Source organism: Massilia sp. LXY-6 (genome assembly GCF_051233485.1).
In the GTDB taxonomy this organism is placed as follows: domain Bacteria; phylum Pseudomonadota; class Gammaproteobacteria; order Burkholderiales; family Burkholderiaceae_D; genus Telluria.
In genome coordinates this window covers 224,799-282,469 of the sequence record NZ_JBKFGF010000009.1, presented here as the reverse complement: position 1 = coordinate 282,469, position 57,671 = coordinate 224,799, and the positions used below count along the sequence as shown (strand labels likewise).

30 protein-coding genes (2 of these 30 cut by a window edge) are annotated in these 57,671 nt (G+C 65.4%); 19 read left to right on the top strand and 11 right to left on the bottom strand.

Features of this window, described 5'->3' with window-relative positions:
- Positions 1–2,555: the 3' portion of a transglycosylase domain-containing protein gene (locus ACI48D_RS05575; RefSeq protein WP_435570247.1), read on the top strand. It extends 949 nt beyond the left edge of the window; only the last 2,555 of its 3,504 coding nucleotides appear in the window; its start codon lies off the left edge, out of view; its stop codon occupies positions 2,553–2,555.
- A gap of 28 nt (positions 2,556–2,583) precedes the next feature.
- On the top strand, positions 2,584–3,945 hold the full coding sequence (locus ACI48D_RS05570) for a TAXI family TRAP transporter solute-binding subunit (RefSeq protein ID WP_435570216.1): 1,362 nt from the start codon (positions 2,584–2,586) through the stop codon (positions 3,943–3,945).
- A gap of 3 nt (positions 3,946–3,948) precedes the next feature.
- On the opposite strand, the gene ACI48D_RS05565 is transcribed toward ACI48D_RS05570, so the two are convergent.
- Positions 3,949–4,407, bottom strand: coding sequence for a rhodanese-like domain-containing protein (locus ACI48D_RS05565; protein ID WP_435570215.1), 459 nt, complete (start codon positions 4,405–4,407; stop codon positions 3,949–3,951).
- 297 nt (positions 4,408–4,704) lie between these two features.
- Between ACI48D_RS05565 and glnA the strand changes: the two genes are divergently transcribed.
- The 6 genes from glnA (at position 4,705) to ACI48D_RS05535 (ending at position 13,562) form a co-directional block, all read left to right on the top strand.
- On the top strand, positions 4,705–6,120 hold the full coding sequence (gene glnA / locus ACI48D_RS05560) for a type I glutamate--ammonia ligase (RefSeq protein ID WP_435570214.1): 1,416 nt from the start codon (positions 4,705–4,707) through the stop codon (positions 6,118–6,120).
- 130 nt (positions 6,121–6,250) lie between these two features.
- Positions 6,251–6,781, top strand: coding sequence for a DUF4124 domain-containing protein (locus tag ACI48D_RS05555; protein WP_435570213.1), 531 nt, complete (start codon positions 6,251–6,253; stop codon positions 6,779–6,781).
- Positions 6,782–6,792: 11 nt separating this feature from the next.
- Entirely contained in the window at positions 6,793–7,857 is a 1,065-nt protein-coding gene (gene glnL, locus ACI48D_RS05550; protein WP_435570212.1) for a nitrogen regulation protein NR(II), read from the top strand.
- A 62-nt stretch (positions 7,858–7,919) separates the two neighbouring features.
- Positions 7,920–9,434, top strand: coding sequence for a nitrogen regulation protein NR(I) (gene ntrC / locus ACI48D_RS05545; RefSeq protein WP_435570211.1), 1,515 nt, complete (start codon positions 7,920–7,922; stop codon positions 9,432–9,434).
- Positions 9,435–9,568: 134 nt separating this feature from the next.
- Positions 9,569–10,534, top strand: a complete 966-nt coding sequence (corA, locus tag ACI48D_RS05540; protein WP_435570210.1) for a magnesium/cobalt transporter CorA — start codon at positions 9,569–9,571, stop codon at positions 10,532–10,534.
- A 265-nt stretch (positions 10,535–10,799) separates the two neighbouring features.
- Entirely contained in the window at positions 10,800–13,562 is a 2,763-nt protein-coding gene (locus tag ACI48D_RS05535) for a TonB-dependent receptor (protein WP_435570209.1), read from the top strand.
- Positions 13,563–13,632: 70 nt separating this feature from the next.
- On the opposite strand, the gene ACI48D_RS05530 is transcribed toward ACI48D_RS05535, so the two are convergent.
- The 3 genes from ACI48D_RS05530 to ACI48D_RS05520 form a co-directional block, all read right to left on the bottom strand.
- Entirely contained in the window at positions 13,633–14,643 is a 1,011-nt protein-coding gene (locus ACI48D_RS05530) for an acetamidase/formamidase family protein (RefSeq protein ID WP_435570208.1), read from the bottom strand.
- Between the two features lie 74 nt (positions 14,644–14,717).
- Complete coding sequence (locus ACI48D_RS05525; RefSeq protein WP_435570207.1) at positions 14,718–15,593, bottom strand: EamA family transporter; 876 nt, start codon at positions 15,591–15,593, stop codon at positions 14,718–14,720.
- A 3-nt stretch (positions 15,594–15,596) separates the two neighbouring features.
- The gene (locus tag ACI48D_RS05520; RefSeq protein WP_435570206.1) at positions 15,597–17,213 is read right to left on the bottom strand and encodes an NAD(P)/FAD-dependent oxidoreductase; all 1,617 of its coding nucleotides are present in this window, start codon (positions 17,211–17,213) and stop codon (positions 15,597–15,599) included.
- Between the two features lie 652 nt (positions 17,214–17,865).
- Here ACI48D_RS05520 and ACI48D_RS05515 point away from each other — a divergent pair.
- Positions 17,866–20,922: a TonB-dependent receptor gene (locus tag ACI48D_RS05515; RefSeq protein ID WP_435570205.1), complete on the top strand. Its 3,057-nt coding sequence runs from the start codon at positions 17,866–17,868 to the stop codon at positions 20,920–20,922.
- 646 nt (positions 20,923–21,568) lie between these two features.
- Positions 21,569–24,532: a TonB-dependent receptor gene (locus ACI48D_RS05510; protein ID WP_435570204.1), complete on the top strand. Its 2,964-nt coding sequence runs from the start codon at positions 21,569–21,571 to the stop codon at positions 24,530–24,532.
- Positions 24,533–24,603: 71 nt separating this feature from the next.
- Here the strand turns inward: ACI48D_RS05510 and ACI48D_RS05505 are convergent, their stop codons facing one another.
- Positions 24,604–25,326, bottom strand: coding sequence for a 16S rRNA (uracil(1498)-N(3))-methyltransferase (locus ACI48D_RS05505; protein ID WP_435570203.1), 723 nt, complete (start codon positions 25,324–25,326; stop codon positions 24,604–24,606).
- A 122-nt stretch (positions 25,327–25,448) separates the two neighbouring features.
- On the opposite strand from ACI48D_RS05505, the gene tkt reads away from it, so the two are divergent.
- From tkt to ACI48D_RS05490, 3 genes are all read left to right on the top strand, one after another.
- Entirely contained in the window at positions 25,449–27,443 is a 1,995-nt protein-coding gene (tkt, locus tag ACI48D_RS05500) for a transketolase (RefSeq protein WP_435570202.1), read from the top strand.
- Positions 27,444–27,507: 64 nt separating this feature from the next.
- Positions 27,508–28,521, top strand: a complete 1,014-nt coding sequence (gene gap / locus ACI48D_RS05495) for a type I glyceraldehyde-3-phosphate dehydrogenase (protein WP_435570201.1) — start codon at positions 27,508–27,510, stop codon at positions 28,519–28,521.
- 357 nt (positions 28,522–28,878) lie between these two features.
- Positions 28,879–31,572: a TonB-dependent receptor plug domain-containing protein gene (locus ACI48D_RS05490; protein ID WP_435570200.1), complete on the top strand. Its 2,694-nt coding sequence runs from the start codon at positions 28,879–28,881 to the stop codon at positions 31,570–31,572.
- Positions 31,573–31,650: 78 nt separating this feature from the next.
- Here ACI48D_RS05490 and map read toward each other — a convergent pair whose 3' ends face one another.
- From map to glnE, 3 genes are all read right to left on the bottom strand, one after another.
- Positions 31,651–32,418 (bottom strand): type I methionyl aminopeptidase, encoded by a 768-nt coding sequence (gene map / locus ACI48D_RS05485; protein ID WP_435570199.1) that lies wholly within the window; start codon positions 32,416–32,418, stop codon positions 31,651–31,653.
- A 106-nt stretch (positions 32,419–32,524) separates the two neighbouring features.
- Entirely contained in the window at positions 32,525–35,527 is a 3,003-nt protein-coding gene (locus tag ACI48D_RS05480; RefSeq protein ID WP_435570198.1) for a TonB-dependent receptor plug domain-containing protein, read from the bottom strand.
- Positions 35,528–35,984: 457 nt separating this feature from the next.
- Positions 35,985–38,735, bottom strand: coding sequence for a bifunctional [glutamate--ammonia ligase]-adenylyl-L-tyrosine phosphorylase/[glutamate--ammonia-ligase] adenylyltransferase (gene glnE, locus ACI48D_RS05475; RefSeq protein WP_435570197.1), 2,751 nt, complete (start codon positions 38,733–38,735; stop codon positions 35,985–35,987).
- A gap of 168 nt (positions 38,736–38,903) precedes the next feature.
- Here glnE and ACI48D_RS05470 point away from each other — a divergent pair, with 168 nt between their 5' ends.
- From ACI48D_RS05470 to tldD, 3 genes are read left to right on the top strand one after another with little or no spacing between them, the layout of a single operon-like run.
- A complete protein-coding gene (locus ACI48D_RS05470; RefSeq protein WP_435570196.1) occupies positions 38,904–43,205 on the top strand; it encodes a YhdP family protein in 4,302 nt (1,433 codons plus the stop codon).
- Entirely contained in the window at positions 43,205–44,008 is an 804-nt protein-coding gene (locus tag ACI48D_RS05465; RefSeq protein ID WP_435570195.1) for a carbon-nitrogen hydrolase family protein, read from the top strand. The genes ACI48D_RS05470 and ACI48D_RS05465 overlap by 1 nt, the downstream gene beginning before the upstream one ends.
- A gap of 52 nt (positions 44,009–44,060) precedes the next feature.
- Positions 44,061–45,521: a metalloprotease TldD gene (tldD, locus tag ACI48D_RS05460; protein WP_435570194.1), complete on the top strand. Its 1,461-nt coding sequence runs from the start codon at positions 44,061–44,063 to the stop codon at positions 45,519–45,521.
- A 66-nt stretch (positions 45,522–45,587) separates the two neighbouring features.
- On the opposite strand, the gene ACI48D_RS05455 is transcribed toward tldD, so the two are convergent.
- The gene (locus ACI48D_RS05455) at positions 45,588–48,443 is read right to left on the bottom strand and encodes a TonB-dependent receptor (RefSeq protein WP_435570193.1); all 2,856 of its coding nucleotides are present in this window, start codon (positions 48,441–48,443) and stop codon (positions 45,588–45,590) included.
- Between the two features lie 424 nt (positions 48,444–48,867).
- Here ACI48D_RS05455 and aroG point away from each other — a divergent pair, with 424 nt between their 5' ends.
- Positions 48,868–49,926 carry a 3-deoxy-7-phosphoheptulonate synthase AroG gene (aroG, locus tag ACI48D_RS05450; RefSeq protein WP_435570192.1) on the top strand — a complete coding sequence of 353 codons (1,059 nt, stop codon included), beginning with the start codon at positions 48,868–48,870 and terminating at the stop codon, positions 49,924–49,926.
- A 73-nt stretch (positions 49,927–49,999) separates the two neighbouring features.
- Here aroG and ACI48D_RS05445 read toward each other — a convergent pair whose 3' ends face one another.
- Complete coding sequence (locus ACI48D_RS05445) at positions 50,000–52,774, bottom strand: TonB-dependent receptor (protein ID WP_435570191.1); 2,775 nt, start codon at positions 52,772–52,774, stop codon at positions 50,000–50,002.
- Positions 52,775–53,102: 328 nt separating this feature from the next.
- Here ACI48D_RS05445 and ACI48D_RS05440 point away from each other — a divergent pair, with 328 nt between their 5' ends.
- The gene (locus ACI48D_RS05440; protein ID WP_435570190.1) at positions 53,103–54,386 is read left to right on the top strand and encodes an aspartyl/asparaginyl beta-hydroxylase domain-containing protein; all 1,284 of its coding nucleotides are present in this window, start codon (positions 53,103–53,105) and stop codon (positions 54,384–54,386) included.
- Between the two features lie 60 nt (positions 54,387–54,446).
- Here the strand turns inward: ACI48D_RS05440 and ACI48D_RS05435 are convergent, their stop codons facing one another.
- Positions 54,447–57,362, bottom strand: coding sequence for a TonB-dependent receptor plug domain-containing protein (locus ACI48D_RS05435; RefSeq protein ID WP_435570189.1), 2,916 nt, complete (start codon positions 57,360–57,362; stop codon positions 54,447–54,449).
- A gap of 307 nt (positions 57,363–57,669) precedes the next feature.
- Here ACI48D_RS05435 and ACI48D_RS05430 point away from each other — a divergent pair, with 307 nt between their 5' ends.
- Positions 57,670–57,671 carry a 2-nt sliver of a hypothetical protein gene (locus tag ACI48D_RS05430; RefSeq protein WP_435570188.1) on the top strand. The gene runs 160 nt beyond the window's last position, so a 2-nt sliver of its 162-nt coding sequence is all that appears in the window; the start codon is cut by the window's right edge — 2 of its three bases fall inside, at positions 57,670–57,671; the stop codon falls past the right edge of the window.

The following is a 57,671-nucleotide window of genomic DNA, read 5'->3' as shown; positions in this document are numbered from 1 at the left end:
TGGGCGCCGGCGAGAAGGACCTCGAGCTGCTCACCAACAGCCACCTGCGGGTGCTGGCCCAGGCCGGCGTGATCCCGCCAAGCCTGCGCGACGCCGCGCTGGCCGTGCCGCTGCATCCGGCGCTCGGCTCCGGCGTGGCGCCGCCGCCGGCCAACACCTTCGTCACCCGCAAGGCCGCCAACGCGGTGCGCAACCACCTGGCCAATCTGCTGGGCGACGCGCGCCTGTACAACCTCGACCGCCTCGACCTGTCGGTGGTGACGACCCTGAATTCGGACGCCCAGAAGGCCGTCACCGCGGCCCTGCGCCGCCTGACCGACACCGAAGCCGCGGCGGCCGCAGGCCTGACCGGCAAGGGCATGCTCGGCAACGGCGACCCGTCCAAGGTCGTGTACAGCTTCACGCTGATGGAGCGCGGCGACAAGGTCAACTACCTGCGCGTCCAGACCGACAACTACGACCAGCCGCTCGACATCAACGAAGGCGCCAAGCTCGACCTGGGCTCGACCGCCAAGCTGCGCACCCTGACGACCTACCTCGACATCGTCGACCAGCTGCACCAGCGCTACGAGCCGATGTCGAAGGCCGAACTGGCCAAGGTGAAGATCGATCCGAAGGACCGGCTCAGCCAGTGGGCGGTCGAGTACTTCATGACGCTGCCGGAAGGTGCCGATCGCAGCCTGCCCCCGATGCTGCATGCGGCAATGGAGCGCAAGTACTCGGGCAACCCCGGCGAAGCGTTCTTTACCGGCGGCGGCGTGCACATCTTCGGCAACTTCAGCAAGCTGGACGACAGCCGCATCCTGACCGTGCAGCAGGCGCTGCAGAATTCGACCAACCTGGTGTTCGTGCGCCTGATGCGCGACGTGGTGCGCTACTACATGTTCCAGCTGCCGGGTTCCTCGGCCCAACTGCTGGCCGACGCCGACGACCCGCGCCGCGCCGAGTACCTGTCGCGCTTCGCCGACCGTGAAGGCCGCGACTTCCTGGCGCGCTTCTGGAACAAGTACCGCGGCATGGAGTGGCCGGAGATCGAGAGCGTGCTGATGCAGGGCGTGCGCCCGGCCGCGTCGAAGCTGGCGGCGGTCCACCGCACCATCCTGCCGGATGCTTCGCTGGCCGAGTTCAGCAAGTTCATCCACACCCGCCTGCCGGACGACAGGGAGGTCGACGAGGAACGCATCGTCAAGATGTACGACCAGTATTCGACCGCGAACATGTCGCTGGCCGACCGCGGCTACGTCGCCTCGGTCCACCCGCTCGAGCTGTGGCTGGCCGGCTACCTGCGCACCCATCCGAAGGCCGGCTGGGACGAGGTGACCAAGGCTTCCGTCAAGGAGCGCCAGGAAGTCTATTCCTGGCTGTTCAAGACCCACCGCAAGCATGCCCAGGACAAGCGCATCGCCGGCCTGATCGAGGTCGAGGCCTTCCTGAAGATCCACGCGCAGTGGAAGAAGATGGGTTATCCCTTCGATTCGCTGGTGCCGTCCTATGCGACCACGCTCGGCGCCTCGGCCGATCGTCCGATCGCGCTGGCCGAGCTGATGGGCATCATCGTCAACGGCGGCGTGCGCAAACCGACCCAGCGCATCGATTCGCTGCACTTTGCCAAGGACACGCCGTACGAGACCCTGGTCAAGCGCGGCCAGGCCGAGAAGGGCGAGCAGGTGCTGAACCCGCAGGTCGCCCGTGCGGTGGCCGACGCCATCCGCGGTGTGGCGCAGGAGGGGACGGCCAAGCGTGTCAAGCAGGCCTTCTACAAGCAGGACGGCAGCGTGATCGCGATGGGTGGCAAGACCGGCACCGGCGACCAGCGCTTCGACGTGTTCGGCGCCGGCCACCGCCTGATCGAGTCGCGCTACGTGAACCGTTCGGCGACGTTCGTGTTCAACATCGGCGAGCGCTTCTTCGGCAGCATGACGGCCTATGTGCACGGTCCGGAATCGGCCCACTACGACTTCACCAGCGCGCTGCCGGTGCAGCTGCTGGTGACGCTGGCGCCGAGCCTGATGCCGATGATCGAGAAGCAGGACGTGGTGACGGTGCCGGGCCTGCACGTGGCGACGGCGGCCGAGAAGGCGGCCGCGGCGAGCGCCGCGCCCGCGCCGCAGTTGAACGACGGCGTCGCCAGCGTCAAGCCGGCGCCCGAAGACGCCCAGGCGGAAGAGGTCGAGGCGCCTGCCAAGCCGGCAGCCGCCGCTCAGGCCAAGCCGGCGGTCCCGGTGGCGGCCGCAGCGGCCAAGCCTGCCGCCGAGCAGGCTGCCCACAAAGCGGCCAAGGAAGCGGCCAAGGAAGCGGCGCCGCACGCCAGGCCCGAGGCGGACGAGGCGCCGCACCACAAGCCGGCGGCCGAGCCAAGCCGCGCCAAGCCGGCAGGCGAGGGCAGCCATCCGAAAGCGGCCGACGCGGTCCGCGCCAAGGCCGCCGAGGGCGCCCATCCGAAGCCGGTCGCGCCGCTCAAGCCTGCCAAGCCGCGCAGCGAGGCCGCGGAAGCGCCGAAGCCCGAGCAGGCGCCGCGCCCGAAGCCGGCCGCGGTGGAAGAAGTGCTGAATTGAACGGCAGGCCTGAGCGCCCGGGGGCCGTGTGAAACGGCCCAAGCTCGGCAAGTTCAGCCTGGTGTCGCTGCGCGACCTGCTGGTCGCCTCCCTGCCCACCATCCTGCTGGTGCTGGCCGCCTGCGTGGTGGCCTATATCGTGGTCGATCCGGCGCCGCCGCGCCGCGTGGTGCTCGCCACCGGCCAGGAAAACAGCGCCTACGAAGAATTCGGCCGCAAGTACGCGGCGCTGCTCGCACGCGAGGGTATCAAGGTGGAGCTGCAGCGCTCGCTCGGCTCCGAGGACAACCTGCAGCGCCTCATCGACGGCCGCGCCGACATCGCCTTCGTGCAGAGCGGCTCGACCAGCGAAGCCCAGGCCGAGCGGCGCAACCTGATGTCGCTGGGCAGCCTGTTCACCGAGCCGGTATGGCTGTTCCTGCGCGAGCGCGGGAAGGGCCGCAAGTCCGACATCCACAGCCTGACCCAGCTGAAGGGCCTGCGCATCAACCTCGGCCCCGAGGGCACCGGCGTGCCCAGGCTGTTCCGCCAGGTGCTGGCGGTGAACGGCGTGGAGCCCGGCCAGCTGACCGTCTCCTCGCTGGAGAACACGCCGGCCACCGTCGAGCTGCTGGCAGGCCGCATCGACGGCGTCGTGTTCAGTTCCGCGCCCGAGGCCCCGCTGATCCAGATGCTGCTGCAGACCCCGGGCATCCGCCTGTTCGACTTCCGCCAGGCCGAAGCCTACACGCGGCGCCTGCCCTTCCTGACCCATGTGGTGCTGCCGAGGGGGATCGTGGACCTCGGCAGGGATATCCCGGCCCAGGACTTCCACCTGATCGCGCCGACCGCGACCCTGGTCGCGCGCGACGACCTGCACCCGGCCCTGGTCGACCTGTTCGTGAAGTCCGCCACCGAGATCCACGGCGGCGCCGGCTGGTTCCAGCAGCAGGGCCAGTTCCCGTCGCCGAAATATACCGAGATCCCGGTCTCGCGCGAGGCCGCCAAGTACTATCGCGACGGCCCGCCTTTCCTGCAGCGCTACCTGTCGTTCTGGCTGGCGAACCTGTTCGACCGCCTGTGGGTCGTGGTGGTGGCGCTGGCGGCACTGGTGATCCCGCTGTCGAAGATCGTGCCGCCGCTGTACGTGTGGCGCATCCGTTCGCGGGTGTACCGCTGGTACGGCCAGTTGCGCGCGGTCGAGCAGACCCTGGAGAAAGAGGTGGAAATGAGCGCCCCGCCCGAACGGCTCGACGAGGTCCGCACCGAGCTGCTGCGCCGCCTCGACGACATCGAGACGCGCGTGAACCACATCTCGATCCCGCTGTCCTATGCCGATGCGCTGTACGGCCTGCGCAGCCACATCAACTTCGTACGCCAGCGCGTGCGCGCCGGCATCAAGGCAGGCTGATCTTCAGGCCCCGACCCAGGGCAGGCCGGCCTTGCACCAGCCGCCCACGGTCTTGCGGTGGCCTTCGCCGTCGCGGTCGCCCTCGAAGCCTTCGAGGATGTCGAAGGCATTCTTGTAGCCGAGCTCGGTCGCGACGCGCGCCGCGTGGCGCGAGCGCACGCCGGAGCGGCACAGGAACAGCAGCACGTCGTCCTTGTCGGCGGCCCGCTGCAGCTGGGTTGCGAAGTCGGGGTTGGGAGCGCCGCCCGGGTACAGGGTCCACTGCACCGCGCCGTGCTGGGCTTCCGGAATGGCGGGGCGGCCGATCCAGTCGCGCTCCGCGTTCGTGCGGACGTCGACCAGCTTGACGTGGGCATCGCCCTGCAGCAGTGCGAACGCTTCCTGCGGCGTGACGGCGCCGGCATAGGGCTGGCCGGGGGCGCGCTCCCTGGCGGCGGCCAGGATCTCGTCGGTTGTGCTCATGGTCTTTTCCTCAGTGATGGTCGTGCTCGCACAAATGGTGCAACCTGCTTCAAGTTGGTGCATACTGCCGAACTTGCACCAATCTGGTGCGTATGGATGAGCTCGCACCAAGGCTGCATCACTTTTGTGCACCGCACCGGATCCTTGATTTTAAGGGGCAAAACGCAGGCGGTCCAAGGACAGATTGCTTATTTGCTCATGGTCAAGTGCTGGCACAATTTCTGCTTTAACTGAGATGCGCCTGTCGCACGCCCCGTTGGCGTCGCCGACACCCCTTTTTCAATCAGGAGAATACGAATGGCAAGGACCGCCGCAGATGTAATGCAGATGCTGAAGGAAAACGAAGTCAAGTTCGTCGATTTGCGTTTCGCCGATACCCGCGGCAAAGAGCATCACGTGACCGTTCCCATCTCGCATTTTGACGAAGACAAGTTCGAATCCGGCCACGCGTTCGACGGCTCGTCGATTGCCGGCTGGAAAGGCATCGAAGCATCGGACATGCTGCTGATCCCGGACCCGAGCAGCGCCAACATCGATCCGTTCATGGAAGAGACCACCGTCTTCATGCAGTGCGACGTGATCGAACCGTCGGACGGCAAGGGCTACGACCGTGACCCGCGCTCGATCGCCAAGCGCGCCGAAGCCTACCTGAAGTCCTCGGGCATCGGCGATACCGCCTTCTTCGGCCCGGAACCGGAATTCTTCATCTTCGACTCGATCAACTGGAAAGTCGACATGTCGGGCTCGATGGTCAAGATCAATTCGGAAGAAGCTTCCTGGTCGACCGACAAGGAATTCGAAGGCGGCAACAGCGGCCACCGTCCGACCGTCAAGGGCGGCTATTTCCCGGTCCCGCCGGTCGACAGCTTCCAGGACATGCGTTCGGAAATGTGCCTGATCCTCGAAGCCCTGGGCATCCCGGTCGAAGTGCACCACCATGAAGTGGCCGGCGCCGGCCAGAACGAAATCGGCACCAAGTTCTCGACCCTGGTCGAGCGCGCCGACTGGACCCAGAACATGAAGTACGTGATCTGGAACGTCGCCCACAGCTACGGCAAGACCGCCACCTTCATGCCGAAGCCGATGAACGGCGACAACGGCTCGGGCATGCACGTGCACCAGTCGATCTGGAAGGACGGCAAGAACCTGTTCGCGGGCGACGGCTATGCCGGCCTGTCGGAAACGGCGCTGTTCTACATCGGCGGCATCATCAAGCACGCGCGCGCCCTGAACGCGATCACCAACCCGGGCACCAACTCGTACAAGCGCCTGGTGCCGGGCTACGAAGCCCCGGTCAAGCTGGCCTACTCGGCCCGCAACCGTTCGGCCTCGATCCGCATCCCGCACGTGGCGAACCCGAAAGGCCGCCGCATCGAGACCCGCTTCCCGGACCCGCTGGCCAACGTCTACCTGTGCTTCGCTGCGCTGCTGATGGCCGGCCTGGACGGCATCCAGAACAAGATCCACCCGGGCGAAGCCGCGACCAAGGACCTGTACCACCTGCCGCCGGAAGAGGACAAGCTGATCCCGACCGTGTGCTCGTCGCTGGAAGAAGCCCTGGAAGCCCTCGACAAGGACCGCGAGTTCCTGACCCGCGGCGGCGTGTTCAGCGACAGCATGATCGACGCCTACCTCGAGCTGAAGATGCAGGAAGTGCAGCGTCTGCGCATGACCCCGCACCCGGCCGAATTCGACATGTACTACTCGTCGTAAGTGTATCCATGAAGTAACAAAAAACTCGGGGAGGCCGTCCGGCACCCCGAGTTTTTTTTCGTTTGGAGTCGGATGCGGTATATTCGATGGATTCCCACTCAGGCACCCCGTGCCGACTGACCTGATGCGAATGACAAGCTTTGTTATTCCGAACAAGGTCCCCCGGATCCTGTTCGTCGTGCCGGCGCTGCTGCTGGCGGGTGTCGCCCATGCCCAATCCATGGTTTACCGCTGCGTCGACAAGGAAGGCCACGTGTTGTACACCGATACCAATGCCGGCAACTGCAAGGTGGTCGACTCGATCGTCTCCGGCGCCATCTCGTCGCCGGCGCCCACTCGCTCGCCTGCTGTGACGATGCGCCAGGGCGCGAGCCGTCCCGCCGCGGCAGCAGCCAGCCCGGCCAACTTCCCGCGCGTGGACAACGCCACCCAGCGCGCCCGCGACGACGACCGCCGCGAGATCCTCAACGAGGAACTGCGCGCCGAAGAGAAGAAGCTGGCCGACCTGAAACGCGACTTCAACAACGGCGAGCCCGAACGCCAGGGCAACGAGCGCAACTACGCCAAGTACCAGGAACGCGTGGCCCAGATGCGCGACGACATCGGCCGCGCCGAGAAGAACATCGAAGCGATCAGGCGCGAGATCGCGAACATACGCTGACAAACGCCCCCATGAGCACCCCCGACCGCTTCACCGGCCTGGAGCTGCTGGCATCCGCCGTGCTGGTGGCCGATGCCGGCGGCCTGGTACGCTATGCGAACCCGGCCGCCGAACATCTGCTCGAGATCTCGGTGAAGTCGCTGTCGCGCCAGACGCTGGCGGGGCTGTTCATCAACGGCGACGAGCTCGATGCCCTGTGCCGGCAGGCGCGGGCGCACAAGTACGCCGACCTGCGCCAGGACCTGACCCTGCAGCGCGGCGGACGCGAGCCGCTGCACGTGCACAGCATCGTCAGCGCGGCAGGGGACGGCGAAGTGGTGGTCGAGCTGCGCGAGAACGTGCAGCAGCTCAAGCTCGACCGCGAGGAGCGCCTCCTCGACCAGAGCCAGGCCAACAAGGAACTGATCCGCAACCTGGCGCACGAGATCAAGAATCCGCTCGGCGGGATCCGCGGCGCGGCGCAACTGCTGGAGCTCGAGCTGCCGGACGCGCATTTGAATGCGCTGCGCGAGTACACCCAGGTCATCATCAAGGAAGCCGACCGGCTGCAGACCCTGGTCGACCGCCTGCTGGCCCCGCACCGCCGCCCGCACATCGTCGGCGACGTCAACATCCACGAAGTCTGCGAGCGCGTGCGCAGCCTGGTGCTGGCCGAATTCCCGTCCGGCCTGACGATCCGGCGCGACTACGACGCCTCGATTCCCGAATTCCGCGGCGACAAGGAACAGCTGATCCAGGCCGTGCTGAACATCGTCCACAACGCGGCCCAGGCCCTGCGCGAACGGATCGCCGCGGGCGACGCCGAGATCGTCCTGCGCACCCGGGTGGCGCGCCAGGTCACCTTGGCGAAGGTTCGTTACGGGCTGGCATTAGACTTGCATATCATCGACAATGGACCGGGCATCGCCCCCGATATCCGCGACCGCATCTTCTATCCGCTCGTCTCCGGGCGCGAAGGCGGCAGCGGCCTCGGGCTGACGCTGGCGCAGACCTTCGTGCAACAGCACCTGGGACTGATCGAGTGCGAAAGCCGGCCTGGACTGACGGATTTCCGCATCCTGATCCCGCTGCCATAAGCGGCGGGGCAGTGCGGCCGCGGTCCAACGATGGATGTACTTATGCGGGAAGCACTGAACCAATGAAACCAATCTGGATTGTCGACGACGATGCATCGATCCGCTGGGTGCTGGAAAAAGCCCTGGCGCGCGAGAACCTCGCAACCCGGAGTTTTGCCAGCGGACGCGAGGCGCTGGCCGCGTTCGAGGACGACACCCCGCAGGTGCTGGTCTCGGACATCCGCATGCCGGGCGAGTCGGGCCTGGACCTGCTGGCCGCGGTCAAGGAAAAGCATCCCGGCCTGCCGGTGATCGTCATCACCGCCTTCTCCGACCTCGATTCGGCGGTCGCCTCGTTCCAGGGCGGCGCCTTCGAATACCTGGCCAAGCCCTTCGACATCGACAAGGCGGTGGCGCTGATCCGGCGCGCCCTGGAAGAGAGCCTGCGCGAAGCCAGCGTCGAGATCGCGCCCACCGAGACGCCCGAGATCCTGGGCCAGGCGCCGGCGATGCAGGAAGTGTTCCGCGCCATCGGCCGCCTATCGCAGTCAAACGTAACGGTCCTGATCACGGGGGAGAGCGGCACCGGCAAGGAGCTGGTCGCGCGGGCGCTCCATAAACACAGCCCGCGCGCCCAGCAACCCTTCATCGCCCTGAACACGGCGGCGATCCCGAAGGACCTGCTGGAGTCCGAGCTGTTCGGCCACGAGCGCGGCGCCTTCACCGGCGCCCAGGCGATGCGGCGCGGCCGCTTCGAGCAGGCCGAGAACGGCACCCTGTTCCTGGACGAGATCGGGGACATGCCCTTCGATCTGCAGACAAGGCTGCTGCGCGTGCTCTCCGACGGCCACTTCTACCGCGTCGGCGGGCACCAGCCGGTCAAGGCCAACGTGCGCGTGATCGCCGCCACCCACCAGAACCTGGAACAGCGGGTGCGCGACGGCCTGTTCCGCGAAGACCTGTACCACCGTCTGAACGTGATCCGGCTGCGCCTGCCCAGCTTGCGCGAGCGGCGCGAGGACATCCCCATCCTGGTGCGCCACTTCCTGGTGCAGAGCGCACGCCAGCTGGGCGTCGAGGCCAAGCGCCTGAGCGAGGAAGCGGTGCGCTTCCTGTCCGGCCTGGAACTGCCGGGCAACGTGCGCCAGCTCGAAAACCTGTGCAACTGGATCACCGTGATGGCGCCCGGCCAGACCGTCGAGGTCAAGGACCTGCCGCGCGACCTGACCCAGGCCCAGCCGGTCGGCCTGGCGATCCCGGGCGCCGGCGCCACGGTGCCAATGCCGGCGCCGTCGGCCGGTCCGCTGCACGGCGGCATGGACGGCGCCGGCGCCCTGCCTGCGATGGCGGCACCGCTACCTTCCGGCACCGACGGCTGGATCGGCCTGCTCGAACTGCAGGCCGCGCGCATGCTGTCCGACGGCCAGGTCGAGGTGATGGACGTGCTGGGCAAGCAGTTCGAAACGGCCCTGATCCGCACGGCGCTCAAGCACACCCACGGGCGCAAGAACGATGCGGCGATCCGCCTGGGGATAGGGCGGAATACGATTACGCGCAAGATCGCCGAGCTAGGGATCGACGGGGCAAAGGACGAATAAGGTCCGGGGCACCTTATTCGAAAGGTCCGGCGGGCGTCCCCGCCTGCGCGGGCGACGAGGGTGGTGCGCGGGAACGACAGTTCATGGTGTAAGCTCTTGCATCCGCGCACCATGCGCTGCTCCATCGAACCACCATGCTGATCAACTGCGTCGCCTACCAAGAAGGTAAAAAACTCTCCGACATCCCCGTCGAGGACATCAGCGAGTATCTCGAACGCCCCGGCTGCTTCGTGTGGGTGGCGCTGCGCGACGCCACCGACGCCGAGATGCGCCAGATGCAGGAAGAGTTCAGCCTGCACGAACTGGCGGTCGAGGATGCCGCGCGCGGCCACCAGCGGCCCAAGATCGAGGAATACGGCGACTGCCTGTTCACGGTCGTGCACACGATCGACCTGGAGGACGACGCCCTGGCCACCGGCGAGCTGGCCATCTTCGCCGGCCCCAACTATGTGCTGTCGGTGCGGCGCGACGCCGCCAAGGGCTTCCTGGGCGTGCGCGCCCGCGCCGAGCGCGAGCCGCACCTGTTGAGCATGGGCTCGTCCTTCGTGATGTACGCGCTGATGGATGCCGTGGTCGACCGCTATTTCCCGATCGTCGACCTGCTCGAGTCCGAGCTCGAAACCATCGAAGACCGCATCTTCACCCACGGCGCCCAGCGCCAGAACGTCGAGCGCCTGTACCAGCTCAAGCGCAAGGGCTTGGAGCTGCGCCATGCCGTGATCCCGTTGATGGACGCCATCGGCCACCTGCTGGGCGGACGTGCGCCGGCCCTGGCGGCCGGGGTCCAGGATTACTTCCGCGACGTGCAAGACCACCTGATCCGCATCGCCGGCCGCCTCGACACCATCCGCGACACGATCGCCACCGCCATCCAGGTCAACCTGTCGATGGTCTCGATCGACGAGAGCGAAGTGAACAAGCGCCTGGCCGCCTGGGCTGCGATCTTCGCCGTGTTCACCGCTTTCGCCGGCGTATGGGGCATGAATTTCAAGGTCATGCCCGAGCTGGAATGGAAGTGGGGCTACCCGATGGCGCTCGGCGTCATGATTGGCGTATGTGTCTATTTGTATCGGCGCTTTCGCAAGGCCGGCTGGCTCTAGCGTGATGAAAGTGTGATGGTAGCGTGAAGAAAACCGAAAATAGGCGCCTGAGGGCGCCTATTTTGTTGCCATGCAACAAATTGATCGAACTGAACGTTGTTCAGCAACATTACATTTGTTACGAAATGTTATGTTGCACAAATGTAGTTTTCTCGTCGTACATATTGACCAAGGTGCAAGTTGGCGATCATTATTCCGTCCGCCGCCTTGGGCCGATGCTCGTCGTCCCAAGCCAGCGAATAATTAATTTTCGTTTGGGACAAGAATGTTTAAGGAAAAAACCCTGTCGCGCTCCGTGCGCGTCATGTTCGCCGGCGCCCTGGGCGTCGGCCTGTTGGGCCAGGCCCTGGCGCAGGAATCGGACAAACCGATCGCCCGCGTCGAAGTGACCGGTTCGTCGATCAAGCGCGCGGACGTCGAAGGTTCGCTGCCGGTGCAGATGGTCAGCGCCGCGGACATCAAGCGCAGCGGCGCCACCAACACCGCCGAATTGCTGACCACCCTCAGCTCGAACTCGATGGTCGGCGCGGTCAACGGTGCCGAAGGCGCCGGCCAGTCGACCTATGGCCTGTCCAGCGCCAGCCTGCGCGGCCTGGGCGCCAGCAAGACTCTGGTGCTGGTCAACGGCCGCCGTCTGGGCAACTACGCCACCGACGGCACCTCGGTCGACGTCAACTCGATCCCGCTGGCCTCGATCGACCACGTCGAAGTGCTGAAGGACGGCGCCTCGGGCGTCTACGGCTCCGACGCGATCGGCGGCGTCATCAACTTCATCACCCGCCAGAACTTCTCGGGCGTGGAACTGAACGGCTACACCAGCGCCAGCCGCTACGGCGGCGGCCAGACCCACAAGGCCAGCGTCCTGGCCGGCTTCGGCGATTTCGACGCCGACCGTTACAACTTCACCCTGTCGGCCGACGTCAGCAAGGAAGACGCGATCTTCGGCCGCCAGCGCGGCTACGCGAAGAACGGCTGGAACAACAACGGCTTCCGCGACGCCAGCGCCACCCCGAGCGGCAACTTCACGACCTTCGAGCCGACCACGACCCGGAACGCCATGGGCGTGGTGCCGAACAGCATGGATTCGGTCGGCTCGACCATCGGCCACCCGCAGGCGCCGAACGGCTGCGCCGCCAGCGGCAGCGCCTACGATGCCGTGTTCGGCACCTGCCGCTACGACAGCTCGCCGGCAGTGAACCTGGTCCCGGCCGCCAAGCGCGCCAACGTGGGCGGCAGCTTCCGCTTCAAGCTGAACGACAACGCCGAGTTCTTCACGGAAGGCTTCGTGTCGCGCCAGGAGACCACCCAGACTGCCCAGCCTTCGCCGTACAGCAACTACTTCCTGTCGACCGACCCGGCCTTCGTCTCGAAGAACATCTACCCGTCGATCATCGTCTCGCCGAGCAGCCCGTACTACCCGGCCGCCTTCATCGCCGCCAAGGCGCCTGACCAGGCCGGCAAACCGGTCAGCGTCAGCTACCGCGCCTTCGACGGCGGCAACCGCGAAGCCCGCGACACCGCGATCCAGTCGCACCTGGTGCTGGGCTTCCGCGGCACCGTGAAGGGCTACGACTACGACGTCGCCTACACCCACAACTCGAGCGACGTCACCGAGCGCGCCATCAGCGGTTACCAGAACCAGACCGCGCTGGTGAGCCTGCTGAGCAATAACAACGCCTTCAACCCGCTGGCCCAGTACCAGTCGCCGGCACTGGCTGCCCAGATCCGCGGCACCAACTACGTCGGTCCGGTGATGAACGCGGTGCTGCGCAACGACGCCCTGAACGCACGCATCTCGGGCGACCTGTTCCAGCTGCCGGCCGGCATGGTCAAGTTCGCCGTCGGCGCCGCGATGGTCGACGAGAACCTGTCGGTCAACCCGAGCGCCGCCTACCAGAGCGGCGACGTGTCCGGCTACGGCGGCGCCCAGCTGCCGCTGTCGGCCTCGCGCAATTCGTCGGCCGTGTTCGCCGAAACGATCGTCCCGATCGCCAAGCACCTGGAAGCCGACCTGGCCGTGCGCCACGACCGCTACCCGAACGCCTCCGCGACCAACCCGAAGATCAGCCTGCGCTACCAGCCGGTCCAGCAACTGCTGCTGCGCGGTTCCTACGGCAAGGGCTTCCGCGAGCCGTCGCTGCCGGAGCTGAACAACCAGCAGACCCTGGGCACCAGCGCGAACATCACCGACCCGGTGACCGGTCAGACCGGCCAGTTCAATATGCTCTACGGCGGTAATCAGAAGCTGCAGCCGGAGAAGTCGGAGCAGGCATCGCTGGGCTTCGTGGTCGATCCGGTCAAGGGCCTGTCGATCGCCGTGGACTGGTGGAAGATCAACGTCAACAACCTGGTGACCACCCTGTCGCCGACCTTCGTGCTGGGCCAGGCGAAAAGCGGCAACCCGGCCTACACCGGCCTGGTGACGCGCGATGCGCAGGGTAATATCACCTCGATCGTGGGCACCAACCTGAACGCCGGCGGCGTGAAGACCCAGGGCGTGGACGTCGACCTGCGCTGGGCCCTGCTGAAGAGCCCGACCTACGGCAACTTCAACCTGCGCATGAACGGCACCTACACCTCGAAGTACGATCTGACCCTGCCGGACGGCACGAGGCAGAAGAGCGTGGCCGCTACCATCGACCGCGATGGCAACGTGCTGAACGCGGTCAGCAATGGTGGCGTCATCCTGCGCTGGCGCGACCAGTTGACCCTGGACTGGAAGTACAAGAAGTTCGGCCTCGCGCTGACCAACAACTTCCAGTCGGGCTACTGGGACGCCTACCGCGCCGATACGCCGGACGAGGGTCCGTTCATCGCCCAGCACGTGGGCGCGCTCTCGACCTGGGACCTGCAGGGCACCTATGGCGGCATCAAGAACCTGACCCTGACCGCAGGCGTCAAGAACCTGTTCAACCGCAAACCGCCGGAAGTCATCACCGCCGGTACCTACTTCCAGACCGGCTACGATCCGTCGTACTTCGATCCGCACGGCCAGACGGCCTACGTGAGCGCGAGCTACCAGTTCTAAACCTGGTGTCCGTGTAAACGACAAAACCCGCCGCGTGCACATGCGGCGGGTTTTTTTATTCGCGCGGCGGTTATCGCTTGGCGGTAAACACCTTCTTCGGCAGCATCGCATGCACGCCGACATTCCCGTCGACCAGCTGGGTGATTTCCATGTCGACCGCCACGCTGGACAGCATATAGGCATCGTCGCGCGACAGTTTTTTCTCGTCCACGAGGAAGGCGATCATGTCGCGCAGCGCCAGTGTGGTGGCTTCCTTCAGGTCCTTCGAAAAGCCCATCGAGATGTAGTGGGTGGGCGTCTCCGCGCGCGGCCAGACCAGGTGGCGGTTCTTGTGCACCACGAAGCGGAAGGTGCCGGACAAATAGGTTTCCAGCGCCGTGATGTCGACCTCGCCGTTGCCCTGGGCCGCGTGGCCGTCGCCTGCCTGGAACAGGGCGCCCTTGGCGGCGACCGGGATGTACAGGGTGGTGCCGGCCACCAGCTCCTTGTTGTCCAGGTTGCCGGCGTGGACGAAGGGCGGCGCGGTATCGATCTTGCCGCCGCTCGGTGCCACGCCCATGCTGCCGAAGAAGGGGCGCAGCGGGATCTCGATGCCCGGGGCGAAATGGCCGATCATCTTGTTGCGGTCCAGCGGCACCACCTTGTAGCGGCCGTAGGGATACTCGGTCGGCAGGAAGCCCGAGCCGACGCCGAACACGTTGCAGGCGAAATCGGCATCCAGGTCGACCTTCAAAATCTGCACCTCGAGCACGTCGCCCGGCTCGGCCTCGGCGATCGCCACCGGGCCGGTCAGGATATGGCCGCCGGGACCCTTTTCCTGCACTTCCTTGTAGATCGGGGCGGTATAAGACGGGATCTGTTCCGGCTTGACGCCGTTTGCGATCATGCGCTCGGGCGAGCCGCAGGTCGACAGCGCCTGCATGCGCACCGTGTCGCCCGAGTGGACGGTCAGGGCCGGCTTGGACTGGCCCGAGTAGTAGCCCCAGGCGACGGTCTGCGGGGTGGCAAGCAGGGTGTGTTCGGCGGCGAAGAGAGGCGTGGCGGCGAGCGCCAGGCAGGAAGCGAGGATGGTTTTGCGCATGGAGACGGTGGTTGAAATGGCAACCAGCCTAGTCTACACGGATGTCAACGGGTTGCGAACGTCACGTGCCCACCCTACGATGCGCTGGCCGCGGTCGCGCCGCAGGCCAGCATGACCAGGCCGATCCCGAGCCACTGGGCGCCGGCGAGCCGCTCGCCCAGCACCGCGAAGCCGGCCAATGCCGCCACCGCCGGCGACGCGCTGACCAGGATGCCGAACACCCGCCGCGGCAGCCTGCGTAGCGCGATCATCTCCAGCGTGTACGGGGCCGCCGAGGACAGCACGGCGACCGCCAGGCCGGCCGCGAGCACGAAGGGCGAGAGCAGGGCACTGCCGGCATGGACAGCCCCGATCGGCACGATGAAGGCGCTGGCCGCCAGCATGCCCCAGGCGACCGTGCCCGAACCCTGCGATCGGGAGGCGCGCTTGCCGAATACGATGTACAGCGCCCAGCAGAACGCGGCGCCGGCCGCGTATGCGACGCCCGCCGGATCGAGCGCGGAGGTCGACCCGCGCAGCGGTAGCAGCAGCCACAGGCCGAATCCGGCACAGGCCATCCACACGAAGTCGCGCGCGCGGCGCGAGGACAGCAGCACCACGGCGAGCGGGCCCATGACCTCGATCGAGACCGCGATGCCGATCGGGATGCGCGAGAACGCGCGGTAGATCAGCAGGTTCATGCAGCCGAGCGTCAGGCCGTAGAGGAGCAGGTTGGGGATGTCCGCGCGCGAGGGCAGGGCGCGCCAGGGCCGGGCGAAGGCCGCCAGCAGCAGGGCCGACAGGCCCACGCGCAGCGCGACCACGCCTTCGGCCCCGACCAGCGGGAACAAATGCTTGGCGAACGCCGCGCCGGCGTACTGCGACACCATGGCCGCGGCAATCGCCAGCGCCGGGACCACGGCGCTATCCTTGGCCGGGACGACCGCGCTGCCGTCGGCGTGGGATGCCACGCGTCAGGCGACCATCGACAGCGCCACGGCCTCGGCGATCCTGATGCCGTCGATCGCCGCCGACATGATGCCGCCCGCGTAGCCGGCGCCTTCGCCGGCCGGATACAGGCCGCGCGTGTTCAGGCTTTGCAGGTTGTCGTCGTGGCGCTTGATGCGGATCGGCGAAGACGTGCGGGTCTCGACCCCGGTCAGCACCGCGTCTTCTTTATAGTAGCCCTTGATCTGCTTGTCGAAGGCGACGAAGGCTTCGCGCAGGGCGAGGGTGGCGTAGTCGGGCAGGGCGGTGGCGAGGTCGGTCAGGTGCACGGCCGGCTTGAAGGACGGGACCACCGAGCCGAATGCCGTCGAAGGCACGCCGCGTACGAAGTCGCCCATCAGCTGGCCCGGCGCGTCGTAGTTGCTGCCGCCGAGGACGAAGGCGCGCGACTCCAGCTCGCGCTGGAAGGCGATGCCGGCCAGCGGATGGCCCGGGTAGTCTTCCGGCGTGATGCCGACCACGATCGCGCTGTTGGCGTTGCGCTCGGCGCGCGAGTACTGGCTCATGCCGTTGGTGACCACGCGGCCTTCTTCGCTCGATGCGGCGACCACGGTGCCGCCCGGGCACATGCAGAAGCTGTAGACGCTGCGGCCGTTCGAGGCGTGGTGCACGATCTTGTAGTCGGCCGCGCCGAGGATCTTGTTGCCGGCGTTCGGGCCGAAGCGGCAGGCGTCGATCAGCGACTGCGGGTGCTCGACCCGGAAGCCGATCGAGAACGGCTTCGCTTCTATATAGACGCCGCGCTCGTACAGCATCTCGAAGGTGTCGCGCGCGCTGTGGCCGATCGCCATCACCAGGTGGCGGGTGGGGATCTCCTCGCCCGAGGCCAGGCGCACGCCGACCACCTGGCGGCCGTTCCCTTCGCCTTCGACCAGCACGTCTTCCAGGCGCGTCTCGAAGCGGATTTCGCCGCCCAGCGACAGGATTTCGGCGCGCATCTGCTCGACCATCTTGACCAGGCGGAAGGTGCCGATGTGGGGCTTGCTGACATACAGGATCTCCTCCGGCGCGCCCGATTTCACGAATTCCGACAGGACCTTGCGGCCGTAGTGCTTCGGGTCCTTGACCTGGCTGTACAGCTTGCCGTCCGAGAAGGTGCCGGCGCCGCCTTCGCCGAACTGGACGTTCGACTCGGTGTTGAGCTTGCGCTTGCGCCAGAAGCCGAAGGTGTCGACGGTGCGCTCGCGCACGATCTTGCCGCGTTCCAGGACCAGCGGATTCAGGCCCATCTGGGCCAGGATCAGGGCCACGAACAGGCCGCACGGACCCATGCCGACCACCACCGGGCGCGGGGTGCCGGGCGCCGGCCTGGCCGTCGTGACGAATTGGTAGCCGGTGTCGGGCGCGGGCATGACCTGGCGGTCGTCGCGCAGGCGGGCCAGCACCTGCGCTTCGTTCTTCACCTGCACGTCCAGCGCGTAGATCAGCACGATGGCGCTGCGCTTGCGGGCGTCGTAGCTGCGCTTGAACACGGTGAAGTCGATCAGCTCGTCTTCACCGATGCCGAGGCGGCTCAGCACGGCCTGGCGCAGCGCCGGCTCGGTATGGTCGAGGGGAAGTTTTAATTCGGCAATTCTCAGCATGGGTAGGGGCTTCGCTAGCAAACGCGTCAGAGGTTCAACCCTCTATTGTAAGCCGCTCGGCGCTTGCCGGGGGAATGTCGGCCTTCGAACGCCTGGTGTCCGCCCTGTCCGCCATGCAGCCTGCTTACCCATGGCGGGCAGTGTCCGGACTGCATTCAATGTGTCCGGACGTTGCACTTATCCAACGTTCGACAAATTCAGGACAAATTCTTTATATGCACCATAAATGGGCGTTTTTCGCTCGCCCATCTGGGTTGCCTATACATATGACGCAGTGCAATATATGCAATTCGGGTAGTATTGACACATATGTATGCATACTGACTTGATTTTGCTCTGCTTTTTTTCAGCATTCCTTGCTTGTGCATTCTCGGCACAGTGACATTGCTGCGCCACACAATTGTGCATATTTCTGCGCCCCAACATGGTGCATGCGTTTTCGCTGCCCTTTACCCCATGCACGGTGGGTTCCCGGAGATTGACACTTGCAGAATCGCCATGTTTTTATGTGCCTACATATCCTTTGGCAACAAGGATAGGACTTCGCCTGTTCAGGAAAAGGAAAGTCAGTGGTCTTGGTAACAAGAAGTGATTCAGCACGCAGTCATGCGGCCGTAGAGAGAACGGCTGAAATACCAAAATAGGAAATCACATGCTCAAGAAAACCGTATTAGTACACGCCTTGACGCTGGCATTCGCCGGCGCGGCGTTGACCGTTGGCGTGATGGAGCCCGCAATGGCGCAGTCGAACGCCTCGGGTAACATCGTTGGACGGATCGACTCGCCGGCGGGCGCAACGCTGAACCTGGTGAACACCGAGACCGGCTTCCGCCGGTCGGTCACCCCGGAACCGAGCGGCCGCTACTTCGCTACCGCGATGCCGCCGGGCCACTACCGTGTCGAGCTCGTGCGTAACGGTGCGGTTGCCAACACCATGGAAGTCGATGTCCTGATCGGCCAGGGTGTCGACGCGTCTTTCGTCTCGAACAACGTGCAGACCGTGCAGGTGAGCGGCCGCCGTAATCGTATCGACGTGTCGAATACCAACAACGGCGCCGTGTTCACCGCCAAGGAACTCGCCAAGCTGCCGACCACGCAGAACGTGGCGGCGATCATCCAGCTGGCACCGAACACCACCCGCGCCGACCCGCGCTATACGGGCGGCGCTTCGTTCGGCGGCGGTGCGCCGTCGGAAAACTCGTACTACATCAACGGTTTCCCGGTCACCAACCCGGTGACCCAGCTGGGCGCCTCCGAACTGCCGTTCGGCGCGATCGCCCAGGCGCAGGTGCTGACCGGCGGCTTCGGCGCCGAATTCGGCCGTTCCGTGGGTGGCGTGGTCAACATCACCACCAAGAGCGGTACCAACAACTGGGAAATCGGCGCCAGCGCCCAGTTCACCCCGGACCGCCTGCGTTCGACCCCGAAGAACCGCTACTACCCGAACACCGGCGCAAAAGAGAACGCGGCAACCGACGGTACCCTGTACCTGCAGCGCGACAATCTGCACCGTAATGAGTACCTGTACTCGGCAACCCTCGGCGGCCCGCTGATCAAGGACACCCTGTTCGCCTTCGTCGCCCTCGAGCAGCGCAGGGCCTACCAGGATCGCGTGAACGGCATCCGCACCTCGTCCTCGCTGGCCGCGACCGGCTTCGAGAAGACCCAGGACAAGACCGACCGCTACGTCGGCAAGTTCGACTGGAACATCAACGACAACCACCGCCTGGAAGCGACCTTCATCGGCGACGTCGGCCGCGAAAACCGCCAGCTGTACGGCTACACCTACCCGACCGCCACCAGCCCCGGCATCATCGGCGCCCAGACCGCGTCCCAGCACTACAAGAACAACGAGAACTTCTCGCCGTCCGTCGGTGCCGAAGTATCGATCTTCCGCTACACCGGCAACCTGACCGACAACCTGACCCTGACCGCGCTGGCCGGCGAGAGCCGCACGCCGGTATCGTCGAGCTACGACCAGGTCGGCAACGCTCCGGCCAACATCTTCCAGGTCAGCGCGCCGAGCAATGCACGGGCGCCGGGCCTGAATTACTTCAGCCCGCAGGTGCTGTCGGGCAGCGTGGACAGCCCTGAATCGCTGAGCAAGATCAAGTCCAAGCGTCTGGACGTGGAGTACAAGCTGGGCGACCACACCATCCGTGCCGGCCTGGACAACAACGAACTGGAATCGAGCAAGATCGGCCAGACCTACGGCGGCGGCGGTATCTGGGTGTATGCCAAGACTTCCAACCCGAATAACCCGCTGGCCTTCGGCCCGACCCGCGCCACCACCGCCAGCGGCGGCGGCCTGGGTACCCAGGGCTACTACGTGAGCAAGCGCCTGTTCAATTCGGTGACCGACGCCGGCTCGAAGCAGGACGCGCAGTACATCGAAGACCGCTGGCAGGCCACCAAGAACCTGCTGCTGACCCTGGGCCTGCGTAACGAAGGCTTCAAGAACATCAACGGAGATGGTGAGACCTTCCTCGAAGTCAAGAGCCTGATTTCGCCGCGCTTCGCCGCCAGCTGGGACGTGAACGGCGATTCGTCGCTGAAGGTCTACGGTACCGCCGGCCGCTACGCGCTGCAGATCCCGACCCACCTGGCAGTGCGCGGCGCCAGCCGTTCGACCCTGACCCGCCAGGCCTTCACTTACACCGGCACCGACCAGTACGGCCAGCCTACCGGCCTGAACCCGATCTCGGGCGTCTACTCGGTGAACAACGAGCTGGGCCAGGCAAAGGATCCGAACACCGTCACCGCCCGCGACATCAAGGCGACCTACCAGGACGAGGCAACCCTCGGTTTCGAGAAGGCCTGGACGCCGGACCTGACCGTCGGTGCGCGCGTTACCTACCGCACGCTGAAGCAGACCATCGACGACTACTGCGACCCGCGCCTGTTCGATGCCTATGCCGCTTCGCATAACATCAACACCGACAACTATAGCGGTTTCAGCTGCGCCAGCTTCAACCCGGGCAAGGACTCGACCTTCCTGGTCGACTATGCCGGTACGCGTTCGAACTACACCAAGGTGACGTTCACCGCCAAGGAGATGGGCTTCGACAAGCCGAAGCGTACCTATGCCGCGGTCGACCTGTTCGCCGAGCACCCGTACCGCAACGGTTGGTACGGCCGCGTGAGCTACACCTGGTCGCGCAGCAAGGGCAATACCGAAGGCCAGACCAAGTCGGACAATGCGCAGACCGACGTGGCCGCCACCTCGACCTGGGATAACCCGGAGCTGATGGTCAACTCCTACGGCCTGCTGCCGAACGATCGTACCCACCAGGTCAAGGCCTTCGGCTTCTATGACGTGACGCCGGAATTCACCCTCGGCGGCAACTTCCTGGCAGCGTCGGGCCGTCCGCGCAGCTGCTTCGGCTGGAACCCGAATGTTCCGCCGGAAGCCGACTACGGTTCGGTGTTCTTCTACTGCAATGGCAAGGACGCTCCGCGCGGCAGCTACGGCAAACTGCCGTGGGATATCCGCCTGGACATGAACCTGGCATACCGCCCGGCAGCGCTGAAGGACCTGGCATTCAAGATCGACGTGTTCAACGTGACCAACCGCCAGACCGTCCAGGTTTACGACGAAACCTATAACGTCAGCAGCACCACGGACGTCAGCCCGACCTACGGTCAGGTGATCAGCTACACCGCGCCGCGTTCGGTCCGCTTCTCGGTGGAGTACAACCACAAGTTCTGATCGAACTCAGGTTCGGCAGATCGACAACCCGCAGGTTCGCCTGCGGGTTTTTTTATTTGTTCGAATACTGTTGTGCCATACCAACATAATTCGGGCGCGAGTTTCCCATGCCTGCCTCGTTTATTTGCGGTGAGCCTTATCCGGACAGGCTAGAGGAAGAGGGCGGACGCACTAATTTGTTGCATCGCGAGCAAGAGGCAAGCAGATAAAGAAATGTGTAATTCTTGCTAACTCCAGCGATATGGACGGAATGCGGCAAGAACTTTATTCGCTCAAAGCATTTTATGCAGACAGCATATTGCGTCGCAACATAGATTGATGTGTGATTTGCACCATAAGGGTGCAAAAAATCCGTCTCAGCAAGAGCATGGCTGATACATATGGGAAATTGACACCTCAAGAATAGGTGTGTTTTTATCGCAATACTTTATCTTTTCTTGATGAGGCCATCGGCACTTAATCATGAATGAGATAAATACACCTGTCAATACAAGATGGGTGGGTAAGTGATTTAAAACAGGGCAGTCTACAAGACTGCCGGAATCGAAAATAGAGGAACCACATGTTGAAGAAAACCGTATTAGTCCATGCTTTGGCGTTGGCATTTGGAGGAGCGGCGCTGACCATAGGCGTGGTCGAGCCGGCAATGGCGCAATCGAACGCGTCGGGTTCGGTGTTCGGTAAAGTTGCGGCTGGCAGTGGAGACACCGTCGTACTGAAGAACAATGGCACGAACGCGAGCCGTGCGACCGCCGTCGATGCCGCCGGCAACTTCCGTGTCACCAGTATGCCGATCGGCACCTATACCGCCACCCTGGTGAAGGGCGGTAACGTGGTCGGCACGACCCAGCTCGAAGTCCTGGCAGGCCAGGGCGTCGAAGCGGGCTTCTCGACCGGCGCGGTGCAGACCGTGCAGGTGAGCGGCCGTCGTGCCCGCCTTGACGTGTCGAGCTCGGTCAACGGCGCCACCTTCACCGCACGCGAACTGGAAAAACTGCCGATCGGCCGCAACGTCGAATCGATCGTGCAACTGGCCCCGAACACCACCCGGGGCGACCCGAGCTACGCGGCTGGCGCAAGTTTCGCCGGCGGCGCCGCATCGGAAAATGCCTACTACATCAACGGCATGGTCGTGACCAACCCGCTGACCCAGCTGGGCGCGATGGAACTGCCGTTCGGCGCAATCGCCCAGGCGCAGATCCTGACCGGCGGTTTCGGCGTCGAATTCGGCCGTTCGACCGGCGGCGTGGTCAACATCACCACCAAGTCAGGCACCAACACCTGGGAAGCCGGTGCCATGGCCTCGATTACCCCGGCCTCGACCCGCGCCAAGTACCGCGACGAATACTATGCAAACACCGGCGCGTTCCCGGAAACCGACAACACCCTGTATCTGCGCCGCTCGCAAAACGAAGCTTCGCAGAAGCAGTACTCGGCCTACGTCGGCGGTCCGCTGATCAAGGACACCCTGTTCGGCTTCGTCGCGCTGGAGCAGACCAAGTCCGACGCGCACCAGGTCGTCGGCAGCACCGTGTCGACCACGCTGGCCAACAGCGGCTGGCGCGATGCCGAAACCACGACCAAGCGCTACTACGGCAAGCTGGACTGGAACATCAACGACAACCATCGCCTGGAGCTCACCTCCATCGGCGACCTGCCGCAGACCGACTACAGCTACCGCTCGTACAACTACGGGACCGGCGCCGTCGGCTCGACCGTCACCTCGTCGATCCACCAGGAACTCGGCCCGGCAAACGCGAACGGCGGCAAGATGAACAGCCTGCGCTATGTGGGCAACATCACCGACGACCTGACGATCAATGCGCTGTACGGCAAGATGAAGTCGGAACACATCTACCAGCCGACCGGCTACGATCCGAAACTGGGACAGGTATCGGCCGCGGCGGCCAACCGCTACCCCGGCTTCAGCTATACCGCCGGCCAGAAGGTCAGCGGCACGATTCCGCTGAGCGGCGCGACCGACGACTTCACCTCGAAGCGCCTGGACCTGGAATACAAGCTGGGCAAGCACACCCTGCGTGCCGGCCTGGACAACAACACGGCGAAGTCGGTGAATGCCGGCGAAGGTTATGCGGGCGGCAGCCTCTGGCAATACCAGCGTAACTCGAACGTGACGACGCCCCTGACGGTGTCGGGCGGCGTCCTGCCGGCCCCGCTGAACAGCTATGGCGGCATCGCTGCGCAGGGTTACTACGTCCGCAACATCATTTACCAGACCTATTCGAACGCCTTCGCCGGCCAGGATGCCCAATACCTGGAAGACCGCTGGCAGGCGACCAAGGACGTGCTGGTGACCCTGGGCGTACGCCGCGAAGGCTTCTACAACGCCAACCAGGACGGTACCAAGTACATCGAGATGAAGAACCAGCTCGCGCCGCGCCTGAACGCGTCGTGGGACGTGAACGGCGATTCGTCGTTCAAGGTCTTCGGTAGCCTGGGCCGCTACACCATCCAGATCCCGACCCTGGTCGCACTGCGTGGCGCCAACGGCTCGAAGTACACCTTCCAGTACTACACCTACACCGGCACCGACGCCAACGGCCTGCCGACCGGCACGACCCAGCTGACCGCGCCGATGTCGAACAACAACGAATACGGCCAGGCCAAGGATCCGCTGACGGTCGCCGCGCAGAACATGAAGCCGGCGTACCAGGACGAGCTCACCGTCGGCATGGAACGCGCATGGAGCCGGGACCTGAACTTCGGCGCCAAGTTCACCTACCGCAAGCTGAAGTCGACCATCGACGACCTGTGCGATTCCCGCCCGTTCGAAGCCTACGCCGAGCGTAACAACATCGACACCACGAACTGGGGCGGCTTCAACTGCGCCACCTTCAACCCGGGCCGCGACAACGACTTCATGGTCGACTACGCCGGCAACGGCAGCCACACCAAGGTGCACCTGACCGCGGCGGAACTGGGCTTCGACCAGCCGAAGCGTACCTACGCGGCGCTGGACTTCTTCCTGGAGCACCCGTACCGCAACGGCTGGTACGCCAAGGTGAACTACACCCTGTCGCGCAACAAGGGCAACACCGAAGGCCAGACGCTGTCGGATACCGCGAGCGCCCAGGGCGACGTGGCGGCAACCCAGACCTGGGACTATCCGGAGCTGATGTATGGCGCCAACGGCCTGCTGCCGAACGACCGCACGCACCAGATCAAGGCCTTCGGTTTCTACGACGTCACGCCTGAGCTGACCGTCGGCGCCAACCTGCTGCTGTCGTCGGGCCGTCCGCGTTCCTGCTTCGGCGCCGATCCGGAATCGCGCGGGCCGAACTACGATTCGGCGGCGCACTACTGCTTCGGTGCAACGGGCGAAGAAAACGTGTTCTCGCCGCGTGGCAGCGTCGGCCGCCTGGGATGGGAAAAGACCATGGACCTGAACCTGGTCTACAAGCCGAAGATGGTCGACGGCCTGTCGCTGCGCATGGACATCTACAATGTGTTCAACAGCCAGACCATCCAGAAGGTCAACGAGGCGTACAACTCGGACCTCGCACGTGTCGCCACGTACGAGATGCCGACCTACTTCACCGCGCCGCGCTCGATGAAGTTCACCGCCGAGTACAACATCAAGTTCAAGTAATCGGACTTGACGCTTGATCCCGCCGCCAGCGCGGCGGGATCAGCCAGGCCCACGCTTCGGCGTGGGTTTTTTTATTCCCAGGCGGCGTTCAGGGTCGCCAGCGCCGCCAGCCCGGCGGTCTCTGTACGCAGCACGCGCGGCCCCATCGACAGCGCCAGCGCGCCGCGCGCCAGCGCTGTTTCTTCTTCCTCGGCGCTGAAACCGCCTTCCGGCCCGATCATCAGCGTGACCGCCCGCGCCGGCGTGGCGCGCGCCCAGCCGGCCAGCGATTGCGTCGCGCGCGGCGACAGCAGGATACGCACGCTGTCGTCCGGCTGCGCGATATACCGTCCGAAGTCCTGCAAGGGCCCGAGGCGCGCCAGCCGGTTGCGCCCGCACTGCTCGGACGCCGCCACGATCACACCTTCCCAATGCGCCTGGCGCTTGTCCGCACGCTCGCCCGACAGCTTCACCACCGAGCGCGCCGCCGCCAGCGGCTGGATCGCCGTGACGCCCAGTTCGACCGCCTTCTCGACGATCCAGTCCATTTTATTACTGCCCTCGGGCAGGCCCTGGGCCAGCGTGACGGACCAGGGGAGTTCGACGTCGATGTCCTCCACGGCGAGGACTTCCGCGCTGGCGCGCCGCTTGGCAATCTCGCGCAGGCGCGCGCGCGCCTGGCCGCCTTCGCCGTTGAACAGCACCAGTTCGTCGCCGGCCTGCTGGCGCACGACGTGCAGGTGGTGGGCGACCGCTTCCGGCAGGTCGACGATGGCGCCCGCGACGAGCGGCTGGGGACAATAGAAACGTGGCATGGATGGCAATTCGTGAATAGGGCAGACCGGCATTTTAAAGCGTCGGCGCAACGCTCTGGTAAAATACCCGGTTAAAACCAGCTTGTGCGCCACCGCTTTCAATCCTCAGACTCACCACACCCATGAAACCTCTGCAAACCACCACCCTGATGGCCAACGCGATCCGCGCGCTGGCGATGGACGCCGTCCAGAAAGCCAATTCCGGCCACCCGGGCATGCCGATGGGCATGGCCGAGATCGCCGTTGCGCTGTGGGACGGTCACTATCGCCATAATCCGGCCAATCCGGGCTGGATGAACCGCGACCGCTTCCTGCTCTCGAACGGCCACGGTTCGATGCTGCACTACGCGCTGCTGCACCTGTCGGGCTACGACCTGTCGATGGACGACCTGCGCAACTTCCGCCAGCTGCATTCGAAGACCCCGGGCCACCCGGAAGTCCACATCACGCCGGGCGTGGAAACCACCACCGGCCCGCTGGGCCAGGGCATCGCCAACTCGGTCGGCATGGCGCTGGCCGAGTGGCTGCTGTCGCAGGAATTCAACCGTCCGGGCTTCGACATCGTCGACCACCACACCTACGCCTTTGTCGGCGACGGCTGCCTGATGGAAGGCATCTCGCACGAAGTGGCGTCGCTGGCCGGCACCCTGCGTCTGAACAAGCTGATCTGGCTGTACGACGACAACGGCATCTCGATCGACGGCAAGGTCGAAGGCTGGTTCACCGACGACACCCCGAAGCGTTTCGAAGCCTACGGCTGGAACGTGATCCCGGCCGTTGATGGCCATAGCGTCGCAGCGGTGGATGCCGCGATCGCCGAGGCGAAGACCTCGGACCGTCCGACCCTGATCTGCTGCAAGACCATCATCGGCAAGGGTTCGCCGAACCTGCAGGGCGGCGACAAGGTGCACGGCGCCGCGCTGGGCGACAAGGAAATCGCGGCGGTGCGCGAGCACCTGCTGTGGGATGCGATCCCGTTCGACATCCCGGCTCCTGTGTATGAAGCCTGGGACCAGAAGCAGAAGGGCGCCGAAACCGAAGCGCAATGGAACCAGCTGTTCGACGGCTACCGCGCGCAATTCCCGGAGCTGGCCGCCGAATTCGAGCGCCGCATGAAGGGCGAGCTGCCGGGCAAGTTCGAGGAAACCCTGGCCGCCGCCATCGCCGCGACCGTGGACAAGAAAGAGACCATCGCCACCCGCAAGGCCAGCCAGAACGCGATCCAGGCCCTGGCACCGGTGCTGCCGGAATTCCTGGGCGGCTCGGCCGACCTGACCGGCTCGAACCTGACCAACTGGAAGGAATCGGTCCCGGTGCGGTCCGGCACCCCGGGTAACCACATCAACTACGGCGTGCGCGAATTCGGCATGGCCGCCATGATGAACGGTATCGCCCTGCACGGCGGCTACATCCCGTTCGGCGCTACTTTTCTCACCTTCTCTGACTACAGCCGTAATGCATTGCGCATGGCCGCGCTGATGAAGATCCGTTCGCTGTTCGTGTTCACCCACGACTCGATCGGCCTGGGCGAAGACGGCCCGACCCACCAGTCGGTCGAACACGTGTCCTCGCTGCGCCTGATCCCGGGCCTGGACAACTGGCGTCCGTGCGACACCACCGAGTCGATCGTGGCCTGGGGCGAAGCCGTCAAGCGCAAGGACGGTCCGTCGACCCTGATCTTCTCGCGCCAGAACCTGCCGTACATGGAGCGTGACGCATCCACCGTCGCTAACATCGCCAAGGGCGGCTACATCCTGCGCGATGCAGCCAACCCGCGTGCCGTGCTGATCGCCACCGGTTCCGAAGTCGAACTGGCGATGAATGCCGCCGCCACGCTGGCCGGCCAGGGCATCGCCGTGCGGGTGGTCTCGATGCCGTCGACCGACGTGTTCGAGCGCCAGGAAGCGGGCTACAAGGCGCAAGTGCTGGGCAAGGGTATCCCGCGTGTGGCGATCGAAGCCGGCGTGACCGACTTCTGGTACAAGTACGTCGGCCTGGAAGGCGCGGTGGTCGGCATCGACAGCTTCGGCGAATCGGCGCCGGCGCCGGTGCTGTTCAAGCACTTCGGCTTCACCGTGGAGAACGTGGTCGGCAAGGTCAAGTCCGTACTGGCGTGATCATTCGGGCAAGCTTTTTGCGCTATGCTTCGACGATAAGATTTTTTTCAATCAGGAGTAGACAATGACGATCAAGGTAGCAATCAACGGCTATGGCCGCATCGGCCGCAACGTGCTGCGCGCTTTCTATGAAGGCGGCAAGAAGCAGGACATCCAGATCGTGGCGATCAACGACCTCGGCAACGCCGAGCACAACGCCCACCTGACCCGCTACGACACCACCCACGGCAAGTTCCCGGGCACCGTCGTGGTCGAGGGCGACACCATGATCGTCAACGGCGACCAGATCCGCGTGTTCGCGCAGCGTAACCCGGCCGAAATCCCGTGGGGTGAGCTGGGCGTGGACGTGGTGCTGGAGTGCACCGGCTTCTTCACCACCAAGGAAAAGGCATCGGCCCACCTGAAGGGCGGCGCCAAGAAGGTCATCATCTCGGCACCGGGCGGCAAGGACGTCGACGCCACCATCGTCTTCGGCGTCAACCAGGACGTGCTGAAGTCGACCGATACCGTGATCTCGAACGCTTCGTGCACCACCAACTGCCTGGCCCCGCTGGTCAAGCCGCTGCACGACGCGATCGGCCTGGAAACCGGCCTGATGACCACCGTGCACGCCTACACCAACGACCAGGTGCTGACCGACGTGATGCACGAAGACCTGCGCCGCGCCCGTTCGGCCACCCAGTCGATGATCCCGACCAAGACCGGCGCGGCCGCCGCGGTCGGCCTGGTACTGCCGGAGCTGAACGGCAAGCTGGACGGCTACGCGATCCGCGTGCCGACCATCAACGTCTCGATCGTCGACCTGTCCTTCATCGCCAAGCGCGACACCACGGTGGAAGAGATCAACGCGATCATGAAGAAAGCCGCCGACGAAGGCGCGCTGAAGGGCATCCTGACCTACAACACCGAGCCGCTGGTGTCGGTCGACTTCAACCACAATCCGGCCTCGTCGAACTTCGACGCAACCCTGACGAAGGTGTCGGGCCGCCTGGTGAAGGTGTCGTCGTGGTACGACAACGAGTGGGGCTTCAGCAACCGCATGCTGGACACCACCGTGGCGCTGATGAACGCGAAGTAATCGCCGTCTCGGCCTGAACGACACCCCTGGATCGGGAAACCGGTCCAGGGGTGTTGTTTTTTGTGAATGCTAAAGTGAATTGACAAGAAGCTGTTTCAGAAATACAACGACCGCTACAGTTTTTTACAAACGGCAAAAAAACCACTACAAAAAATCTTTCCTCTCGGCGACACTCTGGCTGTGCGTACATGCAATGCACATAACAATTACAAGCCGAGGGAAATCTTGAACAAGCAACTCATGCTGAAACGTAGTGTGATCGCCGTCGCGGTTGCACTCGGGGGAACGTCGATCACGTTCGCCCAGACTGTAAGTGGTGGCAGTGAAGGTGGTAACGGTAACGGAGACAATTCACAGATGCAGCGCGTGGTCGTCACGGGCTCCAACATCAAGCGTACCGACAGCGAAACCGCATCGCCGGTGCAGATTCTGCGCCGTGAAGAGATCAAGCAGACCGGCGCGAGCACGGTGCGCGGGGTCCTCGACACCCTGACCAATTTCGACACCGGCACGCTGCGCGACAATGGCAGCTCGACCAGTTTCGCACGCGGCGCATCGGGCGCCTCGATCCACGGCCTGGGCAAGGCCGCGACCCTGGTGCTGGTGAACGGCCGCCGCGTCTCGAACTATGCGTTCGCGGACGGCGGCAAGGAAACCTTCGTCAACGTCGACACGATCCCGGCCGATGCCATCGAGCGTATCGAGATCCTGGCGGACGGCGCATCGGCAGTCTACGGTTCCGACGCCATGGCCGGCGTCATCAACATCATCACCCGTTCCACCTTCGAAGGCGTGCGCGCGACCGCCGAAGTCACCCGCCCGCAAGGCATGCACCTGGGCGGCGAGAACACCGCCGCGATCACCGCCGGCAAGGGTAACTTCGACCGCGACGGCTACAATGTGTACGCCACCGTCGAAGGCTACCGCCGTTTCGGCTACATGCTGGCCGACGTGCAGCCGTATTACGCGCCGTGGCACCGCAAGTACGTCAGCCCGGCATTCGGCGACCCGAGCGTGTATTCCTTCCCGGGCAACCTGAACGAAGCAAAGTCCTCGACCCACCCGGCGATCCGCCAGCCGGTCGCGACCTGCCCGGCGAGCCAGCTGAATGCCGGCGGCCTGTGCACCAGTAACATCAACGGCCTCAACCAGTATTCCGACCCGGCCCAGCGCGTGAACCTGTTCAGCCAGGGGCGCTTCAAGGTGTCGAGCACCACCACCGCCTTCGCGGAAGTGGCGTACTCGAGCACAAAGACCACCTACCAGACACTGCCGTACGCCAACGCGGCTGGTTCGGCCAGCAACTGGTTCGACGGCAATACCAAGACCTCGCAGTCGGTGCCGAAGCCCAAGCTGGCAGTCGGCAACCCGGCCAACCCGTTCCCGTATCCGGTCGGTATCGACTACCGCTTCATGGATAACCTGGACATGTGGCAGAGCCCGTCCAAGGCGACCCAGTACCGCGTGATGGCGGGCCTGGAAGGCACTCTGGCCAATGGCTGGGACTGGCAAGCGGCAGCCGGCCGCGTCGGTGGCGACGCCAAGTCGCGCGACCGCGGCGCCGACCGCGATGCGATGCCGGCGGCGGTGTCGAGCGGCGAGTACAAGATCGGCGGCCCGAACCCGCAAGCGCTGCTGGACCGCATGTTCCCGGAAATCGGCACCAACGCCAAGCTGTCGCAGGACTGGGTCGACGCCAAGATCAGCGGCGAAACCGGCCTGCGTCTGCCGGGCGGCCCGCTGAGCTTCGCCGTGGGCGGCGAATACCGTCACGAGAGCATGTTCATCCGCTCGACCGACAACGTGGTCGAGGCCCGCATCATCGGCCGCGGCTCGCTGTGGATCGACGGCGAGCGCAACATGGGCGCCCTGTACGGCGAGCTGATCGCGCCGATCACCAAGACGATCGAAGCCGATGCCGCGGTACGCGTCGACAAGAACCAGGGCTTCGACTCGCACGTGTCGCCGAAAGTCGGCCTGAAGTACCAGGTGGTGCCGCAACTGCTGCTGCGCGGTACCTTCGCCGGCGGCTTCCGCGCACCGAACATTCCGGAAACCCTGGGCAAGGTCGGCCTGACCGGCTTCTTCAACAGCACCCTTGACCCGAAGCGCTGCGACACCGCCACCAAGATCCGCGACATCCTGAAGACCGGTAACGCCAACGACGTCTCCGACGCCACCGTGGCCTACAACTCGGGCTGCCTGACCTCGGTGCCGGCGATGATCTCGTCCAACAAGAACCTGAAACCGGAAACCTCGCGCAGCCTGACCCTGGGCTTCGTGCTGGAGCCGATCAGGAACGTCAACGCTTCGGTGGACTACTGGAAAATCGAGCGCCGCGACGAGATCGCTTACCGCGACATCAACTACGTGCTGGCGCGTGAAGACAATGCCGGCTACAAGGACCTGATCGCACGTAACGCGGTGAGCGAACAGGATACCCGCCTGGCCGACCGCGCGAACCAGCTCAAGCCTGGCGCCAACCTGGCCTTCACCAGCGGTAACATCCAGTCGCTGCTGCTGAATTACGAGAACTTCGGCAAGACCGAAAGCTCGGGTGTGGACATCGATGTCAACTCGCGCTTCAACATGGGCAGCAACGGTTCGCTGATCCTGGGCCTGAAGACCACCGTCGCCCTGAGCTGGAAGCAGTGGGACATCGATGCCAACGATTATCGTCCGAACACCGTGGGCAACCGCGGCACCCCGAAACTGGTGTCGGTCCTGAGCGCCACCTGGAAGAAGGGCGACTGGGCCTCGACGATCCGGGTCAACCGCACTTCGGCCATGGCACTGAACTTCGACGAGACCGACCAGGCAACGTGGAACGTCGCCGGCTGCCAGGCACGCATCAAGCCGACCGACGACCTGCCGTGCTTCCAGCGCGCTTCGCTGCGTACCGACCTGAACTTCTCGTACACCGGGTTCCGCAACCTGCGCCTGGCGCTGAACATCCGCAACGCATTCAACGATGCTGCGCCGATCGACCTGCGCGGCGGTTACGCGCTGCGTCCGCGTCAGATCAAGGCCACTGCGGAATACGCGTTCTGAGCGTTTGACTTGCCTTGACTAAAAAGCCCACCGGTTCACACGCACCGGTGGGCTTTTTTTTCGGCCGGCTTTTTCGGCCTATTTTTTCTTCGGCCAGGGCGTCAGGATCTCGAAGCCATCCCTGGTCACCGCGATCATGTGTTCCCACTGCGCCGACAGGGAGTTGTCGGCCGTGACCACGGTCCAGCCGTCGTCGAGCTGGTCGACGTCGGCCTCGCCCGCGTTCAGCATCGGCTCGACGGTGAAGGTCATGCCTTCCTTCAGCAGCAGGCCGGTGTTCGGGCGGCCGTAGTGCAGCACCTGCGGGTCTTCGTGGTAGACGCGGCCGATGCCGTGACCGCAGTATTCGCGCACCACCGAATAGCCGGCCTTCTCGGCCAGGGTCTGGATCGCATGGCCGACGTCGCCCAGGCGCGCGCCGGGCTTGACGACGCGGATCCCGGCCATCATCGCGTCGAAGGTGATGTCGACCAGGCGCTTCGCTTCCGGCGACGGCGTGCCGGCGAAGTACATGCGGCTGGTGTCGCCGTGCCAGCCGTCCTTGATCACGGTGACGTCGATGTTGATGATGTCGCCGTCCTTCAGGACATCCTTCTCGCTCGGGATGCCGTGACAGACCACCCCGTTCACCGAGGTGCACAGGGTTTTCGGGAAACCGTGGTAGCCGACGTTGGCCGGGGTCGCCTTCTGCACCTTGCGGATGTATTCGTTGCAGCGCCTGTCGAGTTCCTCGGTGGAGACGCCGGGCGCCACGTATTCGGAAATCATCTCCAGCACCTCGGCGGCCAGGCGGCCGGCGACGCGCATCTTGGCGATGTCCTTGTCGTTCTTGAGTTTGATGACCATGTATATATAGTGTGATCGCCGGACCTTGCGCCGGCATGCCCCTATGATAACCGCGAATAAAAAAACGCCGGGCGAACCGGCGTTTTCAGATCCCGACAGGGAACGATCAGAGCTTCACGCGCACGCCTGCGTACCAGCGGCGGCCGATCGGGTCGTAGGTGCCGGCGGCGGTTTCGGTACCGGTGCTGTCGCCCGGCAGGCCGCTGATGATCGGCGGCGCCTTGGTGTTGAACGCGTTGTTCAGGCCGAAGTACAGCTCGGTCGACTTCACCACCGAGTAGGTCGCCTGCAGGTCGGTGTAGGTACGCGAACCGACTTTCAGCGAGCCCGGGGCCAGGTCGAAACCGGACAGGAACTGGTCGTCCAGCGCCGAACGGCCGATGTAGGTCATGGTCGCGCTGACACTCAGCTGATTCCACTTGTAGCCGATGTCGAACAATGCCTTGTTCTTCGGCGCGCCAATCTCGCCCGCGAACGGATCGCGGTCGGCGCCCGGCAGCGGAACGGTGTAGCCCTGTTTCACGTAGGTGTAGGCCAGCTTGGTCGACAGACGGCCGGGACCGACGCGGTCGTTCCAGGACGCGGTCAAGTCCACGCCTTCGGTCGCGAGGCCGCCGCTGTTCGACACGGCGGTGTCGATGTACTGCAGCGAGCCTGCGCTGTTCTGGCCGCTGCCCGTCGGACGGCGGGTGATGAACTGGCAGAAGGTCGGGTTGGTGCCGTTGTAGCAGCTTTCCAGCGTGAACTGGCGAGGCGTGCTGACGATGGCGTCGGCGATCTTGATGTTGAAGTAGTCAGCCGTGAAGGTGAAACGCTTCAGCGGTGCGATCGAACGCGGGGTCCAGACCACGCCGATGGTGCTCGAGCGGCCTTTTTCCGCGCCCAGGTTCGGGTTGCCGCGGTTGTAGCCGCTGACGCCCTGGATGTCGGCCTGGTTCAGGGTGAACTTGCCGTTGGCGGCGATGTTCGCGTTCACGCCCGGTGCGGCACGGCACAGTGCCGAGTACGCGGTGGTCGAGGTCGCGGTCACGCCCAGGCAGGGGTCGTTCAAGCCGGACGGGAAGTCCTGGCTCGGCGCCTGGTACAGCTCGTTGATGTTCGGCGCGCGGGTCGACAGCGAACGGGTGCCGCGGAACTTCAGGTCATCGATCAGCGACCATTCGAAGCCGGCGTTCCAGCTGTTGGTGCTGCCCACCGACGAGTAATCGCCATGGCGGAAGGCGCCCAGGAAGCTCAGCGACTTCGCGAACGGCACGTCCTTCAGGATCGGCACGCGGGTTTCCAGGAACACTTCCTTGACGCTGAACTCGCCCGAGGTCGGCGGGGTCGCGTTGCCGGCGTTCAGGCCGGACTGGGTGAGGGCGTCGGGGACGGCGCTCGAGAATTCCTTGCGCCATTCGAAGCCTGCCGCCACGCCGAGGGGGCCGGCCGGCAGATCCCAGACTTCGCTGTTGATCTGGCCGCCCACCAGTTTCTGGGTGGTGCGGGTCAGCAGCGAGCCCGGTGCGGTCACATATTTCAGGGCTTCCGGCGAAATCGTGTTATAGCCGAACACGTTGATCGGCACGCAACCCTGGGCAACAGCGTTGGCGCTGGCGCAGACCGGGGGGCCGCCGTTGGCGCCCGGCACCGCCTGCAGTGCGTTGGCGAAGTTCAGGACGTTAACCTGGCCGGTCGACTGCTGGGCTTCCTTGGTCTGGCCATAAGCGCCGTACACTTCGTAGTTCCAGTTTTTCCAGGCGTCGAATTCGCCCTTGATGCCGGTCACGAAGCGGAAGGTGTCGCGGTCGGCGGTGCTGCCGCGGGAGCCGACTTCGGCCAAGCGGCGGGTGAAGTTGTAGTCACGCAGGCCGTCGCCATCGGTGTCGGTGATGCGGTCGTACAGGTACTGCGGGACCAGCGGGTTGCGCACGATGGCGCCGTTGACGCGCGACTCGGCCGGCACCTGGCCGCCGCTTGCCTTGAAAATGTCGGTCGAAGACAGCGGATACGGCTCGATGCTGGTCGAGACGTGGCTGGAGGCATAGGTGCCTTCCATGAACGCACGGGTCTTCTCATTGATCTTCAGTTCGCCGTTGGCGGCGAACAGGTAGCGCTCGACCGGCACGGCGATCGAACGGTACTCCGAACGGTTGAAACCGCTGGCCGGCACGGTTGCGCTACCGTTGGTCGAGAACGGAATCGGGTTGCCGCTCTTGTCGTAGGTGTAGCTGCCGGATTTGGCGCCGGTCGGGGAGTTGTTGTAGAAGAAACGGCCCTGCGGCGCAAAGCTCGAGTAGAACGGACGGACCGCAACGAATGCATCGGCTGGGTCGCCGGTGACACCCGCCATTTTCGAGAACTGGTCGACTGCCGAGGCTTCGCGGTCGCGCGACCACACCTGGCCCTGGCGCGAGTAGCCCAGGTGGCCCATCAGGAAGCCGTCGTCGTTGCTGGTGCCGAAAGTTGCCGAGAACTTGCGCTTCTGGTCATCCTGCTTGTAGCTCTGGCCGGCCTGGGCGTCGAGCATCAGGCCGTTGAAGTTGCGCTTGGTGATGATGTTAACCACACCGGCCACGGCGTCCGAGCCGTAGGCTGCCGATGCGCCGCCGGTCAGGAGTTCGACGCGCTCGATGAAGTCGGTCGGAATGGAGTTCAGGTCGACTGCGGATTCGCCCGGGATACCCGAAACGAAGCGGCGGCCGTTGACCAGCACCAGGGTACGCGAGGTGCCCAGGTTGCGCAGGTCGACGGTGGCGACGCCCACGCTGGCGGTCTGGAATGCCGAGTTGGTACGGCTGATCGCCGGCGAGCCCATGGTCGGGTTTTCCAGCAGCACCTGCTGCAGGTTGGTGGCGCCGGAGGCGGCGATGTCGGCTGCGGACAGTACCTGCAGGGGCGACGGCGAATCTGCGTTCGGCGAGGCAATGCGCGAACCGGTCACTTCCACACGCTGGATCGTGGTCGACGGCTGGGTCTGGGTGGCTGCGGCTGCCTGTTGCTGGGCAGCGCCACTCTGATTCTGTCCTTGCTGCGTCTGCATTTCCTGTGCGTAAGCCGCCTGCACGCCGAGGGCAACGCCGCCCAGGCAGATCAAGCGGATAGACCGGGATAAGACTTTTTCCATCATGATTGCAAAACTCCTAGGGTTAGGGCACGCCGGACTGGGCACAATCCGGACGCGAGAAACGCCGTCGCTGATGCGACTTATTTAGGAACAATGTACCCCGTACATATCTTCCAAGATTGCAATAAAATCACTTAAAATGGCTAGCTGTCAACGTTTCCTGAAGAATGTCTATGCGTGTTGTTAATACGCGTAATTACAAACATTCTTTTCGAAGGGTTTCAAGGTGACCTTCGTAAATGCGCCTTTTGAGTAAATTACAACCTGGAATTGTTTCTGCATGGGCGAAAAGCAGCCTGTGCAGTGTGTCATCGACGTTTCAATTTGCAAAGAAGACACAATAAAAAGTGACCAAGAAGCTAGTTTTTATTAGCTCCTTGTCACTTTTGCGCAACGGTCTAGCTTGTCTTTTTGTCTTGCGGGGATGTTAACGGCCGCCGAGCGGCGGCCGCGAAGGGACTCAATCGTCGAAGCAGGCGTGCCACAGGCGCACCACCACGTCGGCATGCGCGGCCACGAGGGCAGGGTCGACGCGGGCATTTTCCTGGCCTTGCAGGCGCACCTGGTGCTGCAGGCGGCGCATGACCCGGTAGGCGTCTGCCGCGCCTTTCGCCAGCGTGGGATCGATCAGGCCGAGCTCGCCGCACAGGCGCAGCAGGGCGATGTTGCCGGCATTCGCGGTGAGGCGCGGATGCCGGAAGGCGTGCCGCAGAACCAGGTACTGGACGATGAATTCGATGTCGATCATGCCGCCATCGTCCTGCTTCAGGTCGAAACTGCCGCTGCGGCCGGGGTGGGCGGCGTGCATGCGCTTGCGCATCTTGACGACTTCGTCGCGCAGCTCCGCCTCGCGCAAGCTCCTGTCCTGGCGCAGCACCTCCTCGCGGATGGCCTCGAAGCGCGCGCCGATGGCGGCATCGCCGGCGCAGAAGCGGGCCCGCGTGAGGGCCTGGTGCTCCCAGATCCAGGCCGAGCTGCGCTGGTAGCGCTCGAAGGCGGACACCGACGACACCAGCATGCCGCTGGCGCCGTCCGGGCGCAGGGCGGTGTCGATGTCGAACAGGATGCCGGCCGGAGTATGCGTGGTCATCCAGGTGATGAAGCGCTGGGCCAGCTTGGCATAGTTGCCCGGTGCATCCTGGTCGTCGTCGTCGAACAGGAAAATGACGTCCAGGTCGGACACGTAGCCCAGTTCCTTGCCGCCCAGCTTGCCGTAGGCGATCACGGCAAAGCGCGGCACTTCGCGGTGGCGTTTGGCGATGGTGAGCCAGGCACGCTTGACCACTTCGGCCACGATCAGGTCGGCCAGGGCCGACAGGTGGTCGGCCAGGCGCTCGACCGAGAGCTCGCCGGCCAGGTCCAGCGCCAGCAGGCGGAACAGCTGGGCGTGGTGGGCTTCGCGCAGGATGTCGAGCTGGCGCTCGGTGTCGCCAGCGGCGACGTCGAGCTGGCCGGCCAGGCTGGCGGCCAGTGCGGGCAGCTCGTCGGCGCCGTTGCCGCGGCCGCGGTCGTCCAGCAATTCGTCGAGCAGGATCGGGTGCTGGGTCAGGAAGGTGGCGGCCCAGCCGCTGGCGTTGATCATGCGGATCACGCGTTCCAGCGTGTGCGGGTATTCGGTCAGCAGCGACAGGTAGGCCGAGCGGCGCGCGATCGCCTCGAAGAAGTCGAGCAGGCGCCCGAGGGTGGCGGCATGGCTGCCCAGGCCAGCTTCGCGCACGATGGCGGCGATCTGCTGCAAGGCCGTGTTGACCAGCGCCGCCAGGCGGTTGCGGCTGGCATCCGGCAGGGTCTGCAGACGCGGCGCCTGCCAGGTGGCGACCAGGCGCGTGGCGGCTTCTTCCGGCCGGTCGAAGCCGAGCGTGGCCAGGTGCTGGGCGATCGCCCCGACGTTCTCCGGGTCGCTCATGGCGGCGCCGGCCGCGGCGGCCGGGTCGGCCCCATCGCCCCCCTGGTCCGCCGATTTGTCGGCAAAGATGGCGTCGAACTGGGCCGCCACGAAGCTGCGCTGCTCGTCCAGGCGCGCCAGCAGCGTGGCTTCGTCCGGCAGGCCCATCATGCGCGCCACCGTCAGCCGGTCCTCGGGCGAGACGGGCAGGGTATGGGTCTGCGCGTCCTCGAGGTATTGCAGCCGGTGTTCCAGGTTGCGCAGGAAGGTATAGGCTTGCAGCAGGCGCTCGACGGCCTCGAGCGGCAGCAGCTCGCGCTCGGCCAGCAGGCGCAGCGTCTTGCGGGTCGAGCGTTCGCGCAGCGCCGGGTCGCGTCCGCCGCGGATCAGCTGGAATACCTGGGCCAGGAACTCGATCTCGCGGATCCCGCCGCGCCCCAGCTTGACGTTCTGGCTGCGTTCCGGGTGCAGGCGCTCCTGGCGGTTGACCTCGGCGCGGATCTGGGCGTGCATGGTGCGGATCGCGTCGATCACGCCGAAGTCGAGGTAGCGCCGGAACACGAACGGCCGCACGATGGCGTCCAGCGCCGCGATGTCGAGCGGGTCGCCGGTGACCGCGCGCGCCTTGACCCAGGCATAGCGTTCCCATTCGCGGCCCTGGACGATCAGGTAGTCCTCGACCATGTTCAGGCTGGCCGCCAGCGGCCCCGACTTGCCGTTTGGGCGCAGCGCCATGTCGACCCGGAAAGTGAAGCCATCCTCCGTGATTTCCGAGATCGCGGCAATCAGCTTCTTTCCCAGGCGGATAAAGAATTCGTGGTTCGACAGCGGGCGCTGGCCGGCCCCGGCCTGGGTCTCGCCGTCTTCCGGATACACGAAGATCAGGTCGATGTCGGACGATACGTTCAGCTCGCCGCCGCCGTGCTTGCCCATCGCCAGCACCATCATCTGCTGGGGCCGGCCGGATTCGGCACCGATCGGGACGCCGTGGATGGCCGTCATCTCGGCCATCAATTCGGCAAGGTGGGATTGCACGGCGAAGTCGGCGAAGCGGCTCATCGCCGTGACGACCTCGTCGAGATCGGCGCGGCCGTCGAGGTCGCGCTCGATAATGGCGCAAATCAAGAGATTGCGCAGCCGGCGCATGGCCCGCCCCAGCGGCAGCCTGTTTCCATTCGGACCGTGGCGCGCCTCAGCCTCCAGTGCTGCGCCGAAATCGAGGGAGGACAGCGATAATTCAGCCAGGGGGGCAAGCCGTCCGGCCCGCGCGGCGTCGGCGCCGAGCCAGCGTTGATAAAAGCGTGACGCGCTTGCAGGGGAATTCATAGGGCAAATCCAGACGAGTTTTGTACGTTCCGGGAGGCGTGCTATGCGGTAAAATTGCCCGCCATGCTGCCCTGGGTCAGCGTGATGGTAAGGTAGACGCCGCGATTGTTGCAAGCGCTTCTCTTATTGATAAACAATTACGGCGAGCCTTTATTTATTAGCATCCTGATGCACAACCCGGAACAGCAGGCCGAACGAGGGGACCAAGACCGGCACGCGGCGGATACGCCGCCTGTCGCGCCTGCCCCTGCGCAGCCACAGCCGGCCGAGCCGCACGGCGCCCATGCGCACCTGCCGCTGGCCGAACGCTGGCGCCGGCTGCGCGCGGCCTACCGCTATGCCAACCTGGCGTCGCACCATGTGCTCGGCTTCACGCTGAAGGCGGTCCTGCTCGCCTATTTCATCTTCATGCTGCTGTTCCTGGCGCTGCGCTGGGCGGTCCTGCCGAACATCGACCTGTACAAGCCCGACATCGAACGCGCCGCCAGCCGCGTGCTCGGCAACCAGGTCACGATCTCGCGCGTGTATGCCTCCTGGCGCGGCCTGCATCCGAACCTGTTCCTGGGCGACGTGCGCCTGCGCGACCGCGATGGGCGCCAGCTGCTGGCCCTGCCGTCGGTCTCGGCCACCCTGTCCTGGTGGTCCATCGTCGCCGCCGAGCCGCGTTTCGACAGCCTCGAAATCAACCGTCCGGAACTCGACGTGCGGCGCACCCCCGATGGCGTGTTCTGGGTGGCCGGGGTGCGCATCGATCCGAACCGCAAGGAAGAGGGCAACGGCGGCGGCGCCGACTGGCTGCTGCGCCAGCGCGAGATCGTGATCCGCGAAGGCCGGCTGTCCTGGACCGACCAGCTGCGCGCGGCGCCGGTGCTGGAACTGTCGAACGTCACGATGGCGCTCGAGAACCGCTGGACCACGCACCGCTTCGCCCTCAAGGCCAGCCCGCCGCTTGGCGTCTCGGCCCCGCTCGACGTCCGTGCCCGCTTCAGCCACCCGGCCTTCGGCGCCAGGGCCTCGGATGCCAGCCGCTGGAAGGGCGAGCTGTATGCCGACCTGCGCAATACCGACCTGGCCAGCTGGAAGCAGTACATCGACTATCCGTTCAAGGTCGAAGCGGGACGCGGTTCCGTGCGCGCCTGGCTCAGCTTCGACCAGGCCCGCCTGGCCGGCTTTACCGCCGACCTCGGCCTCGCCGGGGTCAGCGCCCGCCTGGCGCCGGACGCCGCGCCGCTGCTGCTGACGCGCGTGTCGGGGCGCCTGTCGGCGCGCGAGGAAATCAAGCCGGGGGACCACGAAGGCAAGCCGACCTTCGGCGCGCTCGGCCATAGCATCGGCATCGAAAACTTCGCGGTCGTGACCCACGACGGCGTGGTGCTTCCCCCTAGCACGCTGAGCGAAACCTGGCGCCCGGCGGCGGCCGGCAAGCCCGAACATGTCAAGCTGCGCGCCGAGCAGGTCGACCTGGGCGCGCTGGCCGCACTGGCAGCCCAGATGCCGCTGGCGCCGCAACAGCGCGAGCTGCTGGCCGAGCTGGCGCCGCGCGGCCGCCTGCTCGACGTCGACGCCGAGTGGGAAGGCCGCCTGCCGGAGCTGGGCAGCTGGCGCGTGCGTGGCCAGGCCGACCGTTTGGGCATCAATTCGCTGGCGGCCAAGCCGGGCCGGGCGGCGCTGCCGGGCGTGCGCAACCTGAGCGGCAGCATCGACGCCAGCGACCGCGGCGGCAGCCTGAACATCGCCTCGGAACGCATGGCGCTGGCGCTGCCGGCCTGGTTCGCGGAACCGGACCTGCCGTTCGACCAGCTGGGCCTGCGCGCGCGCTGGTCGTATCCGCAGGACGACCAGTTGCTGGTCGAGGTCGACGGCTTCGAGTTCACCCAGGGCCGCTTGAAGGGCACGCTGTCGGGCAAGCACCTGCTGCCGCTGAGCGAGGGTAGAAGCGGGGTCAAGGGCCCGGGCAGCGCCGACTTCACGGCGACCATCGACGGTTTCGACATCGCCACCATCGGGCGCTGGCTGCCGCTGGTCACGCACGAAGGCCTGCGCGAGTGGCTGACCGGCGCGCTGCAGGGTGGCACCCTGCGCGACGCCAGAGTTCGCCTGCGCGGCGAGCTGGCGCATTTCCCTTTCCACGCCGGCAATGCCGCGGAGCGCGCGCGCGGCGAATTCCACGTCAGCGGCCGCATCGACAACGGCAAGCTCGACTATGCCCCGGGGCACCGCACGCCGGATGGCAAGTCGCCGCTGTGGCCGTTGGCCGAGAACATCAACGGCGCCATCGTGTTCGACCGCGCGCGCATGGAAATCCATGCCGACACCGCCCGCACCCTCGGCCTGGGCCTGAACAACGTGAGCGCCGTGATCCCGGAGCTGGGCGCGCGCGACTCCATCCTCGACATCGACGGCGCCGCAAGCGGCCAGCTGCAGGAATTCCTGCGCTACGTGGCGGCCAGCCCGGTGCTGGAATGGATCGGCCATTTCACGGAAGACAGCAAAGCCACCGGCAATGCGCGCCTGGGATTGAAGCTGCGCCTGCCGCTGGCGAACCTGCACGAGACCAAGGTCCAGGGCGCGCTGCAGCTGCAGAGCAATGACGTGACGCTGTTCCCGGAACTGCCGCCGATCCAGGCCGCGCTCGGCAAGATCGAGTTCTCCGAACATGGCGTGAACCTGAACGGCATCGGCGCCAGCTTCCTGGGCGGGCCGCTGCAGCTGTCGGGCGGCACCCAGCGCGACGGCGTCATCGTGATCCGCATGGCCGGCACCGCCACCGCCGACGGCATGCGCGCAACGGGCTCGCTGCCGGCCCTGCAGCGCCTGGCCGGCAAGCTGTCCGGCGGAGCACGCTTCGGCGGCTCGGTGACGGTGAAGGACCGCCAGACCCAGATCGTGCTCGACTCGAACCTGGCCGGCCTCGGCGTCGAGCTGCCGGCGCCGCTGAACAAGCCCGCCGCCGACGTGCTGCCGCTGCACTTCACCCTGAACGGCCAGCCGACCGGGGATGATGGCGTGGCGCACGACGAGATCCGGCTCGGCCTCGGCAATGGGGTGGCGGCGCGCTACGTGCGCGAACGCCAGCCGCGCGGCCCGTGGATCGTCAAGCGCGGCGGCATCGGCGTGAACGTGCCGGCACCGGAACCGGACAGCGGCATGATGATCAACGTGGACATGAAGTCGGTGAACGTCGACCGCTGGCTGGCGGCCGCCACCGAGATCGCCGGCCCCGCCGAAGGAACGGTCCAAGGCACGACCCCGGCCGCGGCGGACGCGGGGCAGGGCGGCGGCATGGCCCAGTACGTGATGCCGGACCTGATCGGCGCGCGCGCCGGCGAGCTGGTGATCGGCGAGCGCACCCTGCACGATGTGGTGCTGGGCGCGTCGCACCAGCCGGGCGTGTGGCAGGCCAGCGTCGATTCGCGCCAGGTTACCGGCTGGGTCACCTGGAACGAAGCCCAGAATGGACAGGGCATGGGCAAGGTGACGGCGCGCCTGGCCTCGCTGGACATCCCGGAGTCCTCGGCCAAGGAAGTGAAGGAGCTGCTGGAATCGGGCAAGACGCCCGGCGCCGGCATTCCCGGCCTGGACATCGTGGCCGAGCGCTTCGAGCTGTTCGACAAGCAGTTCGGCCGCCTCGAACTGGTGGCCAGCAATGCCCAGGCGCTGGCGGGCGGCGAATGGCGCATCGAGCGCCTGGCCATCACCAACCCGGACGGCCAGCTGAAGGCGAACGGGCGCTGGCTCACGCGCGACGGCAGGAGCAATACCGCACTGAACTTCAACCTCGACATCGGCGACGCCGGCCGCCTGCTCGACCGCCTCGGCTTCCCGGGCACCCTGCGCCGCGGCAAGGGTTCGCTGTCGGGCGACCTCTCCTGGGCCGGGCTGCCGTATTCGCTCGACATTCCGAGCCTGTCCGGCCAGGTGCAGATGAACGTCGAGGACGGCCAGTTCCTCAAGAAGGACCCGGGCGCGGCCAAGCTGCTGGGCGTGCTGAGCCTGCAGATGCTGCCGCGCATGCTCAAGCTCGACTTCCACGACGTGTTCTCGGAAGGCCTGGCCTTCGACGGCATCACCGCCAACGCCATGATTTCGCGCGGGGTGGTGCACACGGATAACCTTAAAATGCATGGGGTGGCCGCCACGGTGCTGATGGACGGCACTGCCGACATCGCCAACGAATCGACCAACCTGCACGTGGTGGTGATCCCGGAATTCAACCTGGGCACCGGCCCGCTGGTGTACGCGCTGGCGGTCAACCCGGTCATCGGCATCGGCAGCTACCTGGCGCAATTGTTCCTGCGGGCGCCGGTGATGAAGGCGCTGACCTACCACATGCAGGTGACCGGGCCGTGGAAGTCGCCGAACGTGGTCAAGCTGGACAGCCAGGCGGCGAATGCCGCGGCGACGGCGGCGGCGAATGCCGCCGGCAATGGCGCAACGGCGCCGCAACCCGCCAAGAAGAAAGGCCAATGATGAGCAAGACGACAATCGCAGCAGTGCAGATGGTGTCGACCCCGAAGGTCGAGGAAAACCTGGACACCGCGCGCCGCCTGCTGGCGGAAGCGGCAGGCAAGGGCGCCAGGCTGGTCACCCTGCCGGAATACTGGCCCATCATGGGCATGTCGGATACCGACAAGGTCGGCCATGCCGAACGGCCGGGCGACGGGCCGATCCAGGAGTTCATGGCGGCGCAGGCGCGCGAGCACGGCTTCTGGCTGATCGGCGGCACCCTGCCGCTGGCATCCGGCGAGGCCGGGCGGGTGCTCAACACCACCCTGGTCTACGATCCAGAAGGGCAGCCGGCCAGCCGCTACGACAAGATCCACCTGTTCGGCTTCACCCGCGGCAGCGAAAGCTACGACGAGGCGCGCACCATCGTGCCGGGCGAGGCGGTCGGCAGCTTCGAGGCGCCATTCGGCAGGGTCGGCCTGTCGGTGTGCTACGACCTGCGCTTTCCGGAACTGTACCGGGCGATGGGGGAAGTAGCCCTGATCGTGGTGCCGGCCGCCTTCACCCACACCACCGGCCTGGCGCACTGGGAGGTGCTGCTGCGCGCGCGCGCCATCGAGAACCAGTGCTACGTGCTGGCCTCGGCCCAGGGCGGCACCCACCGCAACGGCCGCCGCACCTTCGGCCACAGCATGATGATCGGCCCGTGGGGCGAGGTGCTCGGCCAGTTGCCCGAGGGAGAAGGCGTGGTCTGCGGCGAGATCGACACGGCGGTCCTGGCCGAAGTGCGCCAGAGCCTGCCTGCCCTGAAGCACCGGAAACTGTAGGAAAAAAGCGGATATGGCACAATGCCCTCTCCTTACCAGAAAGACCTGACCCATGAAGCCATTCGAACCGAATCTTTCCTCCCTCGCAGTCGCACGCGACGTGCTGTTGACGCCGTTCGGGCTCGACGAAGGCAAGCTCATCACTACGCTCGGAACGATGTTCACGCACAAGGTCGACTATGCCGACCTGTATTTCCAGTTCACCAAGAGTGAAGGCTGGAGCCTGGAAGAAGGCATCGTCAAGAGCGGCAGCTTCTCGATCGACCAGGGCGTTGGCGTGCGCGCCGTGTCCGGCGACAAGACCGCCTTTTCCTATTCCGACGAGATCTCGCAGGCCGCGCTGCTCGACGCCGCCGCGGCCACCCGCACCATCGCGCGCGCCGGCAGCGGCCGCGTCAAGGTCGCGAGCGGCATCCAGCCGAGCGGCGGCCGTTCGCTGTACCTGCCGCACGACCCGCTGAATTCGCTCGACGCCACCGCCAAGGTCAAGCTGCTCGAGCGCGTCGAAAAGATGGCGCGCGCCAAGGACCCGCGCGTGGTGCAGGTGATGGCCGGCCTGGCCGGCGAATACGACGTGGTGCTGGTGGTGCGCAGCGACGGCGTGCTGGCGGCCGACATCCGCCCGCTGGTGCGCGTGTCCGTCACCGTCATCGCCGAGCAGAACGGCCGGCGCGAGATGGGCTCGTCCGGCGGCGGCGGCCGCTACGACTACGGCTACTTCAGCGACGAGCTGCTGGACCAGTACGCCAGCGAAGCCGTGCAGGCGGCCCTGGTCAACCTGGAAGCGCGTCCGGCCCCGGCCGGTCCGATGACCGTCGTGCTCGGCCCGGGCTGGCCCGGCGTGCTGCTGCACGAAGCGGTCGGCCACGGCCTGGAAGGCGACTTCAACCGCAAGGGCTCGTCCTCGTATTCCGGCATGATCGGCCAGCGCGTCGCCGCCAAGGGCGTGACCGTGGTCGACGACGGCACCCTGCAGGACCGCCGCGGTTCGCTCAACATGGACGACGAAGGCAACCCGACCCAGTGCACCACGCTGATCGAGGACGGCATCCTGAAGGGCTATATCCAGGACACGATGAACGCGCGCCTGATGAAGATGCCGGTCACCGGCAACGCGCGCCGCGAATCCTTCGCCCACCTGCCGATGCCGCGCATGACCAATACCTACATGCTGGCCGGCGACAAGGATCCACAGGAGATCCTGGCCTCGGTGAAGAACGGCTTGTACGCGGTCAACTTCGGCGGCGGCCAGGTCGATATCACCAACGGCAAGTTCGTGTTCTCGGCCAGCGAAGCCTACATGATCGAGGACGGCAAGGTGAGCTATCCGGTGAAGGGTGCGACCCTGATCGGCAACGGCCCGGACGTGATGAACCGCATCTCGATGATCGGCAACGACATGCGCCTGGATTCCGGCGTCGGCGTGTGCGGCAAGGAAGGCCAGAGCGTCCCGGTGGGCGTGGGCCAGCCGACCCTGCGTATCGATGGCGTGACGGTGGGCGGTACGGCCTGATTCACCAGGCCGCTGTTGCACAAGAAATGCCCGCATCGCAGCGGGCATTTTCGTTTCTGCGATCGCTCATTGGAACGTATAGCGCGCCCCCAGGGTGAACAGGCGTCCCCGTGCGCCTTCGAAGTCGAGCGGGTTGTAGGCCTGTGCGCCATAGGTCAGCGGGTCGAGCGGTGCGACCTTGTCGAACAGGTTCTGGATCGAACCGAAGATTTCCCACTGGGGTAGCGGTTTCCAGCGGGCCACCAGGTCCCAGCTGGTGAACGACGGCAGTTCGCAGCTGCCGTTCGGCGCGTTGGCACCGTTGTCGAAGGTCACCGCGCAGGCGTCGCCGCGGAACAGGGTGTTGTCGATCTTTCCGCGGAAATTTGCATTGAGCGATACCCGCCAGTCCTTGCGTTCCCAGCCGAAGCGCAGGTTGAACTTGTTGTCCGGCGTGCCGGTGCAGTTCGTCACGTCGCAGTTGCCGTGGGTGCCGGCAAACTCGGTGGTGGTGCCGTCCCGTTCGGTGCGCAGCCACTCGAACAGGCGGGTGTACTTGATGTCGACGGTCGCCATCCCATAGTCATCGGGCAGGAGGTGGGCGTAGCGCGCATCGACGTCGAGGCCACGCACCTTGGTCTGGTTCGAGTTCACGTAACGCGTCAGCACCGCGGTGATCGGACCCGGATCGCCGGGAATGGCGCTGACGTTGGTGGGGTCGCGCGCCACGCTGCCGGCGGCAATGGCGGAGGCGACCTGTTCCTGGTTGATCTCGTTCTTGCGCTTGATCTTCCAGTAGTCGACCGAAATGCTGGTGCGCGGCAGCGGATCCCAAATCGCGCCCAGCGAGTAGTTGCGCGAGCGCTCCGGCGCGAGGCCGGGGTTGGGCGAGGTGATCAGGGCGACCGAGGCCGGGTTGCAGGCGCTGGTGATGCCCAGTGCGCAACGCACCGGGTCCGCCGCGGTCGAGTATGCGGCCAGGCCGCCCCTGCCGTTCTCGGCAAAGCTCGGTGCACGGAAGCCGCGCGCGAAGGTCCCGCGCAGGGCGAACTCGCGCACCGGCGTCCACTTCAGGCCGGCCTTTGGCGTATAGGAGTTGCCGACGTCGGTGAAGTGGTCCCAGCGCAGCGCCGCCGAAGCCTCCAGCTTGAAGGGCAGCGGCGCCAGCGCCTCGCCGTACAGCGCGAAGACGTTGCGCGCGCCCTCGTAGGCCGAATAGCCCAGGCCGATGATATTGCCGCGCTCGGTGCCGCTGGTCGGCTGCAGTTCGGTGGCTTCATGGCGCCACTCGGCGCCCAGCGCCAGACCGAGATTGCCTGCAAGGTAGGGGATGCCGCCGAATTCGCGCGTGGCCTTGACGTCGCCCTGCACCATCTTGGTGTTCGCGCGGTTGCCGATGGTTGGCGACAGCGCCGCATACAGCGCCGGCGAATTCAGGCGGGCGTTCTCGCCGATGCGCCACACCGTGCCGGGAGGCAGGGCCGCATAGGCGGGGTTGGCCAATGCCGCCGCCACGTTGGCCGCGCTCGGGTCGAGCAGGGCGAAGGCGACGTCGCGCTGCAGGAAGCCGTTCTGGATGTTGTTGATGTGGTTATGCGAGAACAGGATCGCCGAGTCCCAGTCCCAGCCGTAGTTGCTGCCCTTGGCGCCGCCGACCCAGCGGATGAAGTTGCCGTCGAGGCGGGCGGTCCGCGGCCCGACGTCGGCCGCCAGATAGCGCAGGGTGGCCGGGGTGCCGGGGAAGGGGTTGTCCGGATGCGTCGGGCCGAGCCGGACGATGCCGTTGTTGACCGGGCCGCCCGGAAAACCGACCGAGCCGCTGACCGTGGACGGCGTGGTCGAGGTGCTGGTCTGGCTGGTGTAGTAGTTCAGTTCGCTGTAGGCCTGGATGTCGGGTGTAAGCTGGAAGGTGCCGCGCGCAAAGAAGCTCAGGTTTTCCTGCTTCGGAATGGCCTGGCTGTAGAGTTGCGGGGCATCGATCAGGCAGCCGCCGCCGGGGTCGCCCTGCGGGTGCGTGGTGAAGTTCGAGCAGGCCGCGCCCGGGATCAGGGTGCCGCGGTTGACGAAATTGCCGGTCGAGCCGACCGGACGCACGTTGCCGTTGATGGCACTGCCGGCGCTGCCGCTGCCGGGGATGATGGCGCCGGTCCCGCCCAGCGCCTGTTGCGACGAATAACCCCAGGGCCGCAGGTCGACCCGGCCGATCCAGTCGCGGTCGGAACGGTCGCGGTACCAGATCTCGTCGAGCTTCTTGTATTCGAGGCTGAACAGGAAGTTGTAGCGGTCGGTGTCGAGGTTGCCGATGCCCTTGGTGAAGGCGACGTTGGTCTGCTTGCCGTCCCAGTCCTGGGTGGCGCCGCGCGAGAACCGTACCGTGTTGCCCTGGTAGTCCTTGCGCAGGATGATGTTGACCACCCCGGCGATGGCGTCGGAACCGTAGATGGCCGAGGCGCCGTCCTTCAGCACCTCGATGCGGTCGACGGCGTCGGTCGGGATGATGTTGAGGTCGGAAAACTGCTTCTGGCCGTCGTCCGCCAGGCCATAGGGCGCCATGCGGCGGCCGTTCAGCAGCACCAGGGTCGAGGCCGCGCCCAGGCCGCGCAGCGAGATGCCGGAAGCGCCCGCGGCGAAGCCGTTGCCGAAGGTGGTCGGCACCGAGCCCTGGTTGTCGACCGCCAGGGTCTGCAGCAGCTCGGCCACGGTGTTCTTGCCGGACCGTTCGATGTCGGCCCGGTTCACGGTAATGACCGATGACGCGGTCTCGGCTTCCGAGCGGCGGATGTTCGAGCCCGTGATTTCGACGCGCTGGATCGGCTTGGGCGCGGCTTCCTGGGCCAGCGCGGCCGACGGCAGCGCGGCCGGCAGCGCCAGCAGCGCCAGGCCGGCGGCGCCACCGCCTGCGAACAGGCGGCGGATCGATCGGGATATCGGGGTTTCAGTCATTTTCCAGACTCCAGGTAGCAAGTGAGGGGTTCCCTGCCCAGCTCGCACGGGGCGCAAGTCGGCCGGGGCTTGTTGCGACTCTTGCACTGGACTTCCCGGTGCGACTGACATCTCTCAACCGTGCTCGGTTCATCCATGCTGGGTGTCGGCTTCCCGCAACCGATTGCCAGTAATGAGGGCCGCACGCGACGGATAAACAGCTTGCCAATGCTCATATATTGTTGTTATAGTCAGTTGAACCCTCTGGACGACACATGCGCCACACTGCCTTCTTTACCTTTTATTTTTGGTTTAGCCATTCCAGCCCGACGGCGGTGGAGTAGCGGCAGGTTCACGCGACAGCAGAACGTAGTCCGACACAAGATTCCAGAAAAACCGCCAGCGATGGCGGTTTTTTTTTACATTGACGAAACGGAGAACAGCAATGCCCCGCACCGACGATCTACGCATCCGCGAAATGAAGGAACTGACACCGCCATCGCACCTGATCCGCGAGTTTCCGGTGACCCCGGCGGCCGAGCACACCGCGGCTTCGGCGCGCGTGGCGCTGCACCGCATCCTGCACGGCCAGGACGACCGCCTGATGGTGGTGATCGGACCGTGCTCGATCCACGACCCGAAGGCGGCGATGGAGTACGCGCGCCGGCTGGCGGAACAGCGCGAGCGGCTGAAGGGCGAGCTGGAGATCGTGATGCGCGTGTATTTCGAGAAGCCGCGCACCACGGTGGGCTGGAAGGGCCTGATCAACGACCCCTACATGGACAACAGCTTCCGCATCAACGACGGCCTGCGCATGGCGCGCGAGCTGCTGCGCGACGTCAACGAGCTGGGGCTGCCGGCCGGCACCGAGTTCCTCGACGTGATCAGCCCGCAGTACATCGCCGACCTGGTCAGCTGGGGCGCGATCGGTGCGCGGACCACCGAATCGCAGGTGCACCGCGAGCTGGCCTCCGGCCTGTCGTGCCCGGTCGGTTTCAAGAACGGCACCGACGGCAACATCAAGATCGCGGCCGACGCCATCAAGGCATCCTCGCAGCCGCACCACTTCCTGTCCGTGACCAAGGGCGGGCATTCGGCGATCGTGTCGACCGCCGGCAACGAGGATTGCCACATCATCCTGCGCGGCGGCAAAGCCCCGAACTACGACGCCGCCAGCGTCGAGGAAGCCTGCCGCCAGCTGGCCGCGAACGGCCTGGCCAGCCGCCTGATGATCGATGCCTCGCACGCCAATTCCAGCAAGAATCCGCAGAACCAGGTGCCGGTGTGCGCCGACATCGGGGGCCAGATCGCGCAAGGGGATACCCGCATCGTCGGCGTGATGGTCGAATCGCACCTGGTGGGCGGGCGCCAGGACCTGGTGCCGGGCAAGGAGCTGGTCTATGGCCAGTCGGTCACCGACGGCTGCATCGACTGGGAGACCAGCGTCGGCGTGCTGGAAGGGCTGGCGCAGGCGGTGCGCCAGCGGCGTTTGCGGGAAGAGTAATAAAAAAACGGCGAACCGAGGTTCGCCGTTTTGCTTTGCGGACCCGGCCGCCGGAGCAGCCGGGAGCAGTCGCTTACATGGAGTAGCGCAGGCCGACCTTGAAGTAGCGGCCGATGGCGCCGCTGCCATCCATCGGGTTGAAGCTCATGCCGCCGTAGGTCAGCGGATCGAGCGGCGCGACCTTGTCGAACAGGTTCTGGATCGAGCCGTAGATCTGCAGGTGGCTGTTCACGTTGTAGCGTGCCGACAGGTCGACCGTGGTGAACGAGGCCAGGCGGCAGTTGCCCGGAGCCGGCGAGCCGTTCGCGAAGCTGTTGGCGCACTTGTCGCCGGCGAAGTACACGTTCTGCATGTCGGCGCGGTAGTTGGCCGTCGCGGTCACGTTGAACTTGTTGCTGTAATCCCACGAAGCGGTCGCGCTGAGCTTGTCCTTCGGGGTGCCGGCGCAGTTCGAGGTGTCGCAGTTGCCGTGGGTGCCGGCGTACTGGTAGCGGGTACCGCTCTTCTCGGCGCGAACCCACGATGCGATGTGGGTCCAGGTCAGGCCGACGGTGGCGCGGCCGTAGTCGCCCAGGCGCATGCGCTGCTTGATGTCCAGGTCCACGCCCTTGATCTCGGTGAAGCTCGAGTTCTGGTACGGAGCGTTCGACAGCAGCAGGGTGCCGGTGTTCGGGATCGCGACGCCGTTCACGACCAGGTTGTTGTCGTTGCGGATCGCGCTCGGCAGGGCGGCTGCTTCGACGTAGGACAGCGGGTTGATCTCGTTTTCACGGCGGATCTTGAAGGCGTCCAGCGAGAGGCTGGTGTTGGCCAGCGGATCCCAGACCATGCCCAGGGTGTAGCCCTTCGAGGTTTCCGGCTGCAGATTCGGGTTGCCGACCTTGACCGCGCCGATCGAGATCGCGCAGTCGGCCTGAGTGGCGCCGCCGGCTGCCGGCACGCCGCCCGGGCAACGGACCGGATCGCGCACCGACGAGCTGCCGGTGCTCTGCGATTCGACGCCCGCTTCGGCCGGACCCGGCGCGCGGAAGCCTTCCGAGTAGGTGCCGCGCAGGGCGAAGGTCTTCAGCGGGGTCCACTTGACGCCGACTTTCGGCGTGGTCGACGAGAAGTTCTTGTACTTGTCGTAGCGCACCGCACCGGTCAGTTCGACGGTCTTGATCACCGGCGCCGCGACTTCGAGGAAGACTGCCGAGATGTTCTGGTCACCTTTGGCGGCCACGTAGGAGGCGTTGATCGAGCCGTCCGCAGTGCCCGACAGCGACGGGTTGTCCAGCTTCTCGCGGCGGTGTTCGGCGCCGAACGCCAGGCCCAGGGCGCCGCCCGGCAGCTGCATCAGCTCGCGCGAAGCCTTGAAGTCGACGATGTCGAGCTGGGTGGTCGATTCCGAGGTGGCGTTGGTCACCATCGCGGCGTACAGCGAGGCCGGGTTCTTGCTGGCCTGGGTGCCGATGTAGTACGGGAAGTACTGGCTGGCCGGGTTGCCCAGGGCGGCCTGCAGCACCTTCATGTTGATCATGTTGCTGTAGTTGAGGCCCAGCTCGGACTTCGAGTGCAGCAAGGCGGTGTCGAAGTCCCAGCCGAATTTCTGACCCTTGATGCCGATCACGAAGCGGCTGAACGAGTTGTCGACCGAGCGGGTGCTGGGGCCGACGTCGAACATCGAGTAGCGCAGGCGCACGTCGGCGCCGTACGGGTTCTGCGGGTGCTTGGCCGACATCAGGATCGTGTTGCCGTACGAGATCACGCCGGTCGGGCTGTTGGCGTTCGGCGGGAAGGCGACGGTCGAGCTGGTCGACGGCGGGGTCAGCGTGAACGAGGTGTTGCGGCTGGAGTAGCCGGCTTCCGCGTACAGTTGCAGGCCGCCGTCCAGGTTCTTGGTGCCGCGCGCATACAGGTTGTAGCCGTCGATCTGCGGCTGCATCGAGCGGAACTGGTCCTGGTACCACAGGCAGCCGCCGGCCGGATCCTGGGCGACCACCGGCGAGAACTGCGAGCAGCCGCTCAGGCCGACATAGTTGTTGGTCTTCGGATCGCGCAGGGCGCCGGCCGGAGACGGGCTGGCTGCGCCCGGGGTGATGTAGCCGCCGGCGAACTGGCTGTTGGCGGCGTAGCCCCACGGACGGATGTCGCCATGGCCGATCCATTCGCGATCGGCGCGGGCCTTGTTCTTCAGCTCGTGGTTGGTGTAGACCTCGAAGTTGGTCATGACGTTGAAGCCGTCATTGTCGAGGTTGCCCTTGCCCCAGGTCATGGAGGCCTTGCCCATTTCGCCATCGCGGTAGCGCGATTCGCCGCCTTCGGCCTTGAGGGTCAGGCCGGTGAAGTCCTTGCGCAGGATGATGTTGACCACGCCGGCGATCGCGTCCGCGCCGTAGGTGGAGGAAGCGCCGTCCTTCAGGATCTCGATGCGCTCGACGGCTTCCATCGGCACGGTCGACAGGTCGGTGAAGCTCTTCTGGCCGTCGTCGGCGCGCGCGAACGGTGCCATGCGGCGGCCGTTCAGCAGCACCAGGGTCGAGGTCGCACCCAGGCCGCGCAGCGAGATCGCGGTCGAGCCGGCGGCGAAGCCGTTGCCGAAGCCGGTCGGCAGCGAGCCTGCGCCGTCGGCGGTCAGGGTCTGCAGGTATTCGGCGACGGTGCCCTTGCCCGACTTGGCCAGGTCTTCGCGGGTGACCACTTGCACCGGCGAGGCGGTCTCGGCGGTGGCGCGCTTGATGCTCGAGCCCGTGACTTCCACGCGCTGCATCGGCGTGGACGAGCTGTCCTGCGCCATGGCGGCGCCACCCAGCGCCGCGTAGGCGAGGGCGAAGGAAACTGCCTGGGTTATTGCTTTTTTCTTATGCATTTCGACTCCAAGAAATGATCTGATGGTGACCATATGTATATGCGCGAGATTGGCCGACTTCACATACATACATGCCAGAAAAGTGAATTGCTTGATGTAGCTATTCGCAGTTTTGAAAAAATAGAGAATTTTTTTCAAACTTGTGCATCAAACCACCTATCTCAGCCGATAGTCAATATGCATACGCGTGTGATATTGCGTCCATACAACACATTAAGACTTGCTAATAAGGAGTGTTGAGGGTAGGCGTCGCCGGGATGCAACTTGCCAACGCATGAGCATTGGGGCCAGAATGCCGTACACGTATTTACGAAAGGGTCCATTGCACATGTCATACCATGATGAGATCGCCGCGCTCGAAGGCGAAGTACTGGGTGCGCTGCGACGCGGCGACGACGGCCGGGCAGGACAGTTGTGGGAAGCCGTCCTGCAGCGCGCCCCGGACCATCCGAACGCCTTGCAGGCGCTGGCGCAGCGCGCATTCCGCAGCGGCGACCTGGTGCAGGCGCGCAGCTTGTTCGAGCGGCTGGTCGCAGTGGACGGCAGCGACCAGCAGCAATGGATCAACCTGGCCGTAGTGTGCCTCGGCCTGCAGGATGAAGCCGGCGAGGAGCGGGCGATCCGGGGTGCGCTGACGGTGGCGCCCAGCGACTTGCTGGGCCTGCTGTTGCGCGCCGGCCTGCTCGAGCGCCAGGGCAAGACCCATGCAGCGGCAGCAGCCTACGGTGCCGCCGCCGGCGTGGCCCCGCCGATGGACCAGCTCAAGCCGGAACTGCGTCCGAGCGTGGCGCGCGCACGCGCCTACAAGGAAGACTACGACGCCCGCTTCGGCGCCTTCCTCGACAGCTATCTGGCACCCTATTTCAGCGAGGTCGAAGGTGCCGGGGTGGGGCGCTTCCGCGAGTCGGTCGACATCATGTTCGGCCGCAAGAAGCGCTACGACTCGCAATCGATGCTCTACCATTACCCGGGATTGGCGCCGCTCAGCTTTTTCGAGCGCGCCGACTTTCCCTGGCTCGACGCCGTCGAAGCGCAGACCGATGCGATCCGTGCCGAGTTCCTGCAGGTGCTCGCCGGCGAGGAGGGCTTCACCCCCTACCTGACCTACGGCGCGGACCAGCCGCTCAACCAGTGGGCCGAGCTGAACAACTCCCTGCGCTGGAGCGCCCTGCACCTGTACCGCGGCGGCGTGCCGGTGCCGGCCAACGCCGGGCGCTGCCCCGTCACGATGGCCGCGCTGGCGGGGGTGCCCATGCCGGACCAGCCGGGCCGCACGCCGAGCGCCATGTTTTCCCTACTCAAGCCGCACACCCGGATTCCTCCGCATGTGGGGGCCTCCAACGCGCGCCTGGTGACGCACCTGCCGCTGATCGTGCCGCCGGGCTGCGGTTTCCGGGTCGGCAACGACACCCGCGAATGGGTGCCGGGCAAGGCCTGGGTCTTCGACGACACCATCGAGCACGAGGCCTGGAACGACAGCGCGCAGTTGCGTGTCGTGCTGATCTTCGATATCTGGCACCCGCACCTGAGCCAGGCCGAGCGCGCGCTGATCACGGCCATGAGCCGGGGCATCGACGCGTTCTCGCAGGGCGAGGGCGGGTTCGGGCTGTAGTCGCCATGAAAAACGGCGAGCCGAAGCTCGCCGTTAGTACTGCATCAACCTGTTTGCCGGTTAGAACTTGGCGGTCAGGTTCAGGAACATCTTGCGTCCCAGTGCGTCGTACATCGACGGGAAGGTATTGCCGTTACCCGAACCGGTGCCGTACTTCGAGGTCAGCGGCGGGTCCTTGTCGAGCAGGTTGTTGATGCCGGCAGTCAGGCTGATCTTCTTGGTGATGCTCCAGATCGCAGCCAGGTCCAGGTAGCTCATCGACGGCAGGTGACGGTCCACGGCGTTGAAGCTGCCTTTCAGCAGGTCCTGGTTGCTCGAGGTTTCGATGTCCACGTCCTTGAAATAGCGCCAGGTCGCGGCCACGTCCACCGACCACGGCGTGTTCCAGTTGACGCGCAGCTTGTGGCGCCAGGTCGGACGCGGCTGGCCGCACTTGCCCGAACCGTTGTACAGGCCAGCGCAGTCGTAGCTGCCTTCGCCCGGCAGTTCTTCCACGCTGAAGTTCTTCAGCCAGGTGCCGTTCATCGCCACGCCGAGGCTGCCCATGTCGCCCAGCCTGTAACCGTAGTTGACGCCGAGGTCGATGCCGGAGGTCTTGATCGAGCCGATGTTGGTGTTGGTGGCGACGATGCGGGCGGTCGGCAGCAGCCACAGGGTGCCCAGGGCATCACGCGTGATCTGCGAGCAGAAGCGCGCATCGCCGGTGTTCAGGCATTTCTCGAGCGTGGTGGTGGGGCCGACCGAGCTGATGGTGTCTTCGACCTTGATGTTGAAGTAGTCGATGGTCACGGCCAGGCTGCGCATCGGGGTCAGGACCAGGCCGAAGGTGGTCGACTTCGACTGTTCCGGCTTCAGCTTCGGGTTACCGCCTTGCAGGTAGTTGTACTGGCCGGCCGGGCTGTCCTGGATGGTGCCGAACTGGGCTGCGCTGACGCCGGTACGGGCGCACATGGCCTGGGTCACGCCGCGGGCCGCGATCTCGGCGGCAGTGCCGGCGCATGGGTCGGCGTCGTTGTCGTACAGGTTCAGGCCGGCCGGCGAGAACAGTTCGACCACGTTCGGCGCGCGCACCGCCTTCTGGTAGCTGGCGCGCAGGCGGGCCATCGATACCGGCGACCATTCGATGCCGACGCCGTAGGTGTTGGCCCTGGTGCCGGTATTGATATTGCTGTGACGGAAGCTGCCGTTCACGGACAGCAGTTCGGCGAAAGGCATGCCTTCGACCAGCGGCGCGCGGAATTCGCCGAACGCATCCTTGACGGTGTACGAGCCCTTGACCGGGGTGGTCGGGCCGCCCGTGCCGGACAGGTCGCCGGCGGCCGACGGCGCGTCCGGGTCGAGCTGCAGGGTCTCGGTGCGGCGTTCCACGCCGAACGAGACGCCGACGCCGCTCTTTGCGGTCGGCATCTTCAGGCCGTATTCGCCCAGGTCCGAGGAAATGTTGGCGCCCTGGATCTGCTGCGAGGTGAAGCCCGTGGTCGTGCCCGGAATCTGCAGGTAGGCCAGCTGTTCCGGCGTCACGCCGCCGGCTTTCCATGGGTTGTACGGGACGCAGTTCGGGTCGGTGCCGTTGACGACCGAGGCGCAGACCGCCTTGCCGTTCTGGTTCACCACGTCCATCGCGCGCTTGCCGCGCTCGGTCGAGAAGTAGTTGTCCTGGCTGCTGGTGCCGCGCACCTTGGCGACCTGGGCGAACACGTCGTAGTTCCACTTGCCCACTTCGCCCTTGACGCCGACGATCGAGCGGAACGAGGTGTTCTGGAACACGGAATCGCGGCCGCCGCCTTCGACGTTGCGGCGCTGGATCACGACGTCGGTGCTGTCGGTCGGCTTGGCCAGGCCGAGCGCGGTCTTCCAGGCCGGCGAGAGCAGCGGGTTGTCGCCGCGGATGGTGTAGACGTCGCCGAACAGGCCGCCCGGTGCGATCTGGGCATCGGTACGGTCGTCGTGGAAGGCGATGTCGGTGTACAGGCGCGCGTTGTCGCTCAGGTCGAAGTGCGCGGAAGCGGCGGCGCCGTAGCGTTCGTCCGGACGCTGCAGGTGGTTCAGCGGGCCGAAGTTGTAGGCATCGGTGGCGGTGCTGTAGGCGCGCGGGGTGCCGGCGGCATCGGTGACGGTGTAGATCTTGTTGGTCTTGGTGTTGGTGAAGCGGCCGGTCGCGTTGGTGCTGGAGCCGCCGCAGGCGAAACCGGTCGCGCTCGAGGACAGCGAGCAGGCGGTGAAATCGCGCTGCGACTGCAGCAGCGCGTCGTCGCGCTTGTAGCTGAAGAACACGGTGGCGTTGCCCTTGCCGCCGTCGAAGTTACCGCCCATCAGCAGGCTGACGTCCTTCGAACGGCCGTCGAAGTGGGTGTCGCCGGGCAGCTTGAATTCGTTCGGGTTGGTGGCCGCGCGCGCGCGTACCAGGTCGGCAACGCCGCCGGAATTCTGCTGGTGGTGGCTGTAGCCGCTGGCGTTGGCGTCGATCTGTACGCCCTGGAACTGGTCGTTCATGATGAAGTTGACTACGCCCGCGACCGCGTCGGCGCCGTACACCGCGCCGGCACCGCCGGTCAGCACTTCGACGCGCTTGATCAGGGCAGCGGGAACCTGGTTCAGGTCGGCTGCGGTCGAGCTCGGGCTGCCTTGCGGCAGGCGCTTGCCGTTGACCAGCACCAGGGTGCGGTTCGAGCCGAGGCCACGCAGGTCGACGGTCGCGGTGCCGGTCGCACCGTTGACCACGTTACCGGTTTGCGCGGCGAACACCTGCGGCAGGTTGTTCAGCAGGCTCTCGACGTTGCGCACGCCATCGGTCTTGATGTCCTTCGAGCCCAGCACCGTCACCGGGCTGGTGCCTTCCAGTGCGGCCATCGGGATGCGCGAACCGGTCACTTCGACGCGCTGCATCGTGCCGGTGGCCGTGGTGTCCTGGGCCGGGGCCGCGCCGTCCTGCGCGGTCGCGACGGTCGCACTCAGCGCCATGCTGCCTGCGAACATCAAACGGACTGATCGAGATAGTACTTTTTCCGCCATCATTGTTGTCGTTCCTCTTTGCCCGGACACGCCCCTCGTGCGGCCGTACCCGGTGGATTGTTGTGATTTTCGCTACTTTTTTGGGAAAGCCTGCTGGTAGCTTTTCAATGGAAACATTGACAATTAGTAATGTCAATACGGAAAAACAATTCTTGTGTAAATACAACGACATGAGGTTTGTTTGGCGTTTTTTCGATAAAAAGAGTGATTGTTTTATTGCTTAGAAAATACGTAAAACATTATTTTGTATTTTCGGAAAATATGTACATACAT

Excerpts from the sequence above, each read along its gene's own strand:
- ACI48D_RS05565 (WP_435570215.1), bottom strand. The coding sequence starts at position 4,407 with ATGAGCACAACCGACGAGATCCTGGCCGCCGCCAGGGAGCGCGCCCCC.
- glnA (WP_435570214.1), top strand. The coding sequence starts at position 4,705 with ATGGCAAGGACCGCCGCAGATGTAATGCAGATGCTGAAGGAAAACGAA.
- ACI48D_RS05555 (WP_435570213.1), top strand. The coding sequence starts at position 6,251 with ATGACAAGCTTTGTTATTCCGAACAAGGTCCCCCGGATCCTGTTCGTC.
- glnL (WP_435570212.1), top strand. The coding sequence starts at position 6,793 with ATGAGCACCCCCGACCGCTTCACCGGCCTGGAGCTGCTGGCATCCGCC.
- ntrC (WP_435570211.1), top strand. The coding sequence starts at position 7,920 with ATGAAACCAATCTGGATTGTCGACGACGATGCATCGATCCGCTGGGTG.
- corA (WP_435570210.1), top strand. The coding sequence starts at position 9,569 with ATGCTGATCAACTGCGTCGCCTACCAAGAAGGTAAAAAACTCTCCGAC.
- ACI48D_RS05535 (WP_435570209.1), top strand. The coding sequence starts at position 10,800 with ATGTTTAAGGAAAAAACCCTGTCGCGCTCCGTGCGCGTCATGTTCGCC.
- ACI48D_RS05530 (WP_435570208.1), bottom strand. The coding sequence starts at position 14,643 with ATGCGCAAAACCATCCTCGCTTCCTGCCTGGCGCTCGCCGCCACGCCT.
- ACI48D_RS05520 (WP_435570206.1), bottom strand. The coding sequence starts at position 17,213 with ATGCTGAGAATTGCCGAATTAAAACTTCCCCTCGACCATACCGAGCCG.
- ACI48D_RS05515 (WP_435570205.1), top strand. The coding sequence starts at position 17,866 with ATGCTCAAGAAAACCGTATTAGTACACGCCTTGACGCTGGCATTCGCC.
- ACI48D_RS05510 (WP_435570204.1), top strand. The coding sequence starts at position 21,569 with ATGGCGCAATCGAACGCGTCGGGTTCGGTGTTCGGTAAAGTTGCGGCT.
- ACI48D_RS05505 (WP_435570203.1), bottom strand. The coding sequence starts at position 25,326 with ATGCCACGTTTCTATTGTCCCCAGCCGCTCGTCGCGGGCGCCATCGTC.
- tkt (WP_435570202.1), top strand. The coding sequence starts at position 25,449 with ATGAAACCTCTGCAAACCACCACCCTGATGGCCAACGCGATCCGCGCG.
- gap (WP_435570201.1), top strand. The coding sequence starts at position 27,508 with ATGACGATCAAGGTAGCAATCAACGGCTATGGCCGCATCGGCCGCAAC.
- ACI48D_RS05490 (WP_435570200.1), top strand. The coding sequence starts at position 28,879 with ATGCAGCGCGTGGTCGTCACGGGCTCCAACATCAAGCGTACCGACAGC.
- map (WP_435570199.1), bottom strand. The coding sequence starts at position 32,418 with ATGGTCATCAAACTCAAGAACGACAAGGACATCGCCAAGATGCGCGTC.
- ACI48D_RS05480 (WP_435570198.1), bottom strand. The coding sequence starts at position 35,527 with ATGATGGAAAAAGTCTTATCCCGGTCTATCCGCTTGATCTGCCTGGGC.
- glnE (WP_435570197.1), bottom strand. The coding sequence starts at position 38,735 with ATGAATTCCCCTGCAAGCGCGTCACGCTTTTATCAACGCTGGCTCGGC.
- ACI48D_RS05470 (WP_435570196.1), top strand. The coding sequence starts at position 38,904 with ATGCACAACCCGGAACAGCAGGCCGAACGAGGGGACCAAGACCGGCAC.
- ACI48D_RS05465 (WP_435570195.1), top strand. The coding sequence starts at position 43,205 with ATGAGCAAGACGACAATCGCAGCAGTGCAGATGGTGTCGACCCCGAAG.
- tldD (WP_435570194.1), top strand. The coding sequence starts at position 44,061 with ATGAAGCCATTCGAACCGAATCTTTCCTCCCTCGCAGTCGCACGCGAC.
- ACI48D_RS05455 (WP_435570193.1), bottom strand. The coding sequence starts at position 48,443 with ATGACTGAAACCCCGATATCCCGATCGATCCGCCGCCTGTTCGCAGGC.
- aroG (WP_435570192.1), top strand. The coding sequence starts at position 48,868 with ATGCCCCGCACCGACGATCTACGCATCCGCGAAATGAAGGAACTGACA.
- ACI48D_RS05445 (WP_435570191.1), bottom strand. The coding sequence starts at position 52,774 with ATGCATAAGAAAAAAGCAATAACCCAGGCAGTTTCCTTCGCCCTCGCC.
- ACI48D_RS05440 (WP_435570190.1), top strand. The coding sequence starts at position 53,103 with ATGTCATACCATGATGAGATCGCCGCGCTCGAAGGCGAAGTACTGGGT.
- ACI48D_RS05435 (WP_435570189.1), bottom strand. The coding sequence starts at position 57,362 with ATGTTCGCAGGCAGCATGGCGCTGAGTGCGACCGTCGCGACCGCGCAG.